Consider the following 57,671-nt stretch of genomic DNA (forward strand, 5'->3'; position numbering starts at 1 on the left):
GACGTGCACACACCCAAGAAGACGCCAGCACAGGGACAAAAGAAGAGGTCAACCACCCCGAAGCCCCGCCGCACAGGTTAAAGATCAAGCTAGGATCAGCTGGTCGAAGGAACAGGTGGCCGCTCATCGCGTGGGTAGTGAACGGGGCGACGGTCCTGCAGGAGAAGTCGAGTTGCTCGGTGAACCTCGTCATGATCACGGCTTGTGAACGTTCCAGATGGGGCTGCCCAGCAGCACGGTGTCGTAGTCCTGGAGGCTGGGCACCAAGCCCTTGATGGCGGGGCGAGCGTCGGTGTCCTGTTCGCGGACGTTGCGCTTGACCGTCTCGTCGTAGCTTTCCGGGTAGGGATCGGCCGGCTCGATCCGGTACACGTCGCAGCCGATGAGGTCGCGGATCTTGTCGGCAAGGACTTCGGTGTTGCCGACTTTCAGCGTAGTGCGATCGCCGTAATAGTAGTTCTCGCCGAGCCGCGAGAAGTACGCGAGCAGCGCCTTGCCCCGCGCTGGGCCACTCGCGGCCCGGCGCGTCGAGGCGCTCCGCCGGTCGCGGGCCTTCTGATCGTCCGCGGGAGAACAGCCGGCGAGGTGCGGTGCGGTCATGGCGGCGACTCCGGTCAGCAGCGCGGCGCGCAGGATCGTGCAGCGCCGGGCCGACATGCGGTTCTGCTGGTTCACAGCGGGTCCTGCGCGCGGGTCCGTGGAAGCGGAAAGGGGCGAGCGGCTGCCCGCGATGCGGCGTGCCGCTTGCCCCCTGCATGTGCGGGTCAGGCGTCCAGGCGGCGCCCCGCGAGCCAAGGCCCCAAGATCGGCTTCTATGTCTTCCTGGCCGGTGGCGATAATCCCATCGCCTGTCCGGTCGGTGAGTCCTCGATCGTCTGCTTGGGCAAGGCCGAGCAGCAGCGGGGAGTGCGGAGGCCGGGCCAGCCAGTATCGGGGCGGGATCGAGAATGGTCCCCACGAGCACCGGCTTGGGCATGCGGCGCACGAGTGGCTGATGGCACGAGGCGGCTTCTGCGCGTATTCGCCGGCTCCCGACCGTGATCCGGCTCACCCGCTGCGTCACAGCGCCTCATGGATGGGGCATGAGCTGATCACGGCGGGGCTGCGCGAGTGGACGGTCAGCCGTGTGGGAGAGGCTGTGCGGCGGAGCCGGTGTCCTGGGTGGCGGCCCAGGAGGCGAGCAGGCACAGGCGCTCCTCGGAGGGTGAACCGGGTTCGGCGGTGTAGACCGTGAGGGTGTGGCCGGGCTCAGCCGCCAGGGCCAGGTATTCCCAAGCGAGGGTGAGGTCGCCGACGACCGGGTGGTGGAAGCGTTTGGTACCGGTGCCGTGGCGGGTGACGTTGTGGGCGCCCCAGCGGGTGCGGAAGGCGTCGCTGCGGGTGGACAGCTCGCCCACCAGGTCGTGGAGGCCTTTGTCGTGGGGGTTGCGGCCGGCCTCGGTGCGCAGCACGTCGACTGTCATGTCGGCGGCAAGGTCCCAGTCCGGGTAGAAGACGTGGGCTGCGGGGTCGAGGAACTGGTAGCGGGCGATGTTCGGCGACTTCGTGCCTGCGTCGAAAAGGTCGCTGTAGAAGGCGCGGGCCAGCTCGTTGGCGGCGACCACGTCCAGGTGACCATTGGTGACGAAGGCGGGCCCGGCGGTGACGGCGTCCAGAGTCCACTGAAGGCTCTCATGCAGAGCCCGCTGCCTGCCGGCGCGCGCCCGGGGGCGCGGAAGGGTGCCGGAGCCCTCCTGAGCTCGGGCCAGATGGAGCAGGTGGGCGCGTTCGGCTTCGTCCAGTTGGAGGGCGCGGGCGACGCCTTCGAGGACGGCGGATGAGACGCCGGCGAGACTGCCGCGCTCCAGTTTGGCGTAGTACTCGACGCTGACATCGGCCAGCGCGGCGACCTCGCTACGCCGCAGGCCGGTAACACGGCGCCGGGTGCCGGCGGGCAGTCCTGCCTGCTCGGGGGTGATCTTCGCTCGCCGAGAGGTGAGGAACTCCCGGACTTCGTCACGGTTATTCATACCGTGACCGTACGGCCGAGTCCCGCGGATTGGGATGTACTGCCAGTACACCCATCACCAGTAACTCGCTACCCGCTCGGCATGGGGTTTCCATAGGTGTCGTGGCGCTCTCCACTTCACCGTAACCGATGGGGTGGAAGCGGCCCGACCCTGCAATGGCCCGAGAAAGGCAGCACAATGTCTGACAGCTACACCTTCGAGCTGGACGAGAATGTCGACCGTACCCCCGTACGGTTCAAGAACCGCTACGGCATCGAGATCGCAGCCGATCTCTACGTGCCGAAGAACGCGACGGGTAAGCTCCCTGCTCTGGCCGTCAGCGGGCCGTTCGGCGCGGTCAAGGAACAGTCGTCGGGCCTTTACGCCAACGAATACGCTCGCCGCGGGTATGTCGCCCTCGCGTTCGACCCTTCCTTCACGGGAGAGAGCGGCGGTGCCGTCCGCGACGTCGCGTCGCCCGACATCTACACCGAGGACTTCAGCGCCGCCGTCGACTTCCTCGGACTGCAGGACATCGTCGACCGCGAGCGGATCGGCCTGCAGGCCATCTGCGGTCTGAGCGGCATGGCGCTCACTGCCGCAGCCGCCGACAGCCGCATCAAGGCGGTCGCCACGGCCTCGATGTACGACATGTCGCGCAGCATGTCCCGCGGTCACCAGGACTACTACACGCCCGAGCAGCGGAAGAAGATCGTGGATCACCTCAGCCGGCAGCGCTGGATCGACGCCGAGAACGGCACCTTCGCGCGGCTGTCCCACGAAGTACCCTTCGACGAGGACGGCAACGTCGCCGCCATCGACCGCATCCTCCCCGAGACCCTCCCCGAGGACGCGAACCCGATCGTGGCGCGCTTCTTCGACTACTACCGGACCGAGCGCGGATACCACCCGCGGTCGATCAACTCCAACACGGTGTGGACCGCGACCACGCCCATGGCGTTCTTCAGCTTCCCGCTGATGACGAACATCGACATGCTCGCGCCCCGCCCCGCCCTTCTGGTGGCCGGTGCCGACGCGCACTCGCGCTACTACTCCGAGGACGTCCAGGCGATGGCACCCGACAACGTCGAGCTCGTGATCGTTCCGGACGCGGACCACGTCGATCTGTACGACCGCAAGGAACTCATTCCGTTCGACAAGCTCGACGAGTTCTTCACCAAGAACCTCGCCTGACCGGGTCCGGGGCGAGTCGGTGATGCCCTCCGCGACATCGAGCCCGCACTCGCCCTGAGCTGATCTTTGCCGTGCGTCACCGCGGCGCGAGCGGCCGTCGGACTGCGGCCGGACCAGCGAGCGGATGATGCCGGCCCACGGAGATCGAGCCTCCGAGCCAGCGTCGGCCCGCTCGCTGACATGGTCCACGAGCGGGCCGACGTCCTGTGCTGTCCACCGCGTTCTTGGCTCGTGGCGGACGCAGGCCGCCGGGCCGGTCGGGCAGATGGGACGCCTGGCACCGGTGCCCGTTGATGTGGTACCGCACGCACAGGTGGTGGGGACAGGCGTCCTCGTCGCGGAAGTCCGGACCGCCCATGCACTGCTGAGTGAGGGCCGCGCCCAGGCAGCGGGGTGTGGAACAGCACGAGAGCGCGAGGAGTGGGTCGAGCACTTCGCGCTTTCCCACTCCAGCAAGCAGCTTCGTCGCGATCAGCGCCTCCAAGAGATCGTGGGCTTCGCCGACCGCCCACCCGGTCGAGTGCGCCGCGATGGCCGGCAGCGTCGACGACCGAAGCAAGTCGCCCTGGCGCGCAGCAAGGACGCCTCGATGTCCACGCGTAGCGGGCCAGCCGCGCCGGACGCCACGGCGGTATCCCCGGCACGTCCACTTCGCTCATGCCCGGATCGGCGGTCTCCTCTCTCCGCTGCCGGTCCCACCACACCTGCGGCACGGAAATCCTCACCGCGGGCCCCCGCGAGGCCGACTTCACCTCCCACTATTCATACGCCTGAACAAATTGAGCCCTGAGGTTTACGTCATGGAACGTCGCAAATTGCTCGGACTCATCACCGCCGGCGCGGCCTCCTTCGGGGGCCTTCTGGCCGTGAACGCACAGAATTCCTCCGCCGCCGATTCACTGGCGATTCCGGTCAAGCGGTCGTCGCGCCCGATAAGGCGCGGAAACAAGACGCTGGTCGTCTATTACTCCAAGACCGGAAGGAACTACCCCGACCTCGAGCTCACGGTCGGGAACACCGCCCGAGTCGCCCACTTCATCCACGACAGGGTCGGCGGGGATGTCTTCGAGATCGTCCCGGCCCGCCCGTATCCGGCTGACTACGACCAGACGGTGGACCAGGCGCAGCGAGAAGAAAGCCAGAACATCCATCCCGCCATCAAGGGCGTGGTGCCTGATACGGATCCGTACTCCACCATCTTCCTCGGGCACCCGGTCTGGTGGGGTGAACAGCCCATGGTCGTCCAGACGTTCATGCGGGACCGCAATCTGAACTACGGCACGATCATTCCCTTCGTCACTCACGAGGGATCCGGGTTCGGTAACTCGCTGAACGTCCTCGACCAGTATTATCCCGAGGCCCGCGTCTTGGACGGATTCTCCGCACGCGGCACCGACGTGTACGACAACCCGGGGGCAGCGCGCCGTGACGTCAACGCCTGGCTGGAAGGGCTGGGCTTCTGATGGGCGCAAAGCTGATGTTGTGGAGCCTTGCGCTCATCTTTCCGCTACCGCTTGTGATCGCTCTGAATCTGCAGAGCACCGATGTCCCGTCCATGCGGCTGTACATCACCTGGGGACTCATCGCGTACAGCTGGTGGCTACTGGCCATCCTGTTGAGCGTGCGGCCGGCCTGGCTGGGACGCGGTGTCGGGTTGCCTTCGGTCTACGCCCTGCACGGCATGCTCGGTGTCTTCGCCCTCGTACCGGCGTATCTGCACAAGGAGAACACCTTTGCCCCCGACGACCTCTCAAGGCTCCTCGGAGACTGGGGTTTCTACACGGCACTGGCCGTGCTGTGCTACTCCGTCGTGTTCCTGAGCGGTTGGCTGACCGACCGATCGCGTCTCGCGCTGAAGGTGAAGAGCCGGCTGGAGACGGTCTTTCGGCGCCGGCTCTCGGTGTGGATCCACCGGCTCAACCTGGTCGTCGTCCTCATGATCTGGCTTCACGTCCATCTGATCGGACGCGTCAACCAGCACTTCGCGTTCATGGCCCTCTTCGACCTCTACACCGTGGCTGTGCTGGGGATCTACGTGTGGAAGAAGTGGGTGGCACCGGACTCCTTCCTCACCGGGGCCGTCCAGGAGAACGTCGCGCTCAACGGTTCCACCCGCAGAATCGCCATCGCCCTCGACCGCACGGCGACCACGTCCCGCCCCGGCGACTTCTACTTCCTCAGCTTCGAAGACACGAGTCTCGGACGGGAGTGGCACCCCTTCTCCGCCACCGACGAACGCCGTGATGTCCTGACCTTCACCATCCGACAGACCGGGGACTACACCCGCAAGATCGGCACCGCCGTTCCGGACACGCGTGTGCGCCTGGAGGGCCCGTTCGGCCGGTTCGACTCCATAGTGAACAGGCGCACCGATGACGCACCGCTCGTACTCGTCGGGATGGGCGCGGGCATCGCACCGCTGCTGAGTCTGGCAGCGGAATACCTCACGGACCGCCGAATCCACCTGCTGTGGTCGGTACGTCACGCCGACGACGCCTACTACGGCGCCCTGCTCGGCGAGTACGAACGCCGCAGCGGGGGCCGGCTCACCGTCACGACCCAAGTGGGCCGGTTCCACCGAGATCAACTCCGGGCGCTTCTCCCGAAGGACGAAGTCACGCGCGGGGACTTCTTCGTGGTGGGACCCAACCCGGCCGTGCTGGCCACCCAACGGACGCTGCGCCGGATCGGGGTGTCAAGAAGCAGAATCCATCACGAACGACTCACAATGTGACCACGCCGCACAACCGCATGCGACCTACTCGCGGCGAGCTGGACAGCTCGTCTGGTAGGTCGGTCGGTCCAAGATCCCTGGCCATGACCGGCTGCCACGCCGACCGATACTGTAACTTCCTGCTTTCACCGCGGACTGACTCAGTGAGCGGTGCCGCGTGTCCCGGCCGATCATCCACGAGGCCGTGGCGTCCATCGACCGGTATCCCGGCGAGATCGCACGATCTTCAACTTCCCCGGCCGCATCACGGACCGCCTTCTGGCCGTAACGCGTGACGACGCGAACCGCTGGATCGGCAGTCGGTGGGGACGGCCATCAGGCCCTCTCGGCCAGGACGCCGCTCGACGCGATCCCGGTGACGGCGGCGTTCGCGGGTTCGAGCATCGCCGGCCGTAGGCCACCTACTGACGGTGATCGCAGCTCGGATGCACCGCGGGGTGGGACAGGGCGCCGGGCGCCAGCGAAGCGCGCACAACGAGCACGGGATGGTCGGGGTGGTCGCCATGGCCTTCCCAGGTCGTGCCGATGCCGCCCCCGGCCTCCGGTAGCCCGCCCGAAGCCCGGCATCCGGCAGAACTCGTGCGGTTTCCATCCTCCGGCGATCCTCCCAGCCGGGCACGAGCCCCATTCGCCGCCGGCACCCCCGCAACGCACCCTGACGCCGGTCATCTCGCCTCCGCGACCGGCCACCCAGAACCTCCGGGCGTCACACCGGCAATCCGCACAAGTCCCCGCCACGGAAGCCACTGTGCCGTGTCTTCTACGTCGCCGCTGCCGTGGCAGGCCATCAGCGATCACGTGGTCCGTACGGGGCCGGCCACCGCCATAGAGAGTGGGGTCCTAGCCGGTAGCTGTCTCGGCGAACTGGTTGGTGTCGAAGAGCTGGTTGATGTGGCCGCCGAGTTCGGACCAGTGGTGGCCGGAGAGTTCGGCGGCGGCACGGGCGTCGCCGCCGGCGCAGACGGTGATGAGCTGGTCGTGGTGTTCGATGGTGTTGCGGCCGCCGAGCAGGGTGGAGAACTTGCGGTAGAGGATGCGGTGGATCTGCGGGTGGAGCTGCTCGACGATCCGGCTCAGTACGGGGTTGTCGGCGGCCGCGATGGGGACGGCGTGGAAGCGGTCGTCGGCTGCCAGTGCGGCGGTGGTGTCGTTGGCGGCGACGGCCCGTTCGAAGTCGCGGTTGGCCTCACGCATGAGCTCCAGGTCCTGCTCGGTCATGAGCGGAACCGCTGTCTCGATGGCGAGCTGGTCGAGCGAGCGCAGCACCGCGAGGGTCTTTTCGACGTCGCGGCGGTTGAGCGTGGTGATGCGGGTGTAGACGCCGGGCTTGGCCTCCACCAGGCCGATGTCGGCGAGCCGGGCGAGCGCCTCACGCACGGGGGTGCGGCTGAGGCCGAGGCGCTCGGCGAGCTCACCGTCCTTGACCTTCTCGCCGGGGACGAGTTCCCCGCGCACGATGGAGTCGCGCAGGCGGTGGAACACCTCGTCACTGAGGAGGCGGCGCGAGACGGGGCGGTCGAGTGACATATTGCGTACAGTACATCGCTCGCTTCACGCGCCCTTCAGCCCTGGCCCGGCGGACCAGGGCCTGCGCCAGGACGAGCGCCGGGTCGACGACAGGGACGTCCACCGCATCGGTCGGCAGGCCGAGGGGGATCTCCGTGCAGCCGGCGATCACCGCCTGGGCGCCCTGCTCGGTGAGGCGTTGCGCGGCGCGAGCCAGCAGCGCGGTCGTCCGGTTGTCGCGAGTGCCCGCCTTCACCGTTCGGATGGCGGTCATGACCTCGCGATCCTGGCTGGCGGCATCGGGCAGGACCAGACGGATCCCGCAGCGGTCCAGCCACTCCTGATAGAGCTCGGCGCGGACGGTGCCGGTGGTGGCGAGCAGTCCGGCGGTGTGCACGCGAGGCCTCAACGTGGTGATGTGCCGGGCGACCTCGCCGATCATGTGGACGATGGGCAGGCCTACGTGGTCGGCGATGCGTGGGACGAAGGCATGCGCGGTGTTGCACGGGATGGCGATGACCGTGGCACCGGCCTCGCGCAGCACACGGCTGCCGTCGAGAAGCCACGGGGTGGGGTCGGGACCATCGCCGAGCAGGGCCTCGGTGCGGTCGGGGATCGTGGGGTCGGACCAGATGACCGTCCGGAGGTGGTCCTGGTCGCTGGTGCCCGGGGTGGTGGCGACGAGCTTGGCGTAGAAGTCGGCGGTGGCTGCCGGGCCCATGCCGCCGAGGATGCCGATGATCTCCGTACTGGTGGGGGTACTCACTGTGCGGGTTCCTTCTGGGGGGCTGCAGTCTCGGACTCGGCCGGGGTGCGGGGGTGTTCGCGGGTGCCGCTTTTGACCCCGCGCCGCTTCTCGGAGCTGTCGACGACGGCGGCGGCGAGGGAGTTGCCGATGACGTTCACGCCGGTGCGGGCCATGTCGACGATGAAGTCCACGCCGAGGAGCAGGGCGACGCCCTCGGCGGGCAGGCCGATCGAGTTGCCCGCGGCGATCAGCACGACGATGGACGCGGAGGCGACGCCCGCCATGCCCTTGGAGAGGATCACCAGCACGCCGACCATGAGCAGCAGCGCGGGCAGGGACGTGTCCGCGCCGTAGGCGTTTGCCAGGAAGACCAGGGCGGCCGCCTGGTAGAGGACGGAGCCGTCAGTGTTGAAGGAGTAGCCGAGCGGGACGACGAAGGATGTCGTGGACCGGCTCAGGCCGAACGCCTCCAACCTGCCCATCAGCGGGGCCAGTACGGATTCCGAGCTGCGGGTGACGAAGGCGATCCCGGCCAGTCCGGCGATCGATTTGAGCAACTCGACATAGCGGATTCGGTAGATGGCGGCGATGAGCGGGAAGAGCACGCCGACGACGACGGCCAGGCCCGCGTAGACCACGGCGATGAAGCCCAGCAGGCTGCGCAGGTTGCCGAAGCCGTAGTACGCGACGTCGTAGGAGATGAAACCGAGCACGCCCAGTGGGGCGACGCGGATGACGTAGCCGACGACCTTGAACATCACCGCGGCGACGGACTCCAGGACGGCGGCGAAGGGTTCGGACTTATCCCCGATCGCGGCCATCGCCACGCCCACGAGGAGGGCGAAGACGATCGCACCGAGCAGGTTGCCCTCGCCGAACGCGGCGAAGATGTTCTTCGGGACGGCGTGCAGGGCCAGTTCGTGGAAGTCGATGCCCTGGCTCAGGCCGTCCAGGTCCTTGGCCTCGGCCCCGTGGACGGGGGCGCCCTTGCCGATGCCCGTGAGCTTCGCCAGCCCCACCGCGATCAGCAGGACAACGGTGGTGACGAGCTCGAAGTAGAGGATGGCCTTGCCGGCGATGCGGCCGACCTTCTTGACCGACTCCATGCGGGCGATGCCCAGCACGATGAGCGGGAAGACCAGGGGCAGCACGACCACCTGCACCAGGTTCAGGAACACGTCTCCGAGGATCTTCATCTGCTCGCCCGCGGACGGGGCAAGGGATCCGATCAGAGCGCCGAGACCTACGGCTATGACCGACTGGATGCCGATCGGCATCCGCAGGCATCGCCGCCAGAACCCCGAAGGCCGGGTCGGTGGGGTGTCTTTGCTGGTGGGGCGAGGACGAACGGTGTCCATGAGATCTCCTACCAATACGCAATATATTGCGTTCTGCATGTCGGTCGGTAACACTGAGGCCGGACGCGGTGGCCTGTCAAGGGGCCCGCAGCAGAGAGAGGGGCAGCAGATGGCCGTACGCATCGAGCACGACCTGGTCGGAGACAAAGAGGTCCCCGCCGACGCCTACTACGGCGTACACACCGTGCGGGCCGTGGAGAACTTCGCGATCACCGGATCGACCATCGCCCAGTTCCCCGACCTGATCACGGCGCTGGCCGCGGTCAAGCAGGCGGCCGCGCGGGCCAACCAAGAGCTCGGCCTGCTGCCGACGGACGTCGCCGAGGCGGTCATCCGCGCGTGCGAGGAGATCCGCGCGGGACGACTCATCGACCAGTTCGTCGTCGACCCCGTCCAGGGCGGAGCCGGCACCTCGACGAACATGAACGCGAACGAGGTCATAGCCAACCGGGCCCTGGAGATCCTGGGCCACCCCCGCGGCTCCTATGACGTGGTCCACCCACTGGACCACGTCAACCTCGGCCAGAGCACCAACGACGTCTACCCCACCGCCGTACGTCTCACCCTGGTCGCCTCCCTGCGCCGGCTCGGCGACTCGCTGGGGGCACTGGCCGCCGCCTTCACCGCGAAGGCGGCGGAGTTCGGTGACGTACTGAAGATGGGCCGCACCCAGCTCCAGGATGCCGTTCCCATGACGCTGGGGCAGGAGTTCACCACCTACGCGGTCATGATCGAGGAGGACCGCCAGCGTCTCACCGAGGCTGCCGCCCTGCTGCTGGAGTCCAATCTCGGCGGCACGGCCATCGGTACCGGGATCAACGGCCACCCCCGCTACGCCGACCTCGCCTGCGCGCATCTCGCCGACATCAGCGGCCTACCGGTCCGACCCGCGGGTGACTTCATCGAGGCCACCCAGGACTGCGGTGCGTTCGTCCAGCTCTCCGGCGTCCTCAAGCGCGTCGCCGTGAAACTTTCCAAGACCTGCAACGACCTGCGCCTGACCTCCTCCGGCCCCACAGCCGGACTTGGCGAGATCAACCTGCCACCGGTGCAGGCGGGTTCGTCGATCATGCCCGGCAAGGTCAACCCGGTGATACCCGAGGTCGTCAACCAGGTCGCTTTCGAGGTCATCGGCAACGACCTGACGGTCACCATGGCCGCCGAAGCCGGACAGCTCCAGCTCAACGCCTTCGAACCCGTCATCGCCTACAGCCTGCTGCGCTCCCTGACCCACTTGCGCGCGGCCTGCGACGCCCTGGCCACCCGCTGCGTTCCCGGCATCACCGCCAACCGCGAGCACCTCCACGACAGCGTCCACCGCTCCATCGGCCTGGTCACCGCACTCGCACCGCACATCGGGTACACCGCCTCCACCACCCTCGCCCGCCAGGCTCTCGTCACCGGCCGCACGATCAAGGACATCGCCGCCGAAGCCGGCCTGCTCACCACCGACCAGCTGGACACGATCCTGCGACCCGAGAACCTCACTCAGCCCCTTGGGCGCCCCTCTTCGGCAGTCACTCCCTGAACTCCGACTGATCCCCTCAGCAACCGGATCACCTTATCCGGTTTCTGTGGTACGGTGGTGACACGGATCCGGAAAGGCCTATCCGGATCAAGAACCGGATAGGCCTGTCCGGATCCTTTAGATCTTCCCTGTCATGTTTTCCCGAAAGGACCTCGCCGTGACCAGCATCGCCATCGTCGGAGCCGGCCCCCAGCTGGGCCTGGCCATCGCCCGCACCTTCGGCTCCCAGGGTTTCGACGTCGCCCTCATCTCCCGCAACCGGGAGAAGCTCGACGGTCTCGTAGGCACGCTGACCGCCGAGGGCATCAACGCCGCCGCCTTCCCCGCGGACGTACTCGACCGCGACGCGCTCACCCAGGCGCTCAAGGACGCTGCCACCCGGTTCGGCGGCATCGACGTCCTGGAGTACTCCCCGGTCGGCACCTTCGGCTCGACCGCGCTGACCACCCCGACCGAGACCGAACCCTCCCACGTGCAGCACGAGATCGAGTTCCAGCTGTACGGGGCCATCACCGCCACCAAGGCGGTACTGCCTGCCATGCGCGAGGCCGGCGCCGGCACCCTGCTGTACACCACAGGCGCCGGCTCCATCGACCCCGTACCGCAGGTCGGCAACGTCAACGCCGCCGCAGCTGCCCTGCGCAACTGGGCGATCAACTTGCACAAGGAACTGGCCGGCACCGGCATCCAGGCCGCCCACGTCGGTATCGACGTGTCCATCGGCATGTCGGTCATCCCCGACTTCCCGACCGCCCAGCCCGAGGAGATCTCCCCCGTCTACTGGGACCTGCACACCACCAAGCGTGACCAGGCCGAACTCGTCTTCAGCCGCTGACACCGGACCGACTTCCGCGATCACCCTTCACCGAACCTCGATCGCGTCGCGGAGTTCCGGGCCGCGACGCGATCGAGGGGAAGGGCGTCGCTCCGGCGGACATTGCCGACCGCGGCGTTCGGGGCCTCGAGCGTCATGAAGGACCGCTGGGCCCGGCGAGCGGTTCATCCCCGACACCTGCGCCTGCTGATGTCTGCCATCAGCCAATACCCCCACAGTTCCCAGGAGCAGACCGGCATGACCACGACCACCGACCCGTCCTACGTCGACCCGGCACTGATCAACCCCCGCGCGGTACGTCTCGTCAACGCCTTCAAGGACGCTCTGGCCCGCATGCGCGACGAGGAGGGACTCACCTTCGACGACCTCAACGCGGCCACCGACCTGCTGCAGAAGGTCCAGGCAGCCACCGGCGCCCCGCTGGCGTTGGTCGCGATGCCACTGTTCAGTGAGGTCTTCCAAGGCGGCCGGGACGGTTACACCCCCTCCGAAGACGTCAACAGCCCCACGTACATCGCCGGCTCCCCGCACATCGACAATCCGGGCGTCCTGCCGATGCGACCGGACGAGCCCGGCACGCCGCTGGTCGTGTCCGGTCGCATTCTGGACGGCCACGGTCTGCCGCTCAGGGGCGCCAAGCTGGACATCTACCACGCGGCCAACAACGGGAACTACTCCGGGCTGTACGACGACGGAGTGCCCACATACAACCTCCGCGGACACCTGTTCACGGACGCCGACGGCCGCTACACCTTCACCACCATCACGCCCGTCGCCTACGTCGACCCCCACATCATGGAGGTCGACGGGGTCGTCGAAGCCGTCGCAGCCCTCGGACGCAGCCTCTACCGCCCGGCCCACATCCACTACGAGGTCCACCACCCCGACCTCATCACCCCCTGGCGGGGCGAGATCTACTTCAAGGGAGACCCCGTCATCCCCGTCGACTTCGTCGGCGGGACCCTGGCTCCTCCCGCTCTGCAGGCTGACACCGTCCTTCACGAGGACTCCAAGGACATCGCCGCAGCCGGCTTCCAGGTCCCCTACCGGACGATGGAGTTCGACTTCGTCCTCAAGACCCGCACCAGCCCTGACTCCATCGCCCCGAAGGGGACGACGGCATGACCCCCGAGGACGCGACCGCCAGGTCTCTGTCCTGGGCTCTACACCGCCTTCTGCCACCACCACGACCGCCGCGAGCACGACGCGGTGCTCGAACTCTTCACCCCCGACGCCCTGTGAGAGGTTCACGAACGCCGGCTGCGCGGCCACGCCGAGATCCTGGACGCGCTCAACGCCCGCCCCGGACCGGAGTAGTTCATCCGCCACATCATGGGCGACACGCACCTTCACACCATCGGTGACACCACCGGCCAGGGAGCCATCACCGGGCTCGGATACGGCGGGCTCACCCCCACCGGCCCAGGGCCGACCCCCAACACGGTGGCAACCGGCGGACGCATCTTCGAACTGGCCGACCACTACCGGCTCGGCAACGGCCAGTGGAGGATCGCCCACCGCACAGCCCGTCAGATCCTGACCCCGGTCCACGACTGACAGTCCACCTCGGGGAGCGTCGCCCAGCGGCAGCCGCTCCCCGAGGTCGTGGTGCCACGGTGCGATCGGGAATCCGTAGCGACACCGTCATGGACGAGCTCAGCGGCAAGACGGCTGTCGGCCGATGACAGGGTGTCGACAACAGGACCTGATCACCTTGGTGGCCCCAGACTGTCGTCAGAGCTGTGGCATGACCTCGGTCGCGATCCAGTCCATGGCCTTCTCCACGCGCCCCTCCATACTGGGAAGCCAGAGGGTGCAGACAGTGAGCCCTGCCTCGGCGAGGCGCCCGAGATCGTCGACGACGCTAGCGGCGCTCGGCTTCCGGCCCCCGAGCGGCCGTCGCTCGGACGGCACCTCACCGGGAAAGCCAGGAGGACTGAGGAACTGAACCGACGCGATCGTCAAACGGTCGGCATCCGCAGGGTCGGCTGCCACTTCCCTCAACCGGCGGCGCATGTCGGTGAGTTCGTCGGCGGTGAGGCTGGAGGCGTACCAGCCGTCGCCGAATCGCAACGCGCGCCGCAGAGCAGCGTCGCTGTGACCGCCGACCCACACGGGTGGGCCGCCAGGGGTTGCCGGAGGCATCCCGAGGCGCGCGCCACGGAGGGTCGTGAATGTCCCGTCGAAGTCGGCGGGGCGTTGCGTCCACAGAGCCTTGGCGGCCGCAAGGGAGTCATCGGTACGGGCACCGCGTTCACGGAAGGGCACACCGATGGCGTCGAAGTCATCTGTTTTCCAGCCGACGGCGACGCACAGGATGAAGCGTCCTCCGGACACGAAGTCCAGGGTGGCTGCCTGGTTGGCGAGCAGCACCGCCGGGTAGTACGGCGCGACGAGCACCGATGTCAGCAGCCGCAGGCGAGTCGTCGCGCCCGCGAGGGCCGACAGCAGTACAAGCGGGTCGGACAGGTGGCCGTCGACGGTGTAACCGCCCTCCAGGAGGCGCTGGCCGGCCGCGGCGTGATCGAAGCCCAGGTCCTCGGCATGGCGCGCGACGCGGAGGGCGGCGGATGCGTCGTCGGGGGACCAGCGCTGTTGGAGGGAGACGCCAAGGTGTAGCGGGGGCACGGGAAGGCCTTTCGGTAGGGGGCTGACAGAGACAGCCGCGGTCCGGACCGCCCCGTCATCGGGTGGGAACGCACGAGAAGGAATGGGGAGGGGTGCTCCTCAAGGCCGTCTGGTAACCGGCCTGGGCATCAGGTCTCTCCCAAGGGATCTCCGGGTGGGCGGAGGCAGCGTGGGAAGTGATGCGGGCAACGCGAGTTCAACCCCTTGGGCGGTGTCCAAGTGCCGCTGACAGTGTCGTTGAACAACGTCCAAGGCGTCAAGGCTGCAAGGAGACCCCGCCGCCCCGCACCCGCCGCCAAGTCGGGCTCAAGGGGCAGCAGTTCGTCGCTGCTGCGTTGGACAGACGGCAACCTCGACCGAGCCGCCATGGAGACGCAACCCCACCCTCGCCTCGCGACCAGACACGTCGACGGGCCGCCTCAGGCTGCCCGATCACAGCCATCCGCAATGCGTTTCAGCCGACTCCGTGCGCGGCGGAGCGGCCCGTGAGGATCAGGTCGACGCCGTAGGCGAAGCGGTCGTCGAAGCTCTCCCCAGTGAGATGCTCGATCGTCTCCGCAAGGCACGGGAAGGCCGCCGGGTCGGCCGCCGCAGCCTCGACGCCGGGGGTACGGTCGGGCGATGCCTGCTCCTCGTTGACCAGGCTGATCACAAAGTAGATCAGGGTCCAGGCCGTCCAGGCCACCTCCCTGGAACTGCGTCCGGTGGCACGCAGGGCTGCGTTGAACGCCTCGGCGAACGCCAGCTGATGAGGGCGGGACAACGAGAAGCCCTCCTGCATAAGGCGAGCCCCGTCACGATGGGAACACAGCGTCGCGCGGAACGACTTCAGGAGCTTACGGACCCGCTCCTCCGGATGCCGGGGCAGGCGGGCGGGCAGACAGTCGGCCATCATGGCGTCGGTCACCGCGCCGATCAGTCCGGCCTTGTCCTTCACGTGCCAGGCCACTGCGTTGACCCGTACTCCCAGTCGGCCGGCGACAGCCCGCAGGGACAGCCCGTCGAGGCCGTCACTCCCCAGCACTTCCATAGCGGCAGCCACGATCCGCTCTTCGCTCAGGCCGACATGGGCCCGGGACACCGAGGGGCGGGGTGACTCTGCCGAGCTTGACGTCTTGGACATTGCCCAATGATACTCACAACGCGCCTTGGACACTGCCCAAGAAATCTGACCCCCCGCCCCGCGAAGCCGTCCCCCACTGGAGACGGCTCATGGTCCGGGACTTCGAAGGGACATCATCATGGGGAAGCTCAGCGGCAAGACCGCTCTCGTCACCGGTTCCAGCCGGGGTATCGGCCGGGCCACGGCCGTCGACCTGGCCCGGGAGGGGGCCCTGGTCGCCGTGCACTACGCGCACAACGTGCAGGCCGCCCAAGACACCGTCCAACTGATCGAGAAGGATGGCGGCCAGGCCTTCACGGTCCGCGCGGAACTGGGCGTGCCCGGCGACATCGACCAGTTGTTCCACGGCCTGGAGGCAGGCCTGAAGCAGCACACCGGCCAGAGGACTCTGGACATCCTGGTGAACAACGCCGCCGAGGCGTCGTCCGGGACCGCTCCCGAGGAGGTGTCCACCGACGAGTTCGACAAGACGTTCGCAGTCAACGTCAAGGCGCCCTTCTTCATCCTCCAGCGCGCGCTCGGACTGATCCCCGACGGGGGACGGATCATCAACATCTCCTCCGGCCTGACCGGGATCGCCAGCCCTTCGCAGACCGTCTACTCGATGTCCAAGGGCGCGCTCGAACAGCTCACGAGGCACTTCGCGCGGCACCTCGCCCCGAGAAGGATCACGGTCAACAATGTGCTCCCCGGCGTGGTGGACAACGGACATGAGGCCTTCAAGATCCCTGAACTGCGGGAGCAGCTGTCCCAGGTCTCGGCATACAAGCGCCTCGCCGAGCCCAAGGATGTCGCCGGCGTGGTCTGCTTCCTCACCACCGACGAAGCAGAGTGGATCACCGGCGCATCCCTCGACGTCACCGGCGGCAGCCTCCTCGGCTAGAAGGCTGATGAAGATCTTGCCCTGACCGCCCGACTCGCACCAGAATGCCGGTAAATGTCAATCACCCTAAAGCGACGCAATCCGGGCGCGATTTCAAGATCTTCAGGGCACTTCTAGGGACTGTTGCGAACCTGCAGGCAACGGCCACTCGTCGCCAGCCGCAATGCGGAGCGTTGCCTCGCAGAGGACTGCGAGTCCGACTTGACTCACGGGTGCGGCGCGGCACCTCTTGGGCTGATCGATGCCACGCTCGACCGCGTGCCCCGCCTTGCAGTCCTCCGGGTCGGACGTCGGCGGACGACAATCACGAGGGCCGGGCTGCTTTCGGATTCCGCGGTTGCAGTTCGGAGTCGTTCTGGGCCGCGTGTGGTCGGGGCTGGGGAGGGTTAGACCCGAGCCCCGATCCAGCCGCCTGCGCGCCACAGGGCCAACGCGATCGCGATGCCCGACAGCGGCTACACGTACCTGAGCACGTTGGTCGATTGGGAGCAGGGCGCGCCTCGGCGATTCGAGGTGGGCAGTGTTCCCCTGAGCCTCATTCTCACTGACGGGCAAGTTTCGCAAGCCATGACAGGTGGTCGCACAGCACCGTCTCCCATCCGAAGGGGAACAGGCGCGGATTGATGGACACTCAGGACGAGACCCTGCCGTCGCCGACGGCTCCGATGCCGCCCGCGCCGCGCCCGAACAAAGGGAAGCCGCTGGCCGCCGAACACGTCACCGTGGAGGCGATCGCGAAAAGCCGACGCGGGAAAGGGCACCCTATTTCCGCGGTTCGCCGAGCGGGATGGCCTTCTCCTGACTCTCTTCGCGCCGACCTCGGCCGACACCCGTTCAGGAACCGCACCCAACACCAAGCCGTTGATCTGCGCTACCAGCGGCCAAGCTCCGCGTTCGGGCCCTCTTCCCCGACGTGCACGGCGCTCGGGTCCCGAGGTCAGGTACTCTTGCCCGGCGGCGGTGTGGCAGTGCCCTGGCCGGCGCGGAGCATGGCCTTGTAAAGGGGTTCGTGCCCGGGTGAGGCGGGCAGGGCGCCGCGCGCCGGGGCCTCCAGGGACTGGATGAACAGGGCGACGACGCGTCGCCAGGCATCCGGGGCGGCGTCGCCGGTGGCGTTGACGACGCCGGCGTTGGCCATGTGGATCAGTACCAGGTCCGAGGGGTCGAAGTCCTCGCGCAGGCGGCCGACGGCCTTGGCCCGGTCGATGAGGCGCAGCATGGCCTCATACGCCTCGTTGCGACGCTGCTCCAGGACCTTGGCGGTGGGGAAGGTCATGGTCAGGACATCAGCGAAGCCGTTGTCGGCGGCCTGCATCGCGCAGGCGGTCTCGATGTAGCCGACGAAGCCGTTCCAGGGGTCGGGGTCTTCCAGGGCGGCGGTGACCGCATCCGCGTAGGCACCCATGCGGTCGGAGAAGACGGCGTCGACCAGCTCCTCCTTCGTGGGGAAGCGGCGGAACATGGTGGCGATCCCCACGCCCGCCTCGCGGGCCACGGAGGCCATGGAGGCGTTCAGGCCGTCGCGCGCGAACACCGTACGAGCTGCGGCGATGATCCGCTCTCGGTTGCGCTCGGCATCACTGCGCAGAGGCTGAACTGCGGGACCGTCGGAGTGCTGGGCGCCAGGGTTCATACCAGCCAGTCTAGCAATCGGATTGACCTATCCATTTTTACTGCTAGGCTGACCCGCGAAGAACCGGAAGATGCTATCCACATCCGTAACCGGATAGGCAATTCCAGTCTGCTTGCGGCGGCTGGAACAAGCTGCCGACGGATTTCGGTGCGGGCGCACCCGCTCCCTCGTCGGACCCCGATCACGCCGCGCCGTGCCAGCGCCGCGGCCAACTCTGAAGAAAGTCCCCCGCTTCGAATGAACGTGTTCCTGTGGATCGTGCAGGGTGTCCTGGCCGCAGCTTTCGCGGCCTCCGGCGTCGTCAAGATAGCCAAGCCCCGAAGCCCGGATCTCCCCCTGCTGGTGGTGCGCCTGATCGGCGCCGCCGAGTCCGCCGCCGCCGTCGCTCTGATCGTCCCGGCGGCCCTCGACTTCGCGACCGTGCTCACGCCGCTGGCTGCCACTGGCCTCGCGGTGCTCATGGTCCTGGCTATGGGCTACCACGCCCGTCGCAAGGAGTCCGTGCCCATCGCGATCAACGCGGTGCTGCTCATCCTCGCGGCCCTCGTGATGTGGGGCCGGTTCGGGTCCCACGCCTTCTGACCCCGCCCCCTGCGTTGTCACGGCGACCCGGCACCCCGGCGGTGCGTCGCCTGCTCCCAGCCCAACTGCCCGTACACGCCGAGGAGATGACCGTGGAGATCGGCATCCTTTCCCTGTCCGACCTGCAGACCGACCCCGCCACGGGAAACCTGCACGACGCCGGGCGCCGTACACGCGAGATCGTCTCCTACGCGGTCGCCGCCGACCAGGCGGGCCTGGACGTCTTCGGGCTCGGCGAGCACCACAGTCCGGACTTCGCCGTCGCCAACCCCGCCGTCCCGCTGGCCGCGATCGCGCAGGCCACCGACCGCATCCGCCTGGCCAGCGCGGTGTCCGTGCTGTCCACCGCGGACCCGGTGCGGCTGCACCAGGACTTCGCCTCGCTCGACCTGCTCAGCGACGGCCGTGCCGAGATCATCGCCGGACGCAGCGCCTTCACCGAGGCGTTCCGTCTCTTCGGTATCGACCTGCACGACTACGACGAGGTGTTCACCGATAAGCTGCGGCTGCTGCTCGCCATAAGGAAGAACCCCGACCGTGTCACCTGGCACGGACGCTTTCGCCCGGCCCTGGACGGCCTGCCCGTCCCGCCCGTCCCCCGCCGGCCACAACTGCCGCTGTGGCTCGGCGTGGGCGGCACCCCCGCCAGCGTGGAACGTGCCGGGCAGCTGGGCCTGCCCATGGTCCTCGGCCTCATCGGCGGCGACATCCGCGGTGCCCGCGCGGCCGTCGAGCACTATCGGGCCTTCGGCGCCGAGGCAGGACACTCCGTCGAGCAGCTCAAGCTCGGCGTCTCCACCCACTTCTACGTCGGTGCCACTTCCCAGAGCGCTCGAGACGATCTCTTCCCGTACTACCGCGAGTACCTGCGCCCCAAGCCGCCCACCGGGCGCGGCTGGCATGTCACCCGCGCCGACTTCGACGCCGTATCGAGCCCGCACGGCGCACTGGTGGCCGGCAGCCCGCAGGAGGTCATCGACAAGATCCTCACCGAGCACGAGCTGTTCGGCCTGGACCGGTTCCTCGGCCAGGTCGACTTCGGCGGCATGCCCGCCTCTATGGTCCACGGGTCCATCGAGCTCCTCGCCACCGAGGTCGCCCCTGCCATCCGCAAGGAACTCGGCCCTGCCGACACCGTGACACCCGTCGCTACCGGGTCCACATGTCCACCCTCGGTCAACCCCCTCACAAGGAGCAGACAGGTATGACCACACCTCACGACCCGTCGAACATCGACCCGCTGTCGTCCGACCCCCACGCGGCACGTCTCGTAGAGGCGTTCAGCGAGGCTCTGGTCCGGATGCGCGACGGAGAGGACCTGACCGCCGACGACCTCGACGTGGCCACCGGCCTGCTGCGGATGGTGCAGACGCCCGACGGCACCACCTTGGCAGCTGCGGCCATGCCGCAGTTCAGGGAGGTGTTCCAAGGCCGCCGGGACGGCTACACCCTGTCCGAGGAGTCAACAGTCCCACCCGCGTCCGGCCCGGCACCCCGCCGCTGTGATCCGAAGAGCCCGGAACCCCGCTGGTGGTGAAGGCGCGCCTCGGCGGCGCGCAGGGACGCCGCCCTGATCACATCAGTGGTCGCGTCAGTCCAGCGGCACGCCTGTGTGGCTTTCAAGGGCTTGGACGAGGCAAGCCTGGAACTCTTCGTCCCGTGCCGCAGGGTGGGGTGTCTGGGTCTGCCGGTGGTACCAGTAGCCGCCGGTGCTCGGGGTCACGTCGTGGTGCGTGGCGAGCCACACCTGTGTCTGGTGCCCGGCGGTCAGGTCGTCCGGTGCGCCGGCACCGCCCATCCGGGTGGGCACCCATCCGGGGTCGACAGCATGGCTCGAGGTCCCCTGCCAGCGGGACGCGAACGCGAACGCGAGGGTGGTGACCCACAGCTTGCTGTCGTCGTACGACGCGGTGCCGGTGGCCAGCCGTCGTAGATCGGTGGAGCCGGTGCGGTGCATGGAGCTGCTGAGGTAGACGAGCCTGGCCGGTTTTTCCATGAGGGCCGTCAGCAGGTAGGGCGCGACCGTGTTGACGGTGCCCGCATCCCGGGAGTTCATGGTGCCGGCGTTGTGGATGACGGCGTCGAAGCGGCCGAACCCACCGGCTTGCCGGGCGACGTCGCGGACCTCGTCGAGATCGGCGAGGTCCCCGGTGACGACGCCCCTCCAGCGGGCAGTGTCCTCCGCGCCGGCGAGACGGTCGGGGTTCCGGACGTGGACGACCACGTCGTGCCCGTCCTCGGCCAGCGCGTTCGCCGTGTTGCGCCCGAGCCCGCCAGCTGCCCCGGTCACCAGGATCAGTGCCATGTCAGTCATCTCCTGTCCGTGTGTGGTGGTGGGGTGCGGTGAACTGGTCGGGAGCCTAGTTCCGCGAGCCTACGGAACGATCATGCCGGATCAGGGCGCGTCGCCCGGCAGGCGGGCCGACGCGGGGTTCGTGAATCGGGCCGGTGCGCTGAGAAAGCGGCAGGCCACTCGCCTGGTGGGTGTGGGCGATGATCTCCGCGGTGATGGAGATCGCCGTTTCCTCGGGGGTGCGCGCCGAGGTCCAGGCCGATCGGCGAATGCAGCCGGGCGAGCTGGGCCGCGGTGACACCGACCTCCCGCAGGAGGCGCAGGCGTTCGCCGTGGGTGCGCCGGGAGCCCATCGCGCCGACGTAGCCGAGGGGAAGGCCGAGGGCCAGGCGCAGCAGGGGGACGTCGAACTTGGCGTCGTGGGTGAGGACGCACACCGCGGTACGGGCGTCCACCTCGGCGCGTTCCAGATAGCGGTGGGGCCAGTCGACCACGACCTCGTCGGCGTGCGGGAAGCGGGCGGTCGTGGCGAAGACGGGCCGGGCGTCGCAGACGGTGACGTGATAGCCGAGGAAGCGGGCGGCCTGGCTGAGGGCTGCGGCGAAGTCGACCGCGCCGAAGATGAGCACGCGGGGGCGGGTGGCGGCCACATGGACGAGGACGGACAGCCGCTCGGAGCAGGTGTCCACGTCCCCTCCCAACGTGACGCGTGCCGTGCGTCCGGATCGCAGCAGAGCCCTGGCCCGGTCCGCGACCGCCCGTGCCACCGGCCCGTCGTCCGGCATCCCGCCGACCGCCCAGCCGTCACCGAGCACGCTCACGGTGGCTCCGAGAAGGCCGTCGGGGCCGTCGACGACCTGCGCCACCGCGACCGGCCGGCCCCGGGCCGCCTCCGCGAGGGCCGCACCGAGATACGGCTGACTCGCGGGGTCGATGCGCTGGACGACGACATCGAGTTCGCCGCCGCACGTCAGGCCTACGGCGAAGGCGTCCTCGTCGGAGTAGCCGAACCAGGCCCGCTGCGCCGCACCCCGGTCCTGGAGCACCTGTCGGCACAGTTCGTACACCGCTCCCTCGACACAGCCGCCGGAGATGCTGCCGACGGCGTTGCCGTCCTCGTCCACCGCGACCGACGTACCGACCGGCAGCGGTGCGCTGCCCCGGACATCGACGACGGTCGCCAGGGCGAAGGGGCGTGCCTCGACGCACCACCGGTGCAGTGTGTCCGCGATGTTCAGCATGAACTTCCTCCGTGGTTCGCCATGGGGTGCGAAGCGGGCCGCCGCCGCGCCTGACGGGGAGCCTGCGCGGCGGCGGCCCATCGAGGTCCGGGAGCCCGACGGGGAGCGGGCTGCCGGACCGGTCGAGGGGCCTGCTCAGGTCAGAGCAACGCCTCGGCGGTGATGGGCAGTCGGCGGACGCGGCGGCCGGTGGCGTTGAACACCGCGTTGGCGATGGCCGGCGCCACGCCGACGTGGACGACCTCGCCGAGCCCCTTCACCCCGAGCGGGTCGGCCTCGCGGTCCTCACCGTCCAGGTAGATCGCCCTCACGTCGGGGACGTCGGCGTTGACGGGGACCAGATAGTCGGCCAGGCTCGCGTTCACGATCCGGCCGTCCCTGTGATCGGTGACCGTGTGTTCCAGCAGGGCCGTGCCGATGCCGCCCACGATGCCGCCGATCGCCTGGCTCTCGGCGAGCTTGGGGCTGATGATGCGGCCCGCGTCGTACACCCCGAGCATGCGCCGCACCCGTACCAGGCCCAGCGTCGCGTCGACGGCGACCTCGGCGAAGGTGGCGTTGTAGGCGTAGAAGGAGTGCCGCTCCGGACTGGGTGCCCCGGCGAACGATCCCAGGGCCTCCAGGTGAGAGCGGTCGTTGCGGGCCAGCAGGCTCCGGTAGGTCTCACCGCGCGCCGGGTCGTTCTTCACGTGCAGCCGGCCGCCCCGTACGACGATGTCGGCGGCTGGTACGCCGTACAGCGGCGACTTGCGGTCGCCGACGGCCAGTTCGATCGCCTGCCGCCGCACCTGGTTGCAACCGTCGAGGACGGCGGAGCCGACGCTGGCCATGGTCTGGGAGCCGCCGTGCGGCGGGGTCGGCGGGTAGAGGGAATCGCCGAGCTTGAAGGTGACCGTGCGCATGGTCAGCCCGAGGGCGTCGGCGGCCACCTGGGTCTGGGAGGTGTAGGTGCCCGGCCCCATGTCGCTGGCACCGGCCACGACCAGGGCAGTGCCGTCGGCGTCCAGCCGCACCCGGGCCTGAGCGGCGTTGCGCTGCGTCTCGTACACGCCGACCGCCATGCCCATGCCGATCAGCCAGTCTCCCTCGCGCCGTGCACGCGGCCGGGACGAGCGCCGGTGCCAGTCGAACTCCCGCGCGCCGACGGTGTAGCAGTCACGCAGCCGCCGGGTGGAGAACGGCAGCCCGTTCGACTCGTCCTCGTTCGGCTCGTTGCGCCGGCGCAGCTCGATCGGGTCGACGCCGAGCTTGTGCGCGAGCTCGTCCATCGCCGACTCGATCACGAACGCCGCCGAGGCGAAGCCGGGGCCGCGCATCCAGATAGGGGTGTTCACGTCCAGCGGCACCGGCCGATATGCCTGGCTGACGTGGGGCATGCTGTAGAGCATCTGCCCCGCCGGCATGACCGTCTCGGTGAAGGTCTCGTACGACGAGGTCTCGGAGTCCATCTCGTGGGCCATGGCCGTCAGGCGTCCTCGCCGGTCGCTGCCCAGCCGCAGCCGGTACGCGTAGGAGGGCCGGAAGCCGGTGCCGAAGTACATCTGCCGGCGGCTGAGCACCAGTTTGACCGGACGGCCCGTGATCCGGGCCGCGAGCGCCGCGACGACCGTGTGCGGCCAGCAGCGCAGCCCGCTGCCGAAGGCACCCCCGACGAACGGGTTGATGACCCGGACCGAGTCCTTGGGCAGGTCGAACACGGTGGCGAGTTCGTCCCGTGTGCCCAGGACCCACTGCGTCTTGTCCCACACCGTCAGCTTGTCGCCGTCCCAGCGGGCGATGGTGGCATGTGGCTCCATCGGGTTGTGGTGGTTGCGCGCCAGTTCGTAGGTCAGGTCCAGCCGTACGGCCGCGGAGCGCAGGGCGGTCTCGGCGTCGCCGCGCGCGTACGTGGTCGGCTTGTCCGGCTCGGCCTCGTGCAGGTCGGTCGAGGGCTGTTCGGCGTCGTAGCGGACCGTGACCAGGCTCGCGCCGTGCTGGGCGGCCTCCAGGGTGGTGGCGACCACGACGGCGACCGGCTGGCCGTGGAAGAGGACCCGGTCGTCCTGGAAGACGCGCAGCCTGCGCCCGGGTGGGTTGTTGGAGCCTGGGTTGTCGCGGTACGGCAGCTTCGGGGCGTTGCCGTGGCTGATCACCCGCAGCACGCCAGGGTGTTCCAAAGCGGCACGGGTGTCGATGGAGGTGATGCGGCCGCGCCCGATGCTCGCGTCGACGATGACCGCGTGCAAGGCACCGTCGATGTCGTGTTCGGCGGCGTACTGAGCCTTGCCGGTGACCTTGAGCCGGCCGTCCACCCGGGACAGCGGCGCGCCCACGGCTGCCTGCGGCTGGGGGCTCACTTGGTACCTCCTACGATGCGCAGCTGGCGTTCGACGGTCCGCTGGAGCAGCTCGACCTTGAAACGGTTGTGCGTGAGGGGGCGGGCGCCGTCGGCGGCTCGCTCGGCGGCGGATGCCCACAGCGACTCCGAGGGGCGTTCGCCGACGAGGTGCTCCTCGACGGCGGGCAGCTTCCAGGGCACGGTCCCCACTCCCCCGGCGGCCACCTTCGCCTCCCGGATCACGCCGCCCCGGACGTGCAGCGCGACCGCTGCCGAGGTGAGGGCGAACTCGTAGGACTGGCGGTCGCGCACCTTCAGGTAGCCGGACCTGAGCGGACGTGGAAGTGCGGGGATCTCCACCGCCGTGATCAACTCGCCCTGTCCGATGGCGTGTTCACGGTTCGGTGTCTTCTCGGGCCGCAGGAGGAAGTCGGCGAAGGGGACTTTGCGTTCCCCGTCCGGGCCGAGCAGGTGCACGGTCGCCTCCAGCGCCGCGAACGCCACGGCGACGTCGGACGGGTGGGTGGCCACGCAGGCGTCGGAGGTGCCGAGGATCGCGTGGGTGCGGTTGAAGCCGTGCAGCGCCGCGCAACCGGAGCCGGGCTCGCGCTTGTTGCAGTCGGCGGTCACGTCACGGAAGTAGGTGCAGCGGGTGCGCTGCATGATGTTGCCGCCGATGGTCGCCATGTTGCGCAGCTGGGCCGAGGCGCTCAGCTCCAGCGCCTCGGAGATGACCGGGTGCAGGGTGCGCACCTTGGGATGGGCGGCGGCCTGGGACATGGTCACCAGCGCGCCGATGCGCAGTCCGCCGCGCTCGGTGACGGTGACCTCGCGCAGCGGCAGGCGGGAGATGTCCACCAGGGTCTCGGGACGCTCGACGGTCTCGCGCATCAGGTCGACGAGGGTGGTGCCGCCGGCGATGTAGCGGCCGCCGCGGCGAGCGGCGTCGAGGGCCTCACGGGTGTCCGAGACACGGGTGTAGGCGAAGGGGTACACGGTTCACCTCCCCGCGGTCTGCTCGACCGCGCGCACGATCTTGACGTAGCAGCCGCAGCGGCAGATGTTGCCGCTCATCCACTCACGGATCTCCTCCGGAGAGCCGGTGTGGCCCTCCTGAATGCAGCCCACCCCGGACATGATCTGGCCCGGGGTGCAGTAACCGCACTGGAAGGCGTCCTGGTCGATGAACGCCTGCTGCAACGGGTGCAGGCTGTCACCGTCGGCCAGACCCTCGATGGTCGTGACCTCGGCTCCCTCCAGCCGGACGGCCAGCGTCAGGCAGGCATTGACCCGGTGGCCGTCGACCAGCACCGTGCACGCGCCGCAGGCCCCGGCGTTGCAGCCCTTCTTGGAGCCGGTCAGCCCGAAGTGCTCGCGCAGCAGATCCAGCAGGGACGTGCGGTTGTCGACCGTCACGGTCCGGCGGACGCCGTTGACCGTCAGGGAGACACGGCTGGAGGGCGCGGCCTGTTCGGCGGCGGCCTCGTCCGGTGCGGCGATGAAAGCCCCTCCGGCCACCACGACGCCGCCCACCGCGGCGCTGGTGGCGATGAAGGTGCGCCTGCTGGGCTCCGAGGGGGACTCACTGGATCCGGTGGGGGGCGGCACAGACTCAGGGAGATCGGTTGTCATACCTCTGCCTTCGCATCTCTGACGGATGAGCCGCGCGCAGCCGCACGGCAGGGGGTGTCATCGCCGGACGGGCTTCCGGGGTTGTGACGCCGACGGCTTCGGCGTCACGAACCCCATATGACCGAGGTCGCCTGGCGATGACGCTGGGTGAGCGCGATCGCGACCGTGGGGAGCAGGGTCGTGGCGGCGATGACGGTGCCGACCGCCGCGGGGCCGGTCGCCCCCAGGGGGGAGTCGAGGCTGAGGCCGGCGATCCAGGAGCCGGCGGCGGTGCCGAGATTGAACGCCGAGACGGTCAGGGCGGAGCCCAGGGTGGGCGCCCGGCCCGCGAAACGGACGGCCAGGGAAATCAGCACCGGGTTGGCGCCGAGTCCGAACAGACCGAGCAGGGCGACCAGCGCGACGGTGGGGACCGCGAAGCCGGACAGCAGGCAGATCGCCAGCAGCAGGGTGGTGGTCACCGCCGCCGCCACGATGATCGTCGTGTAGGGACGGTGGTCGCCGAGGCGGCCTCCCACGAGGAAGCCCATAAGGGCGCCGGCCCCGAAGCCGACCAGCACCAGCGGTACCAGGCCGGCCGCGATATGGGCCCGGTCGGTCAGCAGCGGCGAGATGTAGGAGTACGTCGACAGCACGCCGCCGGTGGTGGTCGCGCAGGCAGCCAGCGCGAGCCACAGGCGGCCGGAGCGCAGGGCGGAGATCTCGGAGCGGATCGACACCACCTGCCGGTCCGGGCCGTCGTGCGGGACATGGCGCGCGATCAGCACCATGGCGGCTGCCGCGAGAGCGGCGAGTGCCCAGAACGGTCCGCGCCAACCCATCAGCTGCCCGGCGAAAGCACCGGCCGGCACGCCGACGACGTTGGCGAGCATGGCGCCGGAGCCCACCACGCCGAGCGCGCGGGAACTCGCGGCCGGGCCGGCGGCGCGCGCGGCCACGACGTTGGCCACCGCCCAGAACGCTCCGGTCGCCATCGCCGTCAGAAACCGAGCCGCCAGCAGAAGCGAGAAGTTCGAGGTCAGCGCGACGATCACATGTCCGATCGCGAACACGGCCAGAGCCAGGACGAGCGTCCACCGGCGCGGCAGCCGCAGCGTCAGCATCGCCATCAGCGGCGCGCCGACGACCATGCCGACCGCGAAGACGGTGATCAGCAGGCCCGCCTGGCCCACGCTCACCCGCAGGTTCCCGGCGATCTCCGGCAGCAGGCCCGCCACCACGAACTCGGTCGTGCCCATCAGGAACGTGCCCAGGGCCAGCACATAGATGACCGTCGGAAGCCGGGTGGGCGCACGGTCGCGGTCTTCGGTTCGTACGTGGTCGGGGGCGCTGAGCACCCCGCCTCGCGGGCTCATGGCTCCATCTCCCAATGAGTGGTGGATCGGGTGGACGACATCCACCGAACCGGCTCCGTCGCGCGGGAGGAAGGTCGGGCTTATGGGGGGTATAACCTCAACCTCCCTAAGCGAGGGTCCGTCGGTACCGTGGAAGTCATGGACCGACCCCGAACCGCCCACCGCTCCGCCGAGCGCGCGGACAACCGATCCGACATCCGGGACTTCCTCGCCAGCCGGCGCGCCAAGCTGACCCCGGAGCAGGTCGGGCTGCCCACCAGCGGTCGGCGCCGGGTTCCGGGGCTGCGGCGCGAGGAGGTCGCCGTCCTCGCCGGAGTGAGCACCGAGTGGTACACGCGCCTGGAGAAGGGGCACATCAGCGGCGTCTCCGAGGACGTGATCGACGCGGTCGCCCAGGCGCTGCGGCTGGACGAGGACGAGCGCACGTATCTGTTCGACCTGGCCCGGGCATCCCGGCCGGCGCCCCGCACGCCCCGGCGCCGCAAGGACGTGCAGGTCCCGCCGCCCGTCCAGTGGGTGCTCGACTCCATGACGATGTCGTCGGCCTTCGTACGCAACGGCCGCATGGACGTGATCGCGAGCAACGCCCTGGCGCGGGCCGTGCACGCGCCGATGTTCGACAGCCCCACCACCGACAAGCACGGCCGTCCCAACATCGCCCGCTACATCTTCCTCGACGACGGTGCCCTCGACTTCTTCGTCGACTGGGACTCCGCCGCCGTCGCCACCGCGGCCCTGCTGCGGGCCGAGGCCGGGCGCGACCCCTACGACCGGGATCTGCGCGAGCTCGTCGGTGAACTGTCCACGCTCAGCGCCGAGTTCCGCACCATGTGGGCGGCACACGACGTCCGCATCCGCCACGACGGCACAAAGCGCCTTGACCACCCCGACGTCGGGCGCCTGGAGCTGGCCTACCGGTCCCTGGACCTGCCCATGCCCGACCGGACCGTCCACGACCTGACCCTCTACACCGCCGAGCCCGGAACCACCTCCGAAGACCGGCTCAAGCTCCTCGCCAGCTGGACCGCGGCCCTGCCCCCGGACACAGAGACCGCCCGGCACACGCGCTGAAAGATCCTGTCGCGTACCGTCCCGGCCTGCCGCGACCGTGTCACCGCACCGGCTCACGAGGACAGGCCGACGACAGCTCCCGTCCGGCTGCTGCGGATCGCTGCCTCGATGACGTCCAGAACGGCCGCGGCTTCGCTCAGGGTCACCGGTGGTGCGCCCTCGCCGTGGATCGCCCGCTCGACTCCTCGGTAGAAGTCCGGGTAGCCGCCGGGGAGCAGGGCGACGGGCTCCTCCTGGGTGCCGCGGGTGAGCACCGCCCGTTGAGCCGTGCCGGGCCGCGGTGTCTTCGGGTCGGTGACCTGCTGGTCGACGCCGAGCACCACGAAGGCGGCCTGAGACCCGAGCACGCGCATACGGGGTCCTGTGTCCGCCGCCGTCTTGCTCATCCACAGGTGGGACACCTCGCCTCCGAGGTGGCGCAGGGCGACGAAGACGTCGTCGGGTGCTTGCACACCGGGGCGCCGTATGTCCGACTCGGCGTATACCGACGCCACCGGGCCGAACAGCTGTAGCGCCTGATCGACGAGGTGGGTGCCCAGGTCGTACAGGAGACCGGGCGCCTTCGCCGGATCATCCGACTCGCGCCAGCTCCTGGAGGGGACCGGGCTCCACCGCTCGAAACGGGACTCGAACCGCTGGACACGGCCGAGCCGGCCGGAGTCGAGCAGGGCGCGCAGGGTGAGGAAGTCCGCGTCCCAACGCCGGTTGTGGAAGGCCGCCGCCACCAACTCCTTCTGATCGGCGAGGCGTTCCAGCTGCCGTACCTGTGCGGCGGTAGGGGCGACGGGCTTGTCGATCACGACGTGCGCACCGGCCTGAAGGGCCATGGTCGCCTGCTCGACGTGGACGTGGTTGGGCGAGGCGACGACGACGAGGTCCAGGTCTCGGGTCGCGAGGGCGTCCTCCAGGCCGGGGAGGACGGCGACGCCCGGGTACTGCTCACGGGCGGCGGCCGCGCGGGCCGCGTGACCGGTGACGACCGTGGTCAGTTCCAGCCCGGGCGTACGGGCGATGAGCGGCGCGTGGAAGGCCGCGCCGGCCATGCCGAAGCCGACCAGTCCCACGCGCAGGGGTGTCACAGGTGCTCCTTGAGCGCGGGCGCCATCAGCTCCCGGACGGCTCCGCGGGCACTCGTCGCGTCCTGCGCGTCCCTCGCAGCCCGTGCCATGCGGTGACAGTCCGCGAGCGTGTGGTGCGCCAGGGCCACCCGTACGTCCGCCAGCAGCGCGGGAGCCATGGACAACGACCGCACGCCCAGGCCCACGAGCACGCAGGCCAGCAAGGGGTCTCCCGCGGCCTCTCCGCAGACACCGACGGGCGTTCCGGTGCTCGCACCGGCCGTGCCGGTCCGCTCGACGAGGTCGAGAAGGGCGGGTTGCCAGGGGTCGAGCAGGTCGGCGAGCGTGCCAAGGGTGCGGTCGGCGGCCAGGGTGTACTGCGCGAGGTCGTTGGTGCCGATCGAGACGAAGTCCGTGTGCCGCATGAGGTGACGGGCGCGCAGTGCCGCGGCCGGTACCTCGATCATCGTGCCCGCCACCGGCAGGCCGGCCCGTCGTGCCGCGTCGGTGAAGTCCCGGGCCTCAGCGGGTGTGGAGATCATGGGCGCCATGACGCGGACGTCGGTCGCCGTCTCCCGGGCCGCGGCGGCGATCGCGGTGAGCTGGGTGTCCAGCAGGTCCGTGGTGTGGCGGGTGACCCGGTAGCCGCGCACGCCGAGTGCCGGATTGTCCTCGGGTTCCTGGGGAACGAACGCCAACGGCTTGTCGGCGCCCGCGTCCAGGGTGCGTACGACGACACGGCGGCCGGCGAACAGGGCGAACACCTGGGCGTAGACGTGTTGCTGCTCGTGCCGTGTTGGGGCGGAGAGACGGTCGAGGAACAGCCCTTCGGTGCGGAACAAGCCGACGCCCTCGCAGTGGGCGGCTGCGGCCCGCCGCGCGTCCTCCACGGTGGCGATGTTGGCCAGCAGGGCGACCGGTACGCCGTCCGCCGTCCGGCCGGGCCCCTCGTAGGATGCGGCCAGGCGGCGCCGCGTCTCCGTACGGGCCCGCGCCGCACGCACCGTCTCCTGGTCGGGGGCAGCGGTCAGCGTGCCGGCGGCCCCGTCCACCAGTACCTGTGTGCCCTCCGGCACCGTGGTCGCCTTCGGGCACCGGACGACGGCGGGTATCCCCAGTCCCTTGGCGAGGATCGCCGTGTGACCGGTGGGTCCGCCTCCTTCCGTGACGAGTGCCAGCACCTGCGCCGGATCCAGCACGGCGGTGTCCGCGGGGGCCAGGTCATGAGCCACCAGGACGTAGGGGTGTCCGGGGTGCGGCAGGCCGGGCATCGGCTCACCGAGCAGAACGGCGAGGGTGCGGTCTCGTACGTCCCGCAGGTCGGCGACCCGCTCGGCGAGGTAGCCGCCCGCCGTGCCGAGTGCCTCGCAGTGTTGTTCGAAGACCGCGTTCACAGCGGCCGTCGTGGGCTGACCGGCTTCCAGCCGGGCACGGACAGCGGACGGCAGCGATGGGTCACGCGCCATCAGAGCGCCGGCGAGCAGCACGTCAGCCGCCTGTCCCCCGGCACGTTCACCGCGTTCCTCCAGTGCCCGTGCCACCGTTTCCAGGGCTTCGAGGACCCGTCGGCTCTCCGCCTCGACGTCCTCCGCCGGCTGCTCGTGCGCCGGGGGCCGGGGCGGACGTCCCAGGTGCGCCACGGGGCCGACCGCCGTCCCCGGGCTCACCCCCAGCCCGGTGAGCGTGGCGAGGAGGGTGGAACTCATGGGTCGTTCCTTTCCGGGGCGTCCGCGACGAGGTGTCGCGCGACCTCCGCGTGGGCGGCGGGGACGGGGAAGGTCAGGGCGAGCTGGAGCTGCCCGCCCTGGCGGACGACGACGACCACCTCGGGCAGTTCCCGGAGTGCCTCGTCGTCCGCCAGCGAGTCGTCGTGCAGGACGAACCTCAGCCGGACCAGGCAGTGGCTGAGCGTGTCGATGTTGCGTGCGCCGCCGACGAGGCGGATCACCTGCTGGGCGAAGTCGGGGCTGGGCACGGTCACGTCGCTCGGCTCCTCGCGGTGAGCCGGCTGATGTGGAGCGCGAGGTAGAGCACCTCGTCGCGGCCGAGGGTCCACCGGAATCGTTCTTCGAGGATCCGCCCGACGTGCTCGGCGCAGGCGACCTCGCGCGCGTGGCTCGCGCGCAGGCTGTCGTGCAGCGAGTCGAACGTGTCGGAGGTCGTCGCGCCGCTCTCCTGGCGGCTCGCGAGGTAGCGCAGGTGGGTGATGAACCTGGAGGCGTCGAGCGAGTCGCCGTCCACCGTCACGCCGAGGAACGCGCTCGTCTCGGCGAGCACGACGGTGAACGTCTCGGTCAGCTTCACCACCTTTCCGAGGTCCGGGGCCTCGAACTGGGCGTTGACGAAGTGCAGGGCGAGCGGGATGGCTTCGATGTCCGGCAGACGGATGCCCAGCCGGTCGGCGACCAGTTCGATGGCGCGCCGGCTGACCGCGACCTCGGCGGGGTAGAAGTGGAGCACCTCACCCCGTAGCGGGTAGGCGATCTCCAGCCCGTCCTGCGCGCGGCGCAGGGCGAACGACAGGTGGTCGGCGAGCGGGATGACCACGTGGTCCCCGATGTGGTCGCCCAGCTCGGACCGTCCCAGGCGGACGACGTCCTCGGCCACCGCCAGGTGCTCCGCCGGGATCTCCTCCAGGAAGCGGGCGATACGCTCTGGCGGCTGGCCCGCCGTCGGCGCGAACGTGCGCTCCGCGCGCCCGGCGTCGATGTCCTGGCCCGCCCGGACGCCGAAGCCCAGACCGCGCCCCATGAGCACGACCACGTCGTCGCTGTCGTCCCTCGTGGCCAGGACGACGTTGTTGTTGAAGACCTTGACTACTCTCACGCGCGGCTCCTCGGTCGCCCTTCGGCGAGCCAGCTGGCGGTGATGCCGTTACGGCACCCGCACTCCGTTGCGGGCGATGACGTCCCGGTACCAGAAGAAGCTGTCCTTCCGTACCCGGGCCAGCTCCTTGAGGTCGAACTCGTCCCGGTCGACGTAGACGAAGCCGTAGCGCTTGGACGCACCCTGGTGGGTGGAGACCAGGTCGATGGCGGACCAGGGGCAGTAGCCCAGGACGTCGACCCCGTCGCCCGCCGCGAGCTGCAGGTGCCGGATGTGTTCGGCCAGGTAGTCGATCCGGTAGCCGTCGTGCACCGTGCCGTCGGCCTCGAGGACGTCGTACGCACCGAGCCCGTTCTCCGTGATCAGCAGCGGCAGCCGGTAGCGGCCGTAGACCTCGCGGAGGGTGATGCGGAACCCTGCGGGATCGATCTCCGCCCCGAATTCGGTGGCCTTGAGGTGGGGGTTGCGTACGCCTCGGTACACCCCGGCCTCGCCGACGGTGAAGAGTTCGTCCCCCATGTCGTTCACGTCCTCACTGCCGCCCGAGGGTGCCGCGACCGTGTGCGTGGCGTAGTAGTTGAGGGCGATGAAATCGGGGCGCGCCGAGGCCAGTACCGTCTGGTCGCCCTCGGTGAAGACCGGCTGGATCCCCTGCTTGGTGAGGTAGGCCCAGGCGGTGGGGTGGTAGCGGCCGTGTACGGCGACGTCCAGGTAGAGCCAGTTGCGGATGGCGGAGAAGTCGTCGGCGGCCAGGACGTCCTCGGGAGCGCTGGATGCCGGGTAGACGGAGACGATGTTCGGCGCCGGGCCGATCTTGGCCTGGGGCAGCGTCTCGTGGCACAGGGCCATCGCCCGCGCCTGCGCCAGCAGCATGTGGTGGTTCTGCTGGTAGAGGTCGCGCTTGGCCTCGATCGTGTCCTCCCCGGCGACACCCATGGCCGAGCCGTGCAGGATCATCATGTTCTGCTCGTTGATGGTCAGCCAGTACCGGACCTTCGAGCCGTACTCCCGGAAGAGGATGCCGGCGTAGCGCACGAACGCGTCCACCGTGGCGCGCGAGGACCAGCCCCCCTTCTCCTGGAGCGCCTGGGGCAGGTCGAAGTGGTACATGGTGACGATCGGTTCGATGCCGTGGTCGAGCAGTTCATCGATGAGCCGGTGGTAGAAGGCGATGCCGTCCGGGCTCTCCAGGCCGTCGCCGTCCGGGACCACACGCGTCCAGGCGATCGAGAACCGGTAGGCCTTCAGACCGAGTTCGGCGAGGAGGGCGACATCCTCGCGGTAACGGTGATAGTGGTCGCTGGCCACGCGGAAGTCGGTGGTTCCCTCGGGCAGGCCGGTGCGGGCGTCCTGCACCGACGGACCCTTGCCGTCGGCGTCCCAGCCGCCCTCCACCTGGTAGGCCGAGGTGGAGGCGCCCCACAGGAAGCCGGGGCGCAGTCGTGGAAGGTGAGTCATGTCGTTCTCCGTGCTCGATGGCGGTGGTCAGGGCTGGAGGGTAAGGAAGGCATCGCCCGTGAGCAGGTCGCCGGTCTCCGTCCCGACCTCGGCGTAGCCGGCCTTGGCGGTCACCAGGACGACGGTGACCGGGTCGTATCCGGCGTCCCGTACGGCCTGCGGGTCGAACTCGACGAGCAGGTCACCGGGGCGGACCCGGGTGCCCTCGGTGACGGCGGGGCGGAAGTGGCGGCCTTCGAGCTTGACGGTGTCGATGCCCACGTGGACGAGGACCTCCACGCCGTCGTCCGTCCGCAGCCCGTAGGCGTGCGGCATCGCGGTGATCACCGTCGCCTCGACCGGTGCCCGGACCTCCCCTGTCGCCGGGGCCAGTGCCGCCCCCTCGCCGATCGCTCCGGAGGCGAAGACCTTGTCGGGCACGTCCGCGAGAGCGACGACTGTGCCGGAGACCGGTGCGAGGACCTCCAGGGGCTTGGTGCGTACGGCCACGGCGACAGAGGCCGAGGACCCGTTCGATGTCGGCTCGGGCTCGTCGGCCGTGCTCGGCGTGACCGGTGCCGCGGCCGGGGAGGAGGACAGGTTCCTCTCCTTGAACGTGACGAGGGTGAGGACGAAACCGAGGACGGCCGCCACCGCCGAGCCGAGCAGGAACAGTCCGTAGTTGCCCACGCCCACGGACGAGCCGATGGTGAGACCGCTGGGAAGGACAAGGGCGGTGGGGCCGGAGTGGCTGGCGCCGATGATGCCGCCGCCTATGCCACCCGCGATACACGCCATCACGAACGGCCTCTTGTAGCGCAGGGTCACGCCGTAGACCGCGGGTTCGGTGACACCGGCCACCAGCGCCGAGACGGAGGCCGTGCCGGCCACGGCCTTGATCTGCCGGTCACGGGTGCGCAGGAAGACTGCGAGAGTCGCGCCGCCCTGGGCGAGAACCGGCGGGAAGAACGCTCCGAAGAACAGGGACGCCCCGCTGGTGGAGAGCTGCTGGAGGATGATGGGAGCGAAGCTGAAGTGCAGGCCGAAGATGATGGTGACCTGGTAAAGGGCGCCCACGATGACGCCTCCGGCGATCGGCGAGAGGTCCCACAGCCAGTTGATGCCGTCCGACAGCCAGGTGCCCGCGTAGTTGGTGGCGGGACCGATGGCGAGGAGGGTCACGGGCACGACGATCGCCAGCGTGAGCAGTGGCACGCCAAGGTTGCGCAGCACATCCGGGATGACGCGCTTCAGCAGCGGTTCAAGGCGCGACTGCGCGTACACGGCCACGATGGTGGGGATCACCGCGAACAGATAGGTGATCATGACGACGGGCACACCGAGGAAGCTGACGTGGCCGCCGCCGTCGTAGAAGGCTTTGAGGGTTTCCGTGGTGCCCTTCGGCCCGGCCACCACACCGATGGTGCTGGTGTAGATGAGCGCCCCCGCGATGGCGAGGGACGTCATCTGGTCGGCCTTGAAGCGCCGGGCCGCCGTGACGGCCAGCAGGATCGGCATGAACTGGAAGACCGCGTCCCCGGCCGCAAACAGGATCGCGTACGTGGTCGAACCGCCGAACGACGGAGAGATTTTCACGCCGACCGCAAGCAGCGCCTTCAGCAGCCCCGCACCCGCGAGCACCCAGATCAGCGGCGTGAAGATGCTGGTGATCAGATCGGCCATGCGGGCGCCGAAGCCCGCGGCCCCGGGGTGTGCGCCGTCGGCGTCCGCGGCAGGCCGGGCGACATGCTGGAGTTCGGCGTACACGTCCTTGACGCGGTTGCCGATGACCACCTGGAACTGGCCGCCGCTCTCCACCACGGCGATCACTCCGGGAACGGTCTCCACGGCGGCCTTGTCCACCTTCGAGCGGTCGATCAGCTGGAACCGCAGCCTGGTCGCGCAGCTCTCGACGGATCTCACGTTGGACTCCCCGCCGACGCCCCGCAGGACGTCATTCGCTACTTGCTGGTATTGCATGGCCGACTCCTCGTCGAGCTGCCAGAATGACGGTACCGGCGCCCTGCGCGGGCACAAAAAAACCCGGATTCCGGCCCGCGCCCGAAAAGGCTGCACGGCCGGAACCCGGGTTTTGCCTCGACGGCGTGAACCATCGAGTAACAATCCCGAAATCCGCAGGACACTCGGTCCTTGGCCGGGGACTGTAGCTCCGGATCCCGACGTTGTCCATACTTCCGGCCAAGCCGGTCGCTGGGCTATGCTCGGGCTGCGGGATTGTCACTGACACGATCAGGCAAGACCCGGAACCCCACCCGGACGGGCGGCGGCTCCGGGTCTTTTTTGTTGGCGTGTCCGCGTCCCGTCCAACGGACTCATGGAAGGACCACACATGCCTGAACGCCGTGTCACGATCGGATCCCCGTCCGGCCTGCACGCCCGCCCGGCCTCCCTGTTCGTCCAGGCGGCGGCGAAGAGCGGCGCGAGCGCGACCCTCACCAAGGGGGACGTGACCGTGGACGCGGCCAGCATCCTGGGCGTGATGCGCCTCGGAGCCGGCCAGGGAGACGAGGTACTGCTCCGCACCGAGGGACCCGAAGCCGACCAGGCACTGCGCGAGCTGAGCGACCTGCTGGAAAGCGATCTGGACGCCATAACGGCGCAGTGACCGGACGCCATATCGGCTCGATGATCCGTCGTCCGGGAGGAATGCGACGGCCGCGGCAGCGGTGACCCGCCCCGGGATCGTTGGGAACTCCGGTAGATCCCGGCGCGGGTCACCGGCGTCTGTCATACCGACCCGGTAACCGCAGGATCTCGCGTTCGCACGGAGCGGGTTCCGGGAAGCCCCGCAGCGGAATTTCCCGAAACTGACGCAGAACCCGGCAGACGGTTTTCCCTTTTCGGCGATCAATTCGGCGGAGCGGTCGGAGGACGAAGAGAAGGGGCGGTGGCAGCTTGCTGAGTGGCGGCCCAGGAGGCCAGCAGCTGCAGGGCCTCTTCGGAAGGTGAACCGGGTTCGGCGGTGTAGATGATCAGGCTGAGGCCGGGTTCGGCGGCCATGACCAGGGACTCCCAGGAGAGGGAGAGGTCGCCGACGACGGGGTGGTGGAAGCGTTTGGAGCCGGTGCCGTGATGGGTCACGTTGTGGGCGCCCCAGCGGGTGCGGAAGGCGTCGCTGCGGGTGGACAGCTCACCGATGAGGTCGTGCAGATCCTTGTCGCGCGGATTGCTGCCGGCCTCGGTGCGCAGCAGGTCCACGGTCATGCCTGCGGCGCGGTCCCAGTCAGGGTAGAAGCGGCGCGCTGCGGGATCGAGGAACTGGTAGCGGGCCAGGTTCGGCGGCTGGACCTGGTCGGCGTACAGGTCGGCGAAGAAGGCGCGGGCGAGCTGGTTGGTGGCCAGCACGTCCAGGCGGCCGTTGACGACGAACGCCGGCCCGGCGGTGACGGCGTCCAGGGTCCACTGCAGGCTCTTGTGCAAGGTCCGCTGCCTACCGGAGCGCCGTCGGGGACGGGCGAGGGTGTCGGAGCCCTCCTGGGCCTGGGCCAGGTGGAGCAGGTGGGCGCGTTCGGCGTCATCGAGCTGGAGGGCGCGGGCCACGGCTTCGAGCACGGCCGGTGAGACCCCGGCCAGGTTTCCGCGCTCCAGCTTGGCGTAGTACTCGACGCTGACGTCGGCCAGCGCGGCGACCTCGCTCCTGCGCAGTCCGGGCACGCGGCGCCGCGTGCCCGCCGGCAAGCCCGCCTGCTCGGGTGTGATCTTGGCTCGCCGCGAGGTCAGGAACTCGCGGACTTCATCACGGTTGTCCACGACACGACGGTACGACCGAGTCCGCCAGGTTGGGGTGTACTGCCAGTACACCCCTCGTCAGTAACTCGCTGCGCACGCGCAATGGGGTTTCCATGGATGACGTGGTGCTTTCCGCTTCGCCGTCGCCGGTGGTGCGGCGGGCGCCCCGCCCGGGCTGTCTCACCAGGGACAAGCACGCGGGTGACGCGGTTCAGCGAGGACGCTCACCGGGCCGTCACCGACCCCGTGGAATGCCACGAGTCCTTCGCAAGGAACCTCGTCTGACCGGCGCACCCTCACCGGGCGACGATTCAGCGCCTCAGGCGCTGGTACACCCAGCAAGTCCAAGCAAGGAAATCAAGGAGATTCAGGTATGCGCGGCGTAATCATGCACAAGGCCGGCGACGTCCGGGTCGAGGACCGTGACGACCCGAAGATCATCGAGCCGACCGACGCTATCGTGAAGCTGTCGGCGACCTGTATCTGCGGATCGGACCTGTGGCCGTACCGCGGCGTCGAGCCCGCCGACCACACGCTCATGGGACACGAGTACGTGGGCGTGGTCGAGGAGGTCGGCTCCGAGGTGAAGACTGTCAAGCCCGGGGACTTCGTCGTCGGTTCGTTCGTCATCTCCGACAACACCTGCGAGATCTGCCAGGCCGGCTTCCAGTCGAAGTGCGTGCACGCCGAGTTCGTTCACGCCGGGATCGGCACCCAGGCCGAGAAGGCCCGCATCCCGCACGCCGACGGCACCCTGGTCGCCACCCCGGGACAACCCGACCCGGAGCTGATCCCCTCTCTGCTGGCCGCCTCCGACGTTTTGGGGACCGGCTGGTTCGCCGCGGTCGCCGCAGAGGCGGGCCCCGGCAAGACCGTCGCGGTCGTCGGCGACGGCGCCGTCGGCCTGATGGCCGTCCTGGCCGCCAAGCAGCTGGGCGCGGAGCGGATCATCGCCATGTCGCGCCATCCCGAGCGGCAGAAGCTGGCCCGCTTCTACGGCGCGACCGACATCGTCGAGGAGCGAGGCGCCGAGGGCGTCGCGAAGATCAAGGAACTCACCGGCGGGCTGGGCGCGCACTCGGTCGTCGAGGCGGTCGGAACCCAGGAATCGTTCATGCAGGCCGTCGGCGCCACCCGCGGTGGCGGCCACCTGGGCTACGTGGGCGTGAACTACGACGTCCAGATCCCCGGCATCGAGCTGTTCTTCGCCGGCATCCACACCCTGGGCGGCCCCGCTCCGGTGCGCCGGTTCCTGCCCGAACTGATCCAGCTCATCTGGGACCGCAAGATCGACCCCGGCAAGGTCTTCGACCTCACCCTGCCGCTGGAGCAGGCCGCGGAGGGCTACAAGGCCATGGACGAGCGACGCGCCACCAAGGTGCTCCTCACCCTCTGACCCGCCCCCGCACGCACGCTCCGACCACGCCGAGGTGGAAGCCACTGGCAGCCTCACCCGGCCGAACCGGGTGAGGCTGCCCGTCATGCCTTGTACGGCATCACCCTCCGCCACGGGCATGTCCGACGATGGCGGAGCGAAGACGTGGCTAGTCATGCGGTAGGCAGTCCCAGTCGCGGTTGACCGCATCCATCACCCCACACAAACCGGAAGATATCCGGCATGGCACTGCGGTCGACCCCGGGTGGGTGCCCACCCGCATGGGCGGTGCCGACGCGCCCGACGACCTGACCGCCGAGCACCAGACACAGGCATGGCTCGCCGCGCATGAGGACGTGACCCCGAGGACGGGCGGCTACTGGCACCACAAGCGGACGCAGACACCACATCCCGCATCAGGACGAAGAGTTCCAGGCTCGCCTCGTCCAAGCCCTGGCGGGACTCACCGGCGGCCCGCTCGGCTGACCGCGCCTCGCGGCACCCGAAGCCGCCCACCGCGTCTGGGGCTCACCCCTGGAGAGCCCAGTCCATGCTGTCGTGGGCCTGGCTCTTCAACGAGAACGTACACAGGGCGGCGACGGCGCACAGTGCCGCCAGTATGACGCCGAAGGTGGACGATCCGTGGCTGGAGACGATCACCGGCGCGATGAGCGGGGTGATGCCGCCGCCGATGACCCCGGTGATCTGGTAGGAGATCCCCGAGGCGGTGTAGCGGTACCGGGTGGGAAACTGCTCGGGCAGGAAGGCTCCGACCGCGCCGCCCACCATGCCCGCGATCGCCATGGTGAAGCACAGCGCCAGGCCGTACGCAGCGATCGTGCCGGTGTTCAGAATCGGGAACAGGAAGAATGCCCACGCCACACCGACGAGGTGCGCGCCGCAGATGACCGCCCGGCGTCCCAGTCGGTCCGAGAGAGCCGCGCCGAGGCCGGTGAACATCGTGTAGACGAGGCCGGAGATCGCGGTGGCGCCCAGCACCTGGTTCCGGGACAGTCCGAGGTGCTCGACGCCGTAGTTCGCCACGAAGGACTGCGCGACATAGACGAAGGCCAGGGTCGTCAGCGCCACGCCGGCCGCGCGCACGATCGTCCACGGCTGCGTCTTCAGTGCGTCGAACAGGGGTGCGCGCTGAGGCGAGGTGCGCCTCTGGTCCTGGACGAAGACCGGGGTCTCCTCCACCTTCAGGCGGATGTAGAGGGCGATCACGACAAGGACGAGGGTGCAGACGAAGGGGATCCGCCAGCCCCAGGCGATGAATGTCTCTGTATCCACGAACAGGCCGACGACCAGGAGAGTCGCGGCCGAGAGGGAGACCGCCAGCGCTCCCCCGAGCTGAGGGAACATCGCATAGAGGCCTCGACGATGCGGAGGAGCATGTTCCGCGGCGAACAGCACCGCACCGGCCCATTCACCGCCGATCGCGAGGCCCTGCACGAAGCGCAGGACGACGAGGAGAATCGGAGCGGCTACGCCGATGACGTTGGCCGTCGGGAGCATGCCCATCAGGGCCGTCCCGATACCCATGCCGAGGACGGTGGCGATCAGGGTCGCCTTTCGGCCGTATCTGTCACCGAAGTATCCGAAGATCACGGCCCCGATGGGGCGGGCGACAAAGGCGACCCCGAGTGTCGCAAGTGACGCGATCGTGCCGGCGGCACCGCCGAGCGACGGGAAGAACACCTTCGGGAACACGAGCGCGGCTGCAACGCCGTACAGGCCGAAGTCGTAGGCCTCGATGAGGCTTCCCACGAAGCTCGCGAACGCCACGCGCCTGAATGACCGGCCTGCCCCGGGCGCGCGGTGGCCGCGGTGGGCTTCCTTGGCCTGATGGACGGCGTCGCCGTTTTTGGAGATCGTCATTGATCTGATCCTTGCTCTTGCGGATAACTGCGCGGAGTGCACGGCGCTACTCGAGTGGGAGATGGGGGGCTGCGGCAGAGATTTCCCGGGCTGCGGTTGTGCTCCCGAGTCGGCGGCGTTCCGCCCCGATCGGTGCGACGGCCCCGTCCTGCTGGTGGCAGGCAGCTCTTGGAATGGTGTTCCGACGAGGCCACGGAGCGGCCGGTAGGCGGTGCCCCGTCTCCTTCCGGTGATCGCCCTGTGTGAGAAGGAGAGGGTCGACTGGGGCACCGTACCGCGGCGTCGGTCGAGAATCTAGCGTTAATATATAATCTTTTTCTAGACCGCTCAGTATCGCGATGAAGGGGGATGGTGTGAAAGTCGCACCAGGTGGAGGAACCGAGACCCGACGCCGGGTGGCCAGGAAGCGCACCCGGCTGCCGGATGAGGTCGCGGCCCATGTTCGCGACCTCATCACGTCCGGTCAGGTTCGTCCGGGTGAGTTCCTTCGTATCGAGCGGATCGCTGAGGCGGTCGGCGTCAGTCAGACGCCGGTGAGGGAGGGGCTGTTGTCCCTCAAGAGCGAAGGCCTCGTCGACCTCCTACCCCGCCGCGGCTTCATCGTCGCGCCGATCATGCCCAGGGACATCCAGGACATGTTCTGGGCACAGGCGCAGGTCGCGGGCGAACTGGCCGCCCGAGCGGCCACGCGGATCACGAAGGAGCAGCTCGACTTTCTGGCGGGCAACGTCGAGCAGTATTCACAGGCGGTGAAGGCCGGCGACTGGGAGGCGATTCCCGAGGTCGGGCTTGCGTTCCACCACGAGATCAACCGAGCCGCGCAGTCGCGCAAGCTGGTGCTCCTGCTGGACACGATCACGGTCAACCTGCCCAATCGCTACTACTCCGCCGGGAACCCGAAGCACACGAACTGCGAGCACCCAAGGCTGTTGGAGGCGCTCCGCAGAGGGGATGCCGAGAAGGTGCGGCAGTTGATGGTCGATCACATCACGGGCCAGGGCGAGCGTCTCGTGAAGATGCTCGCGGAGCGGGGCCTGTGGGCCTCGTCGGACGACGACGAGGCCCAGGCCTAGAGCTGCTCCTGGCCGTCATGCGACTTCCCGGCGCATACCCTGCTTCGCGCCGAGCTCACGCAGAACAGGCGCGACGTCTTCAACGGTGTCGAGGGCCATGATGGAGGCCACCGCCGCTTCCGCGGATTCAGGAGCGAGCACACCCTGCGTGTTGACGAGGAACTTCTCAACCAATTCCTCGTCTGACGTGCCGACACCACCGCCCGCCTTGGGAGTTCCCTTTGGGTAGCGGAGCTCGGCAGCGTAGGTCCTTCCGTGGGCATCGATCTCGAGACGGGAAGGACGCGCCGCCGGATCCGTCGTCATGGACGAGATCCAGTCGGGGTGACGAGCGTACGTGATCCTCTTGGTGAGCCGCAGTACGTCCTCGTTGAAGATGACCTCGGGCGCCTGCCACCTCTTGCTGGGCGGCAGCTGCTGCGCTCCGACGGCGAGGCCGTGCGCGATGCTGAACTGTCCGTCGACCGGCCGGTTGATGTCGGTGGTCAGCCACGAGGCTCGCTCGACGTGGCCTTCGCCCCAAGCGCGGATGGCGTCGATCTCGTTCGGGCGGATGTTGTTCGCGCTCAACATGTCGTTGAGCAGGTCGAGCAGCCCGTGCAGCGCCCGGCAGTGCGGATAGTGCTTGAAGGAGTTCTCCGGCGGGAAGTTCCAGGTCTCCCCCAGGCCGGCCACGATGTTCTCGGGGACCCATCGCTTGGTGCCTATGAACCGGGGATAGCCGAACTCTGCGTCGTCGAAGGCCTGAATGTCACCCGTGTGACCCAGTTCTGCCATGTACGCGGCGGTGAGCGCCGTGTGAGCGATCGGACCCGCCATCGTGTACTTGATGGTGGAGATCGGTACGTGCTCGATCCATGAACGATGGGAGTTGACGGGAGTGATCGATGCCGCGACGCCAAGGGCGTGCTCGACCACGTCGTCGGTCGCCCCCCGCAACTTCGAGATCGCCGCCGTGGCACCGAAGATGGTGGAGGTATAGCCCAGGACAGAGGGCATGGACACCGTGTCGCCCTGGGTGTCCCGGATGTAGTCCATCGCCTTGCCGAAGCGGTTGGAGAGCTCGTGCGAGATGGCGACAGCGGTGATGAGATCTCGACCGGATGCGCCCTGGGTCTCGGCCACCGCAAGGGCGCCCGGCAGCACGTAGGGCGACACGTGTCCAGGCGGCAGGACGGCGTCGAAGTCGAGGGCGTTGATGAGCTCGCCGTTGGCGAACGCGGCGCCGAAGATTGATGACCGCTGGGTCGAGCCGAAGATGGTGGCGGATCTGTCGGTACCGCCGACGATCTGCGCGTACTCGATGCCGATCCGGCCCTTGAGGTCATCAGTCGCTGCGACGGCGCAGCCGAGCGAGTCGAGGAGAATGCGCTTTGACTCGTGAACGACGGCCGCCGGCAGCTTGTCGAAGGTCGAACTTGTGACGAAGTTTGCGATCTGTGCGCTGGTCGTCGCTCCCACAGGTAAGCCCTTCCATGAATGGCCGCGGTCTCGCCGCCACCATCGGAGAAATATTATATAGGATATGGACGCAGGCGTCGCCGTACTGCTGCATCGCCGACCATTAGGGGATGAAGACGCCCTTGCCTGTGGTCTGCTGCATGGCCACCCGGTAGGCCTCCGCGGCATCGGCCAGCTTCCAGGTCTCCGTGAACAGCGCATCGACGTCGATCCCTCGATCGAGGACGAACCGTGCGCAGTGCTCCATGGCCGGGACGGACAGCGTCCAGGACGGCACGGCGGTGATCTGCTTGTAGAGGTGCTCGGTCAGCTCAAAGTTGATCGTCGATCCGACCCCCACCCAGCACGCGGTACCCCAGAGATCAAGCACATGAAGGGCATCCTTCGCCGCCGAGGAAGCGCCCGACGTTTCGAGGCTCTTCGACACACCCCGTCCACCGGTCAGCTCACGGATCGCGTCGCTGACCGAGTCGACTTCGGCAGGATTGACCGTCTCCGAGGCACCGAAGTCGCGCGAGCGGGCAAGGCGACTGGCCGAGATGTCGAGTGCGATGACGCGCGCACCCATGGCGGATGCCAGCTGCGTAGCGGCCAGGCCGACCGGGCCCTGGCCGAAGATCGCCAACGTGTCATCACCGTGGAGCTGAAGTCGCTTGAGCGCTCCCCATGCCGTGCCGGTCCCGCAACTGATCGCTGCCGCAGCCAGGTAGGTGAGACCTTCCGGCATCGGCATGACCGTGGTGACCGGTACGGTGATGTAGGTGGCATGTGAGCCCGGGGCAGTCGCCCCCATGGCGGTGGCGCCCTCTCGGCACATCTGCGTCCAGCCCGAACGGCACTGATCGCACCGCCCACAGCCGAAGTAGTGGTGGACCATGACCCTCTGGCCGATCCAGTCCGTGGACACCTGACCGCCGACCGCCACCACATCGCCGGCGGGCTCATGACCCGCGATCACAGGCTTCGGCAGCTGAGGGCCGCGGAAGGTGTGCAGGTCGGAGCCGCACATACCCGAAGCCTTGATCTCGACTACTACTTCGCCATCCGCCGGAGTCGGGTCCGGGAACGTCTCGAGAGCCAGCTCGCGTTCGCCGTAGAACACCACGCCCTGCATGGGAAACCTCCAAGGCTTTGAATCGATGCGGAGGGGACTGTTGTGTGAGACACATCAGCACGATGACAATATTATCGATAATTGGGGGCGTCAAGGAAACGAGTCCATGGTTCAGCGACTCACGCAGCAGGAACCCCTCACGGGGTGGCGCTGATGGCAGCGCCACCGCACTGCTTCGCGCTGGTCCCGGCCGAGCCGCACGACCGGGCGCTTTGCCGACTCGTTCAGCCGCGAGTTCCGCACCTCGCCGGTACAACCGCAGCTTCGAAGCAGCCACAGGCGCTCTGCGACCTGATCCACATGTCCGGCCGCGCGTCAACCGGCGGTGCATCAGTCAACTCGGCGGCCTTGTGGGGGCCGCCGAACCGGCAATGCCAGCAGGCGTTGCCGGCGCGATCCTGCCGACGGCCCCGATCTGTCACGCCGCCCACACACGCCTTGCACCGGCCTCGGTGCGCGGTCAGCCGTTGAAGACGACCTCGGATCGTTCGCAACGCTTGTGCAACTCCCAGTACAACGGTGCGATCTACTCGGGCGTGGCCGTCGGTAAATCCTCCGGTCAGCACCTCGTCCACCAGCTCAGGAACGATCCACTCGGTGAGCAACCCGAGCCGGACCTCATCAGATGACCCGATCCATGGATGCGTGTCCTGTCAACGAACCAGCACCCGGGCGGTCATCGTGCCCGGGAGAGCAACTACTTGTATCGCTCCAGCAACGGCACCAACGGCATCGAGTGCCGGACGATGCCGGCCGACTTCCCGCCGTGGGACCGGGCATACGCGTTCTTCCGCCGCTGGCCCGACCACGGCCTGGTCAAGGAGTTCCACGACCGGAGTGTCATGCGATTGACGCTCCGCCGGGAGGCAGAGGCTGTTCCGCCCAGATGGTCTTGCCGTCGCGGGTATAGCGCGTGCCCCAGCGAGAGCTGAGCTGAGCAACCAGGAACAAGCCGCGGCCGCCCTCGTCGTGAGCGCGGGCACGGCGTACGTGGGGGGCGCTGAGGCTTCCGTCGGAGACTTCGCAGAGGAGAGCGTCGGCGCGGATGAGCCGCAACCCAATGGGGCCGTGAGCGTGCCGGATGGCGTTGGTGACCAGCTCGCTGACAATGAGTTCGGTGGTGAAACCAAGTGATTCCAGGCCCCAGCCCGCGAGTTGGCGGCCGACGAGCGTACGGGCCTGGGCCACGACAGACGGGTCCCTGGGCAGTTCCCAGGAGGCGACCCTGTCCGCTGTCAGCGCACGGGCACGGGCCAGGAGCAGGGCCACGTCATCGGGACTGCGCTCTGCCCCGACGGAGGACACTACGCTCTCCACCAGCTGTTCCAGCGGTCGGTCGGGGTGGGCCAGAGCGTGGGCAAGCCGGGCCAGCCCGACGTCGACATCCCGCTCACGGTCCTCGACGAGACCGTCCGTGTACAGCGCGAGGAGGCTGCCCTCGGCGACCGGACAGTCGGACGTTTCGAAGGGCGTCCCGCCCAGGCCCAGCGGCGGCCCCGGCGGGGTGGCGTCGAGGAACTCCGCAGTTCCGTCGGGCCGGACCAAGAGAGGTGGGGGGTGGCCGGCGCGGGCGAAGCTGCACAAGCGGGAGACAGGGTCGTACACCATGTACAGACAGGTGGCTCCCTGACAGTCGGGGTCCTCCTCGGCGAGGCGGATGACAAGGTCATCGAGGTGAATGAGGACCTCGTCGGGGTCAAGGTCGAGGTCTGCCAGAGTGTGGACGGCGGTGCGCAGCCGGCCCATGACGGCCGCCGCGTGCAGGCCGTGTCCGGTGACGTCACCGACCACCAGGGCGACGCGGGCGCCCGACAGCGGCAGGACGTCGTACCAGTCCCCGCCCGCCCCGGCGTGGACGGCGGCCGGCAGGTACCGGTACGCGGACTCGACCGCAGCGCAGTCGGGTAGACCGTGCGGCAGCAGGCTGCGCTGCAGCGCCAGGGCAGTGGTGTGCTCACGGCTGTAGCGGCGGGCGTTGTCGATACATACTGCGGCCCGCGAACAGAGATCCTCGGCCAGAGCCACATCGCCCTCGTCGAACCGGTGGCCGGCACGGTAACGAGCGAAGACGGCCACACCCAGCGTGACCCCACGCGCCCGCAGCGGCACCCCCAGCACCGATGGCACGCCGAACCTGCGGATGTTCTCAGCGGAGCGAGGGTGGAAGACCGGCCTTGTGTCGGCATCCAGCCTGCGAATGAGAACCGACCCCTCGCCCGTCAGACACTGGGCTTGCAGGGTGCCCGGGGGATACGCCACCGTCGCGCCCACTCCGTAGGCGGGTTCGGGAGCGCTGGCCAGCACCCACCGACGCCCCAGGCGACGAAGCAGCACCGACCCGTCCACCGGACCCGGAATCGATTCCTCACCTCGCACCGTGGGCTCCAGCAGATCGACGGTCGCGATGTCCGCCAGTCCGGGAACAGCCACGTCGGCCAGTTCCTGCGCGGTGCGTCCCACATCCAGTGTGGTGCCTATCCGCGCGCCGGCATCGGTCAGCAGTTCCAGACGCCGCTTCATCCGATCACCCTCGGTGACATCGACGAGCGTCTGACACATCCCCAGGATGTGTCCGTCCGAGTCGGTCAGCCGGAAGGAGGACACGGACCACACTCCCTCCCGCTCGGGGTCGGACGGGAGGCGGCCACGCACCTTGAAGCCGATCATCGGCAAGCCAGTGTCCCGCACCCGGCGAAGGCATTCCTCGGCCGCCTGGAAGGCGATCTCCGGCGCGACCTCGTAATTGCGGCGGCCGACGAACCGCTCGGCGGGCAGGCCGCAATCACGTTCGGCCACGGCATTGACCGCCCGGAAGCGCAGATCAGTGTCCACCACTGTGATGGAGATCGGAGCCTGTTTGAACAGCGCCTCGAGGATCGCCTGATCAACCTCCGACTTCTCCGCCTGCCGCGCGTCCTCAGCGCTTACCGACCAGCCGGCCTGCCCCTGACCGCAGAACACGGGACACACACGCAGTGCAACCCGCACCTCACGCCCATCTCGATGCCTCACGCCGATCACGCCGGCCCAGCCGCGCCCTGCTTGGTCTTCCGTGCGGCCAGCCATCGCCGTGTCCCACTCCTCCGGAGTGGTCAGCAGCCCCACGGCGGGTGTGCCACACACCTCGTCGGCCCGATAGCCGAAGAGCGACTCGGCTTCGAGGCTCCACAGCGAGATGCTGCCTTTGCCATCCACAAACACGGTGGCCACGCAGGGTCCGTGCCGCGACCCTTGCGACGCCGCGCCAAGGCCGCCGAACGCCCTCGGTACGCTCATGGGCACCAGCCAATCGTCGACCTCGCCCCTGCACACGACTATAGGGCTGCCGCGAACGACGGGACTCATCGAAAACGCCCCGACCGGTGGCGCAGCAGCGGACGACGGAGCCCACCACATCCGGCTCATCGCCGTGCCGCGGTCCGTGCGCGCTCGGTCGTGGTCAGCGGTGACACCAGCCCGCTGGACGCACTGGCAGCGCACGCGGAGGAGCGCCGTGCCGCGAACACGGTTCCCAACAGGGCGGCTTGTGAATCGGCGACCGTAGTGTCATCATGTGATGACATCACTTGATGACAAGATTGGCTTAGCCATGACGCCAACGCCTCCCGGTTCCTCCCGACGGCAGCGGGCGCTGGTCCCCGTGCTGGTCTCTGCCTGCATGCTCGTCGCGATCGTCAGCAGCGTCGGTGCTCCACTGATCCCGACGATCAGCGTCCAGGACCACGTCTCGCCCGCGAATGCCCAGTGGTCGCTCACAGTGACCTTGCTGGTGGGTGCCGTCAGCACCCCGGCGATGGGACGTCTGGGCGACGGACCGCAGCGTCGACGAGTGATCCTCCTCAGTCTGGCCGGGGTGTGTGTCGGCAGTCTGCTTGCGGCGCTGCCCCTTGGTTTCGGCTGGCTGATCACCGGCCGGGCGCTGCAGGGGGTCGGGATGGGGCTCATACCGTTGGCCATTGCCACCGCGCGCGACGCCCTCCCTGCGGAGCGGGCGCGTCCGACGGTTGCCGTGCTGTCACTCACCACAGCCGTTGGCGTCGGGCTTGGATTCCCTCTCACCGGCTTTCTCGCCCAGGCCTTCGGCATGTACGCGGCGTTCTGGTTCGCGGCCGTGGCTGCCGCCGCAGCATGGGCGGCAGCCTTTGTGGTCCTGCCTCCGGCACCTCCGCGCCCTGCGCACCGCCTGGACGTCTTGGGCCTGCTCTTTCTCACGGCCGGCGTCGGTGGGGTACTGCTCGCCTTGAGCCAGGGCGATCTGTGGGGCTGGTCGTCGACAAGCCTGCTGGTGCTGGTCGGCATGTCGGTCCTACTGCTGGCCTGGTGGGTCGTCCACGAGTCGCGCACGTCGCGTCCTTTGGTGAACGTGCGTCTGGTGCTGGACCGGACCGTGCTGGTGGCCAACCTCACGACCATCCTCGGCGGCGTGGGCATGTACCTGTTGATGTCGTCGGTGACGCGCTTCGTACAGACACCACGCAGTGCAGGGTATGGATTCAACACCTCCGTTCTCGTCACAGGTCTTGCGCTGGTGCCGTTCTCCGTGGCCAGCCTGGTGGCCGGCCGTCTCGCCCGCGTCCTGACCCGCCGTATGCCGCTGGCCGCTCTGCTGCCGCCGAGCGGCCTCGTCTCGCTTGCGGCCATGCTCTGCTTCACGTTCCAGCGTGACAGCCTCATTGAGGTGTTCGTCGCCATGGCCCTGGCCGGGCTCGGCGTCGGGCTCAACTTTGCCGCTGTCCCTGGCATGATTGTCACCGCCGTACCGGTCCACGAGACGGGCAGTGCCATGAGTTTCAATCAGGTCGTGAAGTACGTCGGCTACTCCACCGGCAGCGCTCTGGCTGCCGCAGTGCTGCAGGCCTACACGCCCTCCGGCCGATTCCTGCCCTCGGACGCAGGCTTCAGCGCGGTCGGAGTGCTGGGCTGCAGCGTGTGGGCGGTCACGGTGCTGGCGAGCCTTTCCCTCATCCGGTCGCCTCGCCGGGGTGCGAGGGACGGCGTGGCCGCAGGCCCGGCACGGCAGCGGGTGGGTCGGGCGCACGGCACCCTGCCGAAGCCCCGGGCAGTCGGCACGGCACGCACCCGCGGAAGTGGCACGTGAACGACACCACGGCTCCGCGCCGTCGCGACTCCGCCCGCAGCCGCGAAATGCTGCTGCAGGCGGCCATCCAACTGTTCGCCGAGCGTGGCTTCGAGCGCACCACAACGCGCGACATCGGGGAGCGCGCCGGGGTCGACCCCGCACTCATCGCCCGTTACTTCGGCGGCAAGACCCAGCTCTACATCGCCGCTTTGCAAGCAGAGCGGGGTGACACAGTCACTGCCGACCTCTTCGACACGAACCGGCTGCTCGACGTCTTCGAGCGGGCTGACAGCCGCGGCATCGTCCCGCATGTCCGCGTCGCCGTGCAGCCCCTCAGCGACCCGGCAGCGCAGGACGCCGCTCTTGCGGCGCTCCACAAGCGCCTCGTGGATCCGCTGCGCGAGCACTTCGTCCGCCTCGGACTGGATCGTGGACAGATGCGGGCAGAGATCATGGTGGCAGCAATCATCGGTGTTCTTCTGGGGCGCCATTCAGGCGCGTTCGACGAGCTGACCCGGGCAGAGCCCACCGAACTGGTCTCCATGCTGCACCAGACACTCGCGGGCGAAGGTGTGACACCATCGCCGTCCTCGGATGGAGGGAAGGCTTCGTGATGCGCCATTCGGCGATCGCCTCCATGCGTAGACGTCGGCCCGGCTACCGTGGCCACAGCGGCTCCGCAGTGATCATCCGCTATTGATTCCGAATTAAGTTGTCAACCGTGTCGTTGACAGGGCGTGCGTCATTTCAGCCGAGTGCGGCCGGGGGCGGTGGTGCGGTGGTCGCGAAGGTTCGACCGTCCCGTCTCAGGACCCACAGGACGTTCAGACGGTGTCGCGCAAGCGCGATGATTATCTGTCTGTGGCTCTTTCCCTCGGCTCTGTGAGGTCGGCCCAGGGCGCCCTGCCAGCATTGCTGCTGGTGAGTTTCCCCGGACCGCCTCCCGAACCCGGCGTGCCCGTTACCGTGCACCGGGCTCTCCGCAAGTCCCGCTGGATTACCTCGAGTTCCTCATCCCGCGGTCGGCCATGGCGAGGGGATCATCGCGCCCCGGTAGCGGTAGCGCGTGATGCGCACCTTCTCCGGGTCGAACAGCGTGATCTCCTCAGTGGTCGGCCACCCCTTCCTGTCGTGGTAACGACGGCTTAGTTCCTTCCAATGGGTCCGGCGGTGCTTGCGTCTGATCCACCTTCAGACCTGATGCCACACGATGTGGTGCAGATACTGGAACGTGGCGCTCGACACGCCGGGCGTAAGTAGGCGCACCATCCCCGCAGCATCGGATTGAGCTGTTGCAGCAGGTTCGGCAGCGGCTGGTTGAACCGCCCCGGGTTCGGTAGAGATCTCAGCTTGTGGTTGTGACCTGGGGTTTCGTGGATTCCCTGTAGTGGTTGGCCTCGTACTCGACGGGCGGAACGTGGCCTATCTCACCGTGGAGTCTGCGGTGGTTGTACCAGTCGACCCACTCGGCGGTGGCCAACTCGACCTGGGAGAGCGACTTCCAGGGCCGTCGGGGCTTGATCAGCTCGGTCTAGTACAGGCCGATCGTGCTCTCCATCAGGGCATTGTCGTAGGCGTCGCCCACCGATCCGATCGATGCGGCGATGCCGGCGGCGTCCAGATGCTCGGCGAGCCGGAAACTCGTATATTGCGACCCTGCATCCGAGTGGTGTATCAACTCGCCTGGCTGACCCGGGTGTTGGTCACGATCGCGTTGCCACACGGCCATCTCCAGAGCGTCCAGGACGAAGACCGTTTCCTTGACGGTGGCCGCGGACCAGCCGACGATCCGGCGGGAGAAGGTGTCCACGACGAAGGCGACGTAGACGACACCCGCTCAGGTCTTCACGTGGGTGAAGTCCGCGACCCAGCAACGGTTCGGGGCGGCAGCGACGAAGTCGCGGTCGAGCAGGTCTGGCGCCCGTTCGGCCTGCCCGCCGGGCAGCGTGGTGATCACGCGTTTACCGCGGACCGCTCCGGTGATGCCGAGTTCGCGCATCAGGCGTTCGACGGTGCAGCGGGCCACCGCATGTCCCTGCCGGTTCAGCTCGCGCCAGATCTTCCTGGCCCCGTAGACGCGGTAGTTGGCCTCGAAGACCTTGGTGATCCGTTCCTTGAGTTCGGCGTCCCGCACGGTCCTGGCCGACGGCGTGCTGCGTCGTTTGTGGTGGGCGTAGTAGGTGGAGGGGGCGATCTTGCAGTCGTGTCCGGTAAGGGTTCTGCAGATCGGCTCGACGCCGCCGAAGCGGTCCCGGTGCTCGTCGATGAACGCTACGAGCGTGTGTGTGGCCGGTCGAGCTCGGCCGCGAAGAAACTCGCCGCGGCCTTCAGGATCTCGTTGGCCCGCCTGAGTTCGGCGTTCTCCTTCTTCAACGCCTTGAGCTGGGCGGACTCCTCCGTCGTTGTCCCCGGACGGGTCCCCGCGTCGACCTCCTGCTGCTTCACCCAGTTCCGCAGCGTCTCGCGCGAGCCGATGTCGAGCTTCTCGGCCACCGCCTGCAGGGCGGCGGTCTCGTTCGGGTAGTCGTCGCGCACCTCGGCGACCATGCGCACCGCACGACGGCGGAGCTCAAGCGGGTATCGGGAAGGTCGTGCCATGACTCGATCCTTTCATGAAATCGAGTCTCCACTTCACCCGGGGCGGTTCACTCGAGCCCCGACACCATCGCCGGGATTAGGATTGTGTAACCCCGAGGATGCCGCTGGCCGCCTCTCACGGCCACTGGCTGCAAAGAAGACCGCCCGTTCCCATCAGTCAGAAGCCAGGTCACGGGGCGGGCAGCGAGGTCGGCCGCGTGCACAGCTGAGTCGGAGCGGGGCCAAAGATCAAACTTCATTCTTCCCACTGGTCCAGGAAAGCGTCGGCCAGCCCGGTGCCATCGTCGAGGGACTGTTCGGTCCAGACGATCTTGCCACGGGCCGGGTAGCGAGTCCCCCAGCGCTGCGCGAACTGGGCGACCAGGAACAGACCTCGTCCGCCTTCGTCGGTTGTGGCCGCCCGTCGCAGGTGCGGTGAGGTACTGGAACCGTCGGCGACCTCGCAGATCAGGTTACGGTCGTGCAGCAGGCGCAGCCGGATGGGCTGTATGCCGTACCGGATCGCATTGGTGACCAGCTCGCTGATGATCAGCTCAGTGGCGAAAGCGAGCTCTTCCAGGTTCCAGGACTCCAGCTGGCGGCTGGCATCGGCGCGGATGCGGGACACCACTGAGGGATCGGAAGGAACGTCCCATTCCCGGACCAGGGCCGGGTCGAGCATGCGTGTGCGCGCCACGAGCAGGGCGACGTCGTCTGCCGGGTGCTCGGGCAGCAGGGCGTCCACCACCGCCTGGCAGGTCTCTTCCAAAGTTGTGTGGGGACGGGTGAGGACGTCCCGCAGGAGATGGAAGCCTGTGTCGAGGTCGCGGTGCCGGTTCTCGATCAATCCGTCGGTGAACAGGGCCAGTCGACTGCCCTCCGGCAGGTGCAGTGTGGCGGTTTCGACCGGAAAGCTGCCGCCGAGGCCGAGGGGCGGTGAGACAGGGGTGTCGGGGAAGGAGACCGTGCCGTCGGGGTCGATCAGGGCGGGGCCCAGGTGGCCGGCACGGGCGATGGTGCACGTTCCGGCGACCGGATCGTAGATCGCGTACAGGCAGGTGGCTCCGGTGACCTCATGGTCAGCCTCCTCTCCGCTTTCGTCGGCGTCGATGTTGGCCACCAGCTCGTCCAGGTAGCCCAGCAGTTCATCGGCTGACAGGTCCAAGGCAGAGAGGTTGTGGACTGCGGTGCGCAGCCTCCCCATGGTTGCCGCCGCGTGCAGGCCGTGGCCGACCACGTCGCCCACCACCAGGGCGATGCGCGCTCCCGGGAGTGGGATGACGTCGACCCAGTCCCCGCCCACCCCGGCCTGCGCGGGCAGATAGCGCCACGCCACCTCCAGGGCGTTCTGCGCCGGCAGTCTCCGCGGCAGCAAACTGCGCTGCAGCGTCACGGCCATGGCGTGCTCCCGCGTGTACCGCCGCGCATTGTCGATACAGACAGCCGCCCTGGCCGCCAGTTCCTCGGCGAACAGCAGATCGTCCTTCCCGAACGCCGGCGAATCACCTGCCCGCCAGAAGTTCGCCAGGCCCAGCACCACACCTCTGGCCTGCAACGGCACGGCGATCAGGGAGTGCACTCCGAGCTTCAGGATCCCTTCGGTCCGGACACGATCCTGCTCCCGCCATCCCTGGGCGGCTCGCAGGTCGGCCTCAAGTTGTGCCCGGCCCTTCTTCAACGCCCGCCCCTGCGCTGTTGTGGCCTGGAACTTGATCAGCTCATTCAACGGATACAAGGGCGCCCCGCCCAGATCGCCGCTGATCGCCGTGCGCCGCATCCCCCGCCCCGGCTCCTCCGCCGGCTCCTCTCCTTGCACCACCCCATCCAAAAGGTCCACGGCGACGATGTCGGCGAACCGCTCCGCGGCCATCTGCGACAGCTCCTCCGCGGTGCGCACCACGTCCAGAGTGGTCCCGATCTTCACTCCGGCGTCGTAAAGCAGCTTCAACCGCTCCCGCGCTTCTTCCGCCCGCCCCGACACCACCGCAAGCTCCGTGGTGTCCCGCAACGTCACCACGCTGCCCGCCTGCCCGCCGTAGGGGGCAGTGGGCCGCTTGTTCACCGCAAGGAACCGGTCGCCGACCAGACACACCTGATCCGTGACCGGCGCTTGCGAGGCGAGGAGCCCGGCTGTCGTGGTGTCGAGACTCACCTCGCCCACGTCTCGCCCCTCCGCTTCCACCGGCAGGTTGAGCAGTCGCTGCGCTTCATCGTTGACCAGCAGGAGCCGCCCGTCGGCTCCGATGATGAGCACGCCCTCCCGGACCGCGTGCAGCACCGCATCGTGGTGCTCGTACATCCGAGCCATCTCAACCGGCCGCAACCCGTGCGTCTGCCGCCTGAGCCGCCGGGAGACCAGCATCGTGCCGGTGGTGGACGCAGCGAGAACGGCAGCACCGGCACCGAGGACGACCGGCAGCTGCTGCTGGGCCGTGGCGGTCGCGTGTGCGACCAGGCGCCCGGCGGACACTGCCCCGGCGACCGAGCCGTCGGCCCGGAACACGGGAACCGCCACCGCGATGTAGTCCCTGCCTTTGGCCCAGGGCATGGTCCGGTCCTGCCGTGACAGAACGGTGCGCTCGATATCGACGCGGCCGGCCAGCACGGGGGCCATGGAGAGAGCGTACTTGGTTCCGATGTACTTCGGGTTGGGATGGGTGACGCGGATCCCGTGTGTGTTCACGACGTTGAGCCAGTCAAGACCAGCCCGCCTCCAGGCCGCGTCCGCGCGTGGCTGCAGTACCGCTGTTGGATTTCTGCTGTCCAGCGCCGCCACGATTCCCGGCGAGTTCGCAAACGCCTGAGCTGCGGCCAATGACTGCTGTCGGGCTTCTCGCAGAGCGGCCTGTTTCCCGTACAGAACCAGGGCGCCCACTGCCGCCGCAACCAGCACCACGGCGATGAGGAACTGCGGGACGAATACCTGCCCTGCGGCGCTGCTCAGGAAGAGCAGAGAGCGCGGCCTGGACGCCGGCTTCGAACCGGTACCGGAGACCGATCCGGACGGCCGCTTGGGATCGCCATCCGCCGGTAGTGACGTAACATGATTGCTCCGATGCGCACCGTCCGCACCCCGTCCACCGTCCGATACATGACTGACGGATCCGTATCGATCATGCGGTGTACCAACGAAGAGACGTCGGAACGGGCGACGGTTCCGGAGGAAATGCGCCTTCATAAGCTATTCGTACACTGGTATCCACTCTAATGTGAATCCTGGGTGTCACCCGGCGCCGCCGTCCAGGCGATACACGGGGACGGCCAGGAGCAGTGCTTGGATTGCCACCCCCGCCGACGACATCGCCGATCCGGCCGACGCGCCGCATGTCGTCACGTGGCCGCTGGAACGCTTCGGGTGGATCGACACCCTCGGTGAAACGACGCCGGTGTGTCCATCGCCAAGCGTTCGCGGACCACGCCGCGCCGGCCGACCAGGGCCTTGTGCCCTGGCCGGCCGGTCGCATCAGGAACTTGTGCGATCTCTCGGACGCTCCGTCGACTACTTGCGGAACGCGGAGAAGTCGAACTCGGGGTCGCCGATGGTGGTGAACCAGGTGCGGATCTGCGACTCCTTGCCGCTGAAGGCAAGACCCAGCTGCAGCAGAATGCGGGCCTTCTGGGGCGAGAGGTCAGCGGCTCCAATGACGCCGGGGGTGCCGTCGTCGTAGGTGCCCTCGCCGCCGGTCCGGGTGGACGATACGAAGAGCACGCCCTTCTTGATCGCCGCCGCTTGAGCCGCGCTCTGCGCGGTCGAGATGTCGCCGGGGCCGTGGCCCGAGGTGACGATGCCCTTCTCGCCGGCCTTCACCAGAGCGTCGATCGGAACCGGGGAAGAGTCGATGTAGCTGCTGACGATGTCCACCGGCGGCAGGTCGGACGCCGCCTTCTTAGAGAGGTCGAACGGCGTCTTCCAGGAGTTCTTGCCGCACTTCATCACGCGGGCGGGCGCACGCATCGTACGGATGTGGTCCTCGTTGACCACGCCCAGTGCGCCGTAATTGCCGGCGCCGAAGGTGTCCATGCGGTAGCCGTCAGTCTTGGTGACTTCCCGGGCGGCGAAGAACTGGTCGTTCATCAGCATGACAGTGCCGTAACAGGTGGTCTTGCCACTGGCGGCCAGCCGGATGGAGCTGAACATGTTGGTCGCACCGTCGGTGGTGAAGGTCTGCGACTGGTGCATCGAGCCGCTGATGACCACCGGCTTGTTCGACTGCACGGTCAGGTCCAGGTAGTAGGCATCCTCCTCGAGCACGTTGGTGCCGCTGTTGACGACCACTCCGTCGACACCGGGCAACGCCAGGGCTGCGTCAACCGTGCGGGAGAGGTCGTACATGTTCTTGGTGCTGGTCTGAGTTGAAGCCCCGGTGATGTCCGTCTTCACGACCGAGACGTTGGCCACCTTCCCCAGTTCCGGGTACAGCGGCTTGAGGACGTCCTGTATGCCACCGGGGAGAGTCGGGCCGTAGTGCTGATAGCTGATGCGGTCCTTGGCCGTGGCGGTGATCGTGCCACCGGCGTCCACCACCACGATGTCTGGCAGCTTCGGGTTCCGCGTGGCGAGCGCAACGGGCTTCACCACGAACTTCGGCGGCTTGGGCGTTGCCGCGCCGGCCGCAGTCGAGTCCGTTGCAGAGGCATTCGCCAGGGACAGCACGGTCGCTGTCACACCAACGGCAACCGATAGGGCAACTGCGCTGACGCCGATCTTTTTCAAGCGGATCTCACTCCTCGTAGGGATACACTGCGAATTTTTTGAGTAGGAAAAACGACGCCGTTGCGTCACCCGCTCAGCACATCCCATCCGGACTGGCCTGCGCATTGAGCGCGGCTTTCGACTGACCGTGAATGACGACATGAAAGCGGTAAGCGATCGCTCACCTCTGCTCGGCGAGCCGATGCGCCTGACCACCGCCCGACAGCATTTCCTGAAATTCGGTGAACGCTGCCCGATGGCCACAGAATGAAGGCAGGGATCAGTCAGCGCTTCTAGCCGGAGCGACGGCGCGATGTGACTCGTTGGTTTCGCCGAGCGCCTGGTTCGCCGTCTCCGGGCCCCAGGTGAAGCCAGCGACACCGCCGACGACCAGCAGCACCATGCAGGCACCGAGAGCGACCGAGATTCCGTAGCTGCCGACTACCACGGGCATCAGGAAGGTCGTCACCGCAGAACCGAGTCGACTGGCCGCCACGGCCAGACCCACCCCTTGACCCCGCAGCCGAGTGGGGAATAGTTCGGCCGGGTACACGTAGACCACGTTTCCCGTCGAGACGATGACCAGAGCGAAGACCGCGAAGAGCACGAGCGTGACCATGGGATCGAGATTCGTGCCGAACGTCAGGGGGGCAAGTAGCAGCGCGGCGATCAGGAATCCGCCGAACAGCAGCACGCG

46 protein-coding genes and 2 pseudogenes (1 of these 48 running past the window's edge) are annotated in these 57,671 nt (G+C 68.4%); 18 read left to right on the forward strand and 30 right to left on the reverse strand.

Translation table 11 applies throughout. The features are described 5' to 3' along the window. Positions 1-195 precede the first annotated feature (195 nt). Both ACWC2T_RS36660 and ACWC2T_RS36665 read right to left on the reverse strand, forming a co-directional pair. Positions 196-675, reverse strand: coding sequence for a flavodoxin (locus ACWC2T_RS36660; RefSeq protein WP_450674658.1), 480 nt, complete (start codon positions 673-675; stop codon positions 196-198). Positions 676-1,118: 443 nt separating this feature from the next. Beyond that, on the reverse strand, positions 1,119-2,009 hold the full coding sequence (locus ACWC2T_RS36665; RefSeq protein WP_450674659.1) for a helix-turn-helix transcriptional regulator: 891 nt from the start codon (positions 2,007-2,009) through the stop codon (positions 1,119-1,121). Between the two features lie 177 nt (positions 2,010-2,186). Here ACWC2T_RS36665 and ACWC2T_RS36670 point away from each other — a divergent pair, with 177 nt between their 5' ends. From ACWC2T_RS36670 to ACWC2T_RS36680, 3 genes are all read left to right on the forward strand, one after another. Beyond that, complete coding sequence (locus tag ACWC2T_RS36670) at positions 2,187-3,182, forward strand: alpha/beta hydrolase (protein ID WP_450674660.1); 996 nt, start codon at positions 2,187-2,189, stop codon at positions 3,180-3,182. 800 nt (positions 3,183-3,982) lie between these two features. Then, positions 3,983-4,645, forward strand: a complete 663-nt coding sequence (locus ACWC2T_RS36675; protein ID WP_450674661.1) for a flavodoxin — start codon at positions 3,983-3,985, stop codon at positions 4,643-4,645. Positions 4,646-4,698: 53 nt separating this feature from the next. Next, entirely contained in the window at positions 4,699-5,916 is a 1,218-nt protein-coding gene (locus tag ACWC2T_RS36680) for a ferric reductase (RefSeq protein WP_450674662.1), read from the forward strand. 840 nt (positions 5,917-6,756) lie between these two features. On the opposite strand, the gene ACWC2T_RS36685 is transcribed toward ACWC2T_RS36680, so the two are convergent. The 3 genes from ACWC2T_RS36685 to ACWC2T_RS36695 are packed head-to-tail and all read right to left on the reverse strand — an operon-like array spanning position 6,757 to position 9,447. Continuing rightward, on the reverse strand, positions 6,757-7,443 hold the full coding sequence (locus ACWC2T_RS36685) for a GntR family transcriptional regulator (RefSeq protein WP_450674663.1): 687 nt from the start codon (positions 7,441-7,443) through the stop codon (positions 6,757-6,759). Then, positions 7,403-8,188 carry an aspartate/glutamate racemase family protein gene (locus tag ACWC2T_RS36690; RefSeq protein ID WP_450674664.1) on the reverse strand — a complete coding sequence of 262 codons (786 nt, stop codon included), beginning with the start codon at positions 8,186-8,188 and terminating at the stop codon, positions 7,403-7,405. Before ACWC2T_RS36690 ends, ACWC2T_RS36685 begins: the two co-directional genes overlap by 41 nt. Further along, the gene (locus ACWC2T_RS36695; protein WP_450674665.1) at positions 8,185-9,447 is read right to left on the reverse strand and encodes a dicarboxylate/amino acid:cation symporter; all 1,263 of its coding nucleotides are present in this window, start codon (positions 9,445-9,447) and stop codon (positions 8,185-8,187) included. The genes ACWC2T_RS36690 and ACWC2T_RS36695 overlap by 4 nt, the downstream gene beginning before the upstream one ends. Before the next feature lie 190 nt (positions 9,448-9,637). Here ACWC2T_RS36695 and aspA point away from each other — a divergent pair, with 190 nt between their 5' ends. The 4 genes from aspA to ACWC2T_RS36715 all read left to right on the forward strand — a co-directional run bounded on the left by aspA (position 9,638) and on the right by ACWC2T_RS36715 (position 13,448). Next, positions 9,638-11,056 carry an aspartate ammonia-lyase gene (gene aspA / locus ACWC2T_RS36700; RefSeq protein WP_450674666.1) on the forward strand — a complete coding sequence of 473 codons (1,419 nt, stop codon included), beginning with the start codon at positions 9,638-9,640 and terminating at the stop codon, positions 11,054-11,056. A gap of 157 nt (positions 11,057-11,213) precedes the next feature. Next, a complete protein-coding gene (locus ACWC2T_RS36705) occupies positions 11,214-11,891 on the forward strand; it encodes an SDR family NAD(P)-dependent oxidoreductase (protein WP_450674667.1) in 678 nt (225 codons plus the stop codon). A 237-nt stretch (positions 11,892-12,128) separates the two neighbouring features. Continuing rightward, positions 12,129-13,016 carry a dioxygenase family protein gene (locus ACWC2T_RS36710; protein WP_450674668.1) on the forward strand — a complete coding sequence of 296 codons (888 nt, stop codon included), beginning with the start codon at positions 12,129-12,131 and terminating at the stop codon, positions 13,014-13,016. Between the two features lie 207 nt (positions 13,017-13,223). After that, complete coding sequence (locus ACWC2T_RS36715; protein WP_450674669.1) at positions 13,224-13,448, forward strand: hypothetical protein; 225 nt, start codon at positions 13,224-13,226, stop codon at positions 13,446-13,448. A 177-nt stretch (positions 13,449-13,625) separates the two neighbouring features. Here ACWC2T_RS36715 and ACWC2T_RS36720 read toward each other — a convergent pair whose 3' ends face one another. Both ACWC2T_RS36720 and ACWC2T_RS36725 read right to left on the reverse strand, forming a co-directional pair. Beyond that, a complete protein-coding gene (locus ACWC2T_RS36720) occupies positions 13,626-14,519 on the reverse strand; it encodes a TIGR03619 family F420-dependent LLM class oxidoreductase (RefSeq protein WP_450674670.1) in 894 nt (297 codons plus the stop codon). A 454-nt stretch (positions 14,520-14,973) separates the two neighbouring features. After that, positions 14,974-15,642 (reverse strand): TetR/AcrR family transcriptional regulator C-terminal domain-containing protein, encoded by a 669-nt coding sequence (locus ACWC2T_RS36725; RefSeq protein ID WP_450674671.1) that lies wholly within the window; start codon positions 15,640-15,642, stop codon positions 14,974-14,976. A 118-nt stretch (positions 15,643-15,760) separates the two neighbouring features. Between ACWC2T_RS36725 and ACWC2T_RS36730 the strand changes: the two genes are divergently transcribed. Beyond that, positions 15,761-16,525, forward strand: coding sequence for an SDR family NAD(P)-dependent oxidoreductase (locus ACWC2T_RS36730; RefSeq protein ID WP_450674672.1), 765 nt, complete (start codon positions 15,761-15,763; stop codon positions 16,523-16,525). A gap of 937 nt (positions 16,526-17,462) precedes the next feature. On the opposite strand, the gene ACWC2T_RS36735 is transcribed toward ACWC2T_RS36730, so the two are convergent. Beyond that, positions 17,463-18,158, reverse strand: a complete 696-nt coding sequence (locus ACWC2T_RS36735) for a TetR/AcrR family transcriptional regulator (protein ID WP_450674673.1) — start codon at positions 18,156-18,158, stop codon at positions 17,463-17,465. 237 nt (positions 18,159-18,395) lie between these two features. Between ACWC2T_RS36735 and ACWC2T_RS36740 the strand changes: the two genes are divergently transcribed. From ACWC2T_RS36740 to ACWC2T_RS36750, 3 genes are all read left to right on the forward strand, one after another. After that, positions 18,396-18,740 (forward strand): DoxX family protein, encoded by a 345-nt coding sequence (locus ACWC2T_RS36740; protein WP_450674674.1) that lies wholly within the window; start codon positions 18,396-18,398, stop codon positions 18,738-18,740. A gap of 86 nt (positions 18,741-18,826) precedes the next feature. Next, positions 18,827-19,948, forward strand: coding sequence for an LLM class flavin-dependent oxidoreductase (locus ACWC2T_RS36745; RefSeq protein WP_450674675.1), 1,122 nt, complete (start codon positions 18,827-18,829; stop codon positions 19,946-19,948). Then, entirely contained in the window at positions 19,945-20,277 is a 333-nt protein-coding gene (locus ACWC2T_RS36750) for a hypothetical protein (RefSeq protein ID WP_450674676.1), read from the forward strand. Before ACWC2T_RS36745 ends, ACWC2T_RS36750 begins: the two co-directional genes overlap by 4 nt. A gap of 54 nt (positions 20,278-20,331) precedes the next feature. On the opposite strand, the gene ACWC2T_RS36755 is transcribed toward ACWC2T_RS36750, so the two are convergent. The 6 genes and pseudogenes from ACWC2T_RS36755 to ACWC2T_RS36780 form a co-directional block, all read right to left on the reverse strand. Then, positions 20,332-21,045: an SDR family NAD(P)-dependent oxidoreductase gene (locus ACWC2T_RS36755; protein WP_450674677.1), complete on the reverse strand. Its 714-nt coding sequence runs from the start codon at positions 21,043-21,045 to the stop codon at positions 20,332-20,334. 55 nt (positions 21,046-21,100) lie between these two features. Continuing rightward, positions 21,101-22,274, reverse strand: a pseudogene (locus ACWC2T_RS36760) (XdhC family protein). 140 nt (positions 22,275-22,414) lie between these two features. After that, the gene (locus ACWC2T_RS36765; protein ID WP_450674678.1) at positions 22,415-24,610 is read right to left on the reverse strand and encodes a xanthine dehydrogenase family protein molybdopterin-binding subunit; all 2,196 of its coding nucleotides are present in this window, start codon (positions 24,608-24,610) and stop codon (positions 22,415-22,417) included. Continuing rightward, complete coding sequence (locus ACWC2T_RS36770; protein WP_450674679.1) at positions 24,607-25,587, reverse strand: FAD binding domain-containing protein; 981 nt, start codon at positions 25,585-25,587, stop codon at positions 24,607-24,609. Before ACWC2T_RS36770 ends, ACWC2T_RS36765 begins: the two co-directional genes overlap by 4 nt. A gap of 3 nt (positions 25,588-25,590) precedes the next feature. Next, positions 25,591-26,223, reverse strand: coding sequence for a (2Fe-2S)-binding protein (locus tag ACWC2T_RS36775; RefSeq protein WP_450674680.1), 633 nt, complete (start codon positions 26,221-26,223; stop codon positions 25,591-25,593). A gap of 104 nt (positions 26,224-26,327) precedes the next feature. After that, positions 26,328-27,578 carry an MFS transporter gene (locus ACWC2T_RS36780; protein WP_450674681.1) on the reverse strand — a complete coding sequence of 417 codons (1,251 nt, stop codon included), beginning with the start codon at positions 27,576-27,578 and terminating at the stop codon, positions 26,328-26,330. Positions 27,579-27,716: 138 nt separating this feature from the next. Between ACWC2T_RS36780 and ACWC2T_RS36785 the strand changes: the two genes are divergently transcribed. Then, positions 27,717-28,649: a helix-turn-helix transcriptional regulator gene (locus ACWC2T_RS36785; RefSeq protein ID WP_450674682.1), complete on the forward strand. Its 933-nt coding sequence runs from the start codon at positions 27,717-27,719 to the stop codon at positions 28,647-28,649. Positions 28,650-28,702: 53 nt separating this feature from the next. On the opposite strand, the gene ACWC2T_RS36790 is transcribed toward ACWC2T_RS36785, so the two are convergent. From ACWC2T_RS36790 to ACWC2T_RS36815, 6 genes are read right to left on the reverse strand one after another with little or no spacing between them, the layout of a single operon-like run. After that, positions 28,703-29,728: a Gfo/Idh/MocA family protein gene (locus tag ACWC2T_RS36790; protein ID WP_450674683.1), complete on the reverse strand. Its 1,026-nt coding sequence runs from the start codon at positions 29,726-29,728 to the stop codon at positions 28,703-28,705. Continuing rightward, complete coding sequence (gene ptsP, locus ACWC2T_RS36795) at positions 29,725-31,413, reverse strand: phosphoenolpyruvate--protein phosphotransferase (RefSeq protein WP_450674684.1); 1,689 nt, start codon at positions 31,411-31,413, stop codon at positions 29,725-29,727. Before ptsP ends, ACWC2T_RS36790 begins: the two co-directional genes overlap by 4 nt. After that, positions 31,410-31,688, reverse strand: coding sequence for a PTS transporter subunit EIIB (locus ACWC2T_RS36800; protein WP_450674685.1), 279 nt, complete (start codon positions 31,686-31,688; stop codon positions 31,410-31,412). Before ACWC2T_RS36800 ends, ptsP begins: the two co-directional genes overlap by 4 nt. Beyond that, positions 31,685-32,533 carry a PRD domain-containing protein gene (locus tag ACWC2T_RS36805; RefSeq protein ID WP_450674686.1) on the reverse strand — a complete coding sequence of 283 codons (849 nt, stop codon included), beginning with the start codon at positions 32,531-32,533 and terminating at the stop codon, positions 31,685-31,687. Before ACWC2T_RS36805 ends, ACWC2T_RS36800 begins: the two co-directional genes overlap by 4 nt. Positions 32,534-32,581: 48 nt before the next feature. Continuing rightward, the gene (locus ACWC2T_RS36810; RefSeq protein WP_450674687.1) at positions 32,582-33,991 is read right to left on the reverse strand and encodes a glycoside hydrolase family 1 protein; all 1,410 of its coding nucleotides are present in this window, start codon (positions 33,989-33,991) and stop codon (positions 32,582-32,584) included. 27 nt (positions 33,992-34,018) lie between these two features. Continuing rightward, positions 34,019-35,950, reverse strand: coding sequence for a glucose PTS transporter subunit IIA (locus tag ACWC2T_RS36815; RefSeq protein WP_450674688.1), 1,932 nt, complete (start codon positions 35,948-35,950; stop codon positions 34,019-34,021). Between the two features lie 370 nt (positions 35,951-36,320). On the opposite strand from ACWC2T_RS36815, the gene ACWC2T_RS36820 reads away from it, so the two are divergent. Further along, positions 36,321-36,596 (forward strand): HPr family phosphocarrier protein, encoded by a 276-nt coding sequence (locus tag ACWC2T_RS36820; RefSeq protein ID WP_450674689.1) that lies wholly within the window; start codon positions 36,321-36,323, stop codon positions 36,594-36,596. Positions 36,597-36,838: 242 nt separating this feature from the next. On the opposite strand, the gene ACWC2T_RS36825 is transcribed toward ACWC2T_RS36820, so the two are convergent. Continuing rightward, entirely contained in the window at positions 36,839-37,741 is a 903-nt protein-coding gene (locus ACWC2T_RS36825; RefSeq protein WP_450674690.1) for a helix-turn-helix transcriptional regulator, read from the reverse strand. 352 nt (positions 37,742-38,093) lie between these two features. On the opposite strand from ACWC2T_RS36825, the gene ACWC2T_RS36830 reads away from it, so the two are divergent. Beyond that, on the forward strand, positions 38,094-39,116 hold the full coding sequence (locus ACWC2T_RS36830) for a zinc-dependent alcohol dehydrogenase family protein (RefSeq protein WP_450674691.1): 1,023 nt from the start codon (positions 38,094-38,096) through the stop codon (positions 39,114-39,116). A gap of 507 nt (positions 39,117-39,623) precedes the next feature. On the opposite strand, the gene ACWC2T_RS36835 is transcribed toward ACWC2T_RS36830, so the two are convergent. Continuing rightward, positions 39,624-41,018, reverse strand: coding sequence for an MFS transporter (locus ACWC2T_RS36835; RefSeq protein WP_450674692.1), 1,395 nt, complete (start codon positions 41,016-41,018; stop codon positions 39,624-39,626). A gap of 353 nt (positions 41,019-41,371) precedes the next feature. On the opposite strand from ACWC2T_RS36835, the gene ACWC2T_RS36840 reads away from it, so the two are divergent. Next, positions 41,372-42,049, forward strand: a complete 678-nt coding sequence (locus ACWC2T_RS36840; protein ID WP_450674693.1) for a GntR family transcriptional regulator — start codon at positions 41,372-41,374, stop codon at positions 42,047-42,049. A gap of 15 nt (positions 42,050-42,064) precedes the next feature. Here ACWC2T_RS36840 and ACWC2T_RS36845 read toward each other — a convergent pair whose 3' ends face one another. The 3 genes from ACWC2T_RS36845 to ACWC2T_RS36855 all read right to left on the reverse strand — a co-directional run bounded on the left by ACWC2T_RS36845 (position 42,065) and on the right by ACWC2T_RS36855 (position 47,834). Then, positions 42,065-43,510, reverse strand: a complete 1,446-nt coding sequence (locus ACWC2T_RS36845; protein ID WP_450674694.1) for an MmgE/PrpD family protein — start codon at positions 43,508-43,510, stop codon at positions 42,065-42,067. 103 nt (positions 43,511-43,613) lie between these two features. Beyond that, entirely contained in the window at positions 43,614-44,624 is a 1,011-nt protein-coding gene (locus ACWC2T_RS36850; RefSeq protein WP_450674695.1) for an alcohol dehydrogenase catalytic domain-containing protein, read from the reverse strand. Positions 44,625-45,464: 840 nt separating this feature from the next. Further along, entirely contained in the window at positions 45,465-47,834 is a 2,370-nt protein-coding gene (locus ACWC2T_RS36855) for a SpoIIE family protein phosphatase (protein WP_450674696.1), read from the reverse strand. A 346-nt stretch (positions 47,835-48,180) separates the two neighbouring features. On the opposite strand from ACWC2T_RS36855, the gene ACWC2T_RS36860 reads away from it, so the two are divergent. Both ACWC2T_RS36860 and ACWC2T_RS36865 read left to right on the forward strand, forming a co-directional pair. Further along, positions 48,181-49,722, forward strand: coding sequence for an MFS transporter (locus ACWC2T_RS36860; RefSeq protein WP_450674697.1), 1,542 nt, complete (start codon positions 48,181-48,183; stop codon positions 49,720-49,722). Next, the gene (locus tag ACWC2T_RS36865; RefSeq protein ID WP_450674698.1) at positions 49,719-50,318 is read left to right on the forward strand and encodes a TetR family transcriptional regulator; all 600 of its coding nucleotides are present in this window, start codon (positions 49,719-49,721) and stop codon (positions 50,316-50,318) included. Before ACWC2T_RS36860 ends, ACWC2T_RS36865 begins: the two co-directional genes overlap by 4 nt. Before the next feature lie 531 nt (positions 50,319-50,849). On the opposite strand, the gene ACWC2T_RS36870 is transcribed toward ACWC2T_RS36865, so the two are convergent. The 4 genes and pseudogenes from ACWC2T_RS36870 to ACWC2T_RS36885 all read right to left on the reverse strand — a co-directional run bounded on the left by ACWC2T_RS36870 (position 50,850) and on the right by ACWC2T_RS36885 (position 56,995). Continuing rightward, positions 50,850-51,083: a group II intron maturase-specific domain-containing protein gene (locus ACWC2T_RS36870; RefSeq protein WP_450674704.1), complete on the reverse strand. Its 234-nt coding sequence runs from the start codon at positions 51,081-51,083 to the stop codon at positions 50,850-50,852. Beyond that, a pseudogene (locus tag ACWC2T_RS36875) lies at positions 51,050-52,302 on the reverse strand (IS3 family transposase). Before ACWC2T_RS36875 ends, ACWC2T_RS36870 begins: the two are co-directional and overlap by 34 nt. A 235-nt stretch (positions 52,303-52,537) precedes the next feature. After that, positions 52,538-55,234, reverse strand: a complete 2,697-nt coding sequence (locus ACWC2T_RS36880) for a SpoIIE family protein phosphatase (RefSeq protein ID WP_450674705.1) — start codon at positions 55,232-55,234, stop codon at positions 52,538-52,540. A 546-nt stretch (positions 55,235-55,780) separates the two neighbouring features. Continuing rightward, positions 55,781-56,995: an asparaginase gene (locus ACWC2T_RS36885; protein WP_450674699.1), complete on the reverse strand. Its 1,215-nt coding sequence runs from the start codon at positions 56,993-56,995 to the stop codon at positions 55,781-55,783. A gap of 127 nt (positions 56,996-57,122) precedes the next feature. On the opposite strand from ACWC2T_RS36885, the gene ACWC2T_RS36890 reads away from it, so the two are divergent. Continuing rightward, positions 57,123-57,245 carry a hypothetical protein gene (locus tag ACWC2T_RS36890; RefSeq protein ID WP_450674700.1) on the forward strand — a complete coding sequence of 41 codons (123 nt, stop codon included), beginning with the start codon at positions 57,123-57,125 and terminating at the stop codon, positions 57,243-57,245. Between the two features lie 9 nt (positions 57,246-57,254). Here the strand turns inward: ACWC2T_RS36890 and ACWC2T_RS36895 are convergent, their stop codons facing one another. After that, on the reverse strand, positions 57,255-57,671 hold the end of the coding sequence (locus tag ACWC2T_RS36895) for an MFS transporter (protein WP_450674701.1). Its footprint extends 945 nt past the window's final position; the window shows 417 of its 1,362 coding nt (coding positions 946-1,362); its start codon lies beyond the right edge, outside the window; its stop codon occupies positions 57,255-57,257.

The organism is Streptomyces sp. NPDC001393, assembly GCF_053597455.1.

What these genes read in the sequence shown, in the direction of transcription:
- ACWC2T_RS36665 (WP_450674659.1), bottom strand. Translation starts at nt 2,009, where the DNA reads ATGAATAACCGTGACGAAGTCCGGGAGTTCCTCACCTCTCGGCGAGCG.
- ACWC2T_RS36785 (WP_450674682.1), top strand. Translation starts at nt 27,717, where the DNA reads ATGGACCGACCCCGAACCGCCCACCGCTCCGCCGAGCGCGCGGACAAC.
- ACWC2T_RS36735 (WP_450674673.1), bottom strand. Translation starts at nt 18,158, where the DNA reads ATGAACCCTGGCGCCCAGCACTCCGACGGTCCCGCAGTTCAGCCTCTG.
- ACWC2T_RS36730 (WP_450674672.1), top strand. Translation starts at nt 15,761, where the DNA reads ATGGGGAAGCTCAGCGGCAAGACCGCTCTCGTCACCGGTTCCAGCCGG.
- ACWC2T_RS36810 (WP_450674687.1), bottom strand. Translation starts at nt 33,991, where the DNA reads ATGACTCACCTTCCACGACTGCGCCCCGGCTTCCTGTGGGGCGCCTCC.
- ACWC2T_RS36710 (WP_450674668.1), top strand. Translation starts at nt 12,129, where the DNA reads ATGACCACGACCACCGACCCGTCCTACGTCGACCCGGCACTGATCAAC.
- ACWC2T_RS36715 (WP_450674669.1), top strand. Translation starts at nt 13,224, where the DNA reads ATGGGCGACACGCACCTTCACACCATCGGTGACACCACCGGCCAGGGA.
- ACWC2T_RS36780 (WP_450674681.1), bottom strand. Translation starts at nt 27,578, where the DNA reads ATGAGCCCGCGAGGCGGGGTGCTCAGCGCCCCCGACCACGTACGAACC.
- ACWC2T_RS36850 (WP_450674695.1), bottom strand. Translation starts at nt 44,624, where the DNA reads ATGCAGGGCGTGGTGTTCTACGGCGAACGCGAGCTGGCTCTCGAGACG.
- ACWC2T_RS36745 (WP_450674675.1), top strand. Translation starts at nt 18,827, where the DNA reads ATGACCGTGGAGATCGGCATCCTTTCCCTGTCCGACCTGCAGACCGAC.
- ACWC2T_RS36725 (WP_450674671.1), bottom strand. Translation starts at nt 15,642, where the DNA reads ATGTCCAAGACGTCAAGCTCGGCAGAGTCACCCCGCCCCTCGGTGTCC.
- ACWC2T_RS36775 (WP_450674680.1), bottom strand. Translation starts at nt 26,223, where the DNA reads ATGACAACCGATCTCCCTGAGTCTGTGCCGCCCCCCACCGGATCCAGT.
- ACWC2T_RS36860 (WP_450674697.1), top strand. Translation starts at nt 48,181, where the DNA reads ATGACATCACTTGATGACAAGATTGGCTTAGCCATGACGCCAACGCCT.
- ACWC2T_RS36675 (WP_450674661.1), top strand. Translation starts at nt 3,983, where the DNA reads ATGGAACGTCGCAAATTGCTCGGACTCATCACCGCCGGCGCGGCCTCC.
- ACWC2T_RS36670 (WP_450674660.1), top strand. Translation starts at nt 2,187, where the DNA reads ATGTCTGACAGCTACACCTTCGAGCTGGACGAGAATGTCGACCGTACC.
- ACWC2T_RS36685 (WP_450674663.1), bottom strand. Translation starts at nt 7,443, where the DNA reads ATGTCACTCGACCGCCCCGTCTCGCGCCGCCTCCTCAGTGACGAGGTG.
- ACWC2T_RS36820 (WP_450674689.1), top strand. Translation starts at nt 36,321, where the DNA reads ATGCCTGAACGCCGTGTCACGATCGGATCCCCGTCCGGCCTGCACGCC.
- ACWC2T_RS36750 (WP_450674676.1), top strand. Translation starts at nt 19,945, where the DNA reads ATGACCACACCTCACGACCCGTCGAACATCGACCCGCTGTCGTCCGAC.
- ptsP (WP_450674684.1), bottom strand. Translation starts at nt 31,413, where the DNA reads ATGAGTTCCACCCTCCTCGCCACGCTCACCGGGCTGGGGGTGAGCCCG.
- ACWC2T_RS36830 (WP_450674691.1), top strand. Translation starts at nt 38,094, where the DNA reads ATGCGCGGCGTAATCATGCACAAGGCCGGCGACGTCCGGGTCGAGGAC.
- ACWC2T_RS36815 (WP_450674688.1), bottom strand. Translation starts at nt 35,950, where the DNA reads ATGCAATACCAGCAAGTAGCGAATGACGTCCTGCGGGGCGTCGGCGGG.
- aspA (WP_450674666.1), top strand. Translation starts at nt 9,638, where the DNA reads ATGGCCGTACGCATCGAGCACGACCTGGTCGGAGACAAAGAGGTCCCC.
- ACWC2T_RS36695 (WP_450674665.1), bottom strand. Translation starts at nt 9,447, where the DNA reads ATGCCGATCGGCATCCAGTCGGTCATAGCCGTAGGTCTCGGCGCTCTG.
- ACWC2T_RS36755 (WP_450674677.1), bottom strand. Translation starts at nt 21,045, where the DNA reads ATGGCACTGATCCTGGTGACCGGGGCAGCTGGCGGGCTCGGGCGCAAC.
- ACWC2T_RS36740 (WP_450674674.1), top strand. Translation starts at nt 18,396, where the DNA reads ATGAACGTGTTCCTGTGGATCGTGCAGGGTGTCCTGGCCGCAGCTTTC.